Below are 56,499 nucleotides of genomic sequence, written 5' to 3'. Positions count from 1 at the left end.
TATTGGCGATCTTGTCCGGCAGGTCGGCGGCGACCGGGTCTCTGTCACCACTATCGTCGGGCCTGACGGCGACGCCCATGTCTACCAGCCTAGTCCGGCCGATGGCCGCAGCATTGCGCAAGCCCGGCTGATTTTCGTCAACGGACTCGGATTTGAAGGCTGGCTCGACCGTCTCGTCACTGCCGCCAAAAGCAAGGGCGAGGTGTTCACCTTAGGCAAAGGCGTCACTGCGCGAAAGGACGAAGAGGGGCAAGATCCGCACGCCTGGCAGGACGTCGCCAACGCCAAAGTTTATGTCGAGGCGATCCGGGAAGCGCTGACGGCCGTGGATCCTGAGGGCGCAAAAACCTATAAGGCCAACGCCAACGCCTATCTCGCCAAGCTCGACGCGCTCGACGCGGAAATCCTACAGGCGATCGCCGCCATTCCCCAGGAACGGCGCCGGGTCGTTTCGACCCATGACGCCTTCGGCTATTTCGCCGCGCGCTACGGCGTCGAATTCATCGCCCCGCAGGGCGTGTCGACAGAGGCTGACGTCAGCGCCCGCGACGTAGCGAAGATCATCGACGCGGTCAGGGCGCATAAGGTTCGGGCGGTCTTTGTCGAGAACGTCGCCGACCCGCGCCTCGCCAAGCGCATCGCCAGCGAGACCGGCGCCCAAGTCGGCGGGGTCCTTTATTCCGATGCGCTGTCGGACGCCAAAGGCGATGGCGCAACCTATATCGACATGATGCGCCACAATGTGAAAGAACTGGCCAAAGCCCTAGCGCCCTAGCCCCCTCCCCACCCCTCCCCCACTTCGTGGGAGAGGGAGCAGGCCCGGCCCTCTTAGAGAGTTTCGCGCAAGGCCGATCATTAGGGTCCCCTCTCCCGCTTGCGGGGGAGGGACAGGGTGGGGGCGAACGAAACTGGAGTAAGCGGCATTGAGCGAGAAAATCCCCGTTACCGTCATCACCGGCTATCTCGGCGCCGGCAAGACGACGCTTCTCAACCGCATTCTCACCGAGCAGCATGGCCGGCGCTACGCCGTCATCGTCAATGAATTCGGCGAGATCGGCATCGACAATGACCTTGTCGTCGGCGCCGACGAAGAAGTCTTCGAGATGAACAACGGCTGCATCTGCTGCACCGTGCGCGGCGATCTCATTCGCATCATCGAGGGCCTGATGCGCCGACGCGGCAAGTTCGACGCGATCATCGTCGAGACGACGGGGCTCGCCAATCCGGCGCCCGTCGCGCAGACTTTCTTCATGGACGCTGACGTCAAGGAGTCGGCGCGGCTCGACGCCGTGGTGACGGTCGCCGACGCCAAATGGCTTGGCGAGCGGCTGAAGGACGCGCCGGAAGCGAAGAGTCAGATCGCCTTCGCTGATGTGATCGTCCTGAACAAAACCGATCTCGTTTCAGCCGATGAGCTCGCGGAAGTCGAAGGCCGCATCCGTGCGATCAATCCCTACGCCGCTTTGCATCGAGCGGTGCGGTCGGACGTTCCCTTGCAGGCGGTTTTGGAGCGCAACGCCTTTGACCTCGACCGGATTCTGGAGATCGAGCCGGCGTTCCTCGAAGCCGAGGAGTCGAGCCACGATCATGACGATGCGCATCACGACCATGATCATGAGTGCAGTCCAGATTGCGGCCATGATCATCACGACCATGAGCATCAGCACGGCCATGGCCATGAGCATGAACACGCGCATGAAAATCATCACGCGCCTCACGCCGGGTTGAAGCATTTCCATGACGACGAGATGCATTCCGTCTCGATCCGCCACGACGGCCCGGTCGATCCTGAACGATTCGTTCCCTGGCTGAACGACCTCATTCAGCGCGACGGACCGGACATCCTGCGCAGCAAGGGAATCATCGCCTTCAAGGACGAGCCGCGGCGGTTCGTGTTCCAAGGCGTCCATCAGATCCTCGATGGCGATTTGCAGCGAGAATGGAAAGAAGGCGAGAAGCGCGAATCGCGCCTCGTCTTCATCGGCAGGAAGCTGAAGGAGCAGGAAATCCGCGAAGGCTTCGAGCAGATCGTCCTTGGCGCGTCGGCCGCGCAGGAAACGCTTCATTCATAAGAAATGATCTCGCGCTCGTCGCCATACACGACCTTGGCGCGACGCGAGTCGCCGGCCTTGCGGCGAATGAGAAATCGCGGACGACGCTTGCCCAGACTGGTCTCGCAGCGCCGGCGCGCGGAGGCGGCGGCGCTCTCTTCGGCGACAGCCTCGAGCGAACGCAATGCGCCATCCTCCTCGGTGACGCGCGGCAGCCCAAGCCAGGCCGCCCAGTGACGCCAGTCGGACGCAGCGGCGCCGCAGTCTTGAGTATCGCCGAGGAGAATGTCGAGATCCGGGTCGCGGTGCGCCAGCGAAAGAACGTAGCGCGGCGATCCGTCGTCCGCGGGCTGCACCTCGAGGGCGACGCCGCAATAGGCGGTGACGGGCACCGAGATGACCATGGAGACGCCGCTGAATCGGCGGGAGATCAAGACGTCGTCCCGGGTCACGCGGATGCGTCGCGCCCCGCCGTCGGCGCGGCGATCACGCTGAACGAAGACTCTTTCGTCGATCCTGCGCGCAGTATTGGCCTCAACCATCGATCGCTCCTTGCGGCTTGAATTCCGTCTCGGCGCTGATATTGCCGCAGCCTGCCGGCGAAGGCCCTAAAAAGCCTGGTGAACAGCACGTAAATCATTGGTTATACGCATGGTTTAGGCGATGAGAGTGAAGTCCATGAAAACGAATTCGTTCAAATTGCTCCTATTCTGCGCAACGCGCCCGCTTGCGGCCCGCCGGCGCCTCACCTACTCCTCCTCATGATGGGCTCCAGCCAAGCAGAACTCGCCGCTTTTCTTCCAGAACTCGAGAGCGTCACGCGCAGGGCCGGCGACATCGCCATGGCTTATTTCCGCCTGGGCGAAACCACGACCGCCGCGGTGTCCTACAAGGGCGGCGGCTCGCCGGTCACGGAGGCCGATTTCGCCGTCGATCGGTTCCTGTTCCATGAGATGGCGCGGATCGCTCCCGACGCGGCATGGCTTTCTGAAGAGAGCGTCGACACGGCCGAGCGGCTGACGCGGGACGTCTTGATGGTGGTCGATCCGATCGATGGAACGCTGGCGTTCTCGCGCGGCGACGCGCGCTGGTCGGTTTCCATCGCTCTGGTGGTTGGCGGCCGGCCGGTCGCCGGGATCATCCACGCGCCGGCGCTCGGCGAGACTTATGTTGGCGCGCTCGGACTCGGCGCCTTCCTCAACGGCTCCCCCCTCATCGCGCCGCAGCGCGCCGAAATCGCCGGCGCGGCGCTCGTCGCGCCTCGTACGATGCAGGATCGGCTGGCCGCGTCGCCACGGGGATTCGTGATGGCGCCGCGAACGCCCTCGCTCGCGCTGCGGCTTGCCGATATCGCCTCCGGCCGGCATGATATCGTCGTCGCCGCGCCCAATGCGCGCGACTGGGACATCGCCGCCGCGGATATTCTCCTCGCAGAAGCGGGCGCCATGTTGAGCGAGCCGGAGGGCGTGGCGCTCACCTATAATCGCGCGTCGCTCGCCCGCGACATGCTGATCGCGGCTCCGAAATCGCTGTTCGACGATAGCCTCGCGCTGGCGCGGGAGGTCTTGGAAGGAAAATTATGAACAAGACGACGCAAGCAATCTCGGCGAAGAAAGAAAAACAGCTGCTGCATCTTGTATTTGGCGGCGAGCTGGAGACGCTCGACGGCGTCGCGTTCCGCGATCCGGGCAAGCTCGACATCGTCGGCATCTATCCGGACAACGATAGCGCGCTCGCCGCATGGAAAGCCAAAGCGCAATCCACGGTGGACAATGCGCATATGCGCTATTTCGTGGTGCATCTTTATCGGCTGCTCGATCCCGATGTGGAGGAGCTATAGGCGGCCTTCCAAAATTCGCCGGTATTGCCAGGCATAAAGGCGCCATCCCGGTTGGCCCGACGCGCGGAGAAGACGCCGTCAGATGGGAATGTGGACCGGATTCTTAATAGATTGGAAACATGTCGCTTCTGACAGTGTACCGGCTGGCGACGATCGCGGCGACGCCCTTCGCCAGCGCCGCGCTCAATTGGCGTGCGAATCACGGCAAGGAAGATCCCGCGCGATTGGCCGAACGCATGGGCGAGTCGAACCGCCCCCGGCCGCGCGGACGACTCGTCTGGCTGCACGGTGCGAGCGTGGGCGAAAGCCTGTCGCTGCTGCCGCTCATCGACCGATTCATTCAGCGCGGACTCGACGTGCTCGTGACAAGCGGCACCGTCTCGTCTGCGCGCGTTCTCAGCGCGCGCTTGCCGGCGGGCGCCTTTCATCAATATGCGCCCATCGACGCCCCGAAATTCGTCGAACGCTTCCTTGATCATTGGCGTCCCGACATCGCGGTCTTCGCCGAGTCGGAGCTTTGGCCCAATATCGTCGCGGCCGTGCGCGCGCGCGGCGCGCCGCTGGTACTCGCCAACGCCCGCATCTCCCGCAAATCGGCCGAGCGCTGGCGCGCCGTTCCCGGCGCGGCGAAATCCGTCTTCGGCGCCGTCGATCTTTGCCTCGCGCAGGATTCGGATAATGCGGCCCGCTTTCTGGCGCTCGGCGCGCGCTGCGTGCGCATCGCCGGCAATCTCAAATTCGACGTGCCGCCGCCGCCGGCCGACTCTTCAAAGCTTGCCGAGTTCAATGGCGCGATCGGCGCGCGACCAGCTTGGGCGGCGGTCTCCACCCATCCCGGCGAAGAGGACCTCGTGCTCGACGCGCATGTCGACATGGCCGCGCAAACCCCGTCGCTGCTGACGATCATCGCGCCGCGTCATCGGGAGCGGGGCGCCGAGATCGTTGAAGCCGCGCGCGCCAGAGGATTGACTGCGGCCTTACGTTCGCAGGAAGGCGAGCCGCGGCGCGACGTCGACGTCTACGTCGTCGACAGCGTCGGCGAGCTTGGCCTCGTTTTCCGAAGCGTCGGGGTCGTCCTGATGGGCAAGTCGCTGCTGCCCGGCGGCGGACAAAATCCAATCGAGCCGGCGAAGCTCGGCTGCGCCATCCTGCATGGCCCCTATGTCGAAAACTTCACGGAAGTTTACGGCGAACTCGCAGCCGCAAAAGCCGCCGCGCGCGTTACAGACGCCGCATCGCTGGCGCGGGCCGCGCATTATCTCCTCTCCGAACCATCGCGCATGCGCAAAATGGGGCGCGCCGCCGGCGAAACTGTCGAGAGATTGGGCGGCGCTTCGCGCGGCATCATGACCGCCGTCGAACCCTATCTCGCGCAGATGGCGGTGGCCCAGCAATGAGCGGCGCGCGCGGCGCCGCTGTTTGAGATGCGCGCGCCCGCCTTCTGGCGTGAAGACGGCGCGACGGCGCGGCTCCTGTCTCCGCTCGGCGCGCTCTACGGCGCCATCGCGCGCAAGCGATTGGCGTGCGACGCGCCGCGCGCCAATTTGCCGACCATCGTCGTCGGGGGACTGACTGCGGGCGGCGACGGCAAGACGCCGCTCGCCATCGCCATCGCGCAGCGTCTCAAGGCGGCGGGAGAGCGTCCTGCCCTTCTCACGCGGGGTTATCGCCGCAGACGCGGCGGAACGTCCTCCTTCGTCGTGGACTTGACGCGTCACGGCGCGGACGAGATTGGCGATGAAGCGCTGCTGCTTGCGCGCGTCGCGCCGACGATCGTCGGCTCGGACCGAATTGCGAGCGCAGACCTGGCGCAGCGCCAAGGCGCCACCGTCGTCATTCTCGACGACGGATTCCACAGTCGCCGCATGACGCCCGACCTGACGCTCATCGTCGTCGACTCGGACTATGGCGCGGGCAATGGTCGCTGCATGCCGGCCGGTCCTTTGCGCGCGCCGCTCGACGCGCAGCTCGCGGCGGCGGATATGCTCGTCGTCATCGGCGACGGCGAACGCGGGCGCGACATCGCCGCGCGCGCGAATAAACCCGTCATCGCCGCCCATTTGGCGCCCGACAGCGGAGCCGCGGAGGCGATGAACGGCGCGCGCCTCGTCGCCTTCGCCGGCATCGCAAGGCCGGAGAAATTCTTCCGCTTGTTGGAAGGATGCGGCGCCGATGTCGCGGCGCGGGTCTCCTTCGGCGATCATCGCCGCTTCACGCAAAGAGATTGCGCGACGCTATCGAAGTTACGACAGGAACAGGGCGCGCGGCTCGTCACGACGGAAAAGGATGCGGCGCGAATGGGCGGCCAGCTTGCGACGCTGGGCGTCGATACGCTACCCGTCGCCTTGGTTTTCGATGACGCGGTCATTCTGGACGAAGCGCTTCGCGGGCTGTGCAAGGCGGACGAAGCGCGTCTTTCCGATCCTTAGTCGGGCTTCTTGACGCCAAGACGCATCAGCTTGGCGTGTGGCCCGCTGTAAGGCTCCTGCAGATCGACATTCCAATAGCGCAGATCCTCGAGCGGGATCGGCTCGCCCGTCACCGCGCAGCGCACATAGGCGCCGGGCTTGCGCACGCGATATTCGCCGTCGAGATATTCGACGACGGCCTCGTCAGCAGGCTGAGGCTGGCGGTCATAGCGGTTCATGCGCGTTCTCAACCCGTAGCGCCGGGGGAACGGACGCCCGACCAGGCGCCTCAGCGTCGTCACGAGCGACCTCATCGGCGAACTCGAGCGCTCCCTTTGGGCGAATTTCAATCGTCAAAAACCATATCATCCGCATAGACGCAAAGAAAAGCCCGCCGGACCTTGGGCTCGGCGGGTTTCGTGCGGTCTGACCGTCTATGCTTACCAATAGACCTTGCCATTAGACCTTAATGGACCTTGCCGCGAACCTCCGCCTGCCATGATGAAGGGGGCCCTGTCGCTTCCGCGCCCCGAGAAGGGGCGCGGAATTTTCGAGTTGCAAGAGCTAGAAGTAGACCTTCGCCCGCATTTCGAGGAACGTCGGGTGCGAGCCACTCTCGTAGGAAGACTGATTGTTCCAGTTCAACGGCGATTTCAGAGACATCACATGGGTCGCGTTGAACTGGAAGGCGATGCCGTTATCCGGATACCAGTTGACGCCTGCCGTCACGTTTTGTTGATAGCCGCCATAGACGCCGGAGTTTGCGATAACGTTCTGCAAGAGAGTTGCATTGGCGATCTGTGCAGGAGTTCCCGGGAGGCCCCCGAATAATCCGAACGCGTTATTGGCGACCGCCAGGTTGTTATAGAGAGACGCGCCCTGGTATGGCCCATTGTTCAGGTTGAGAACGCTCCAGCGGCCGACCAGACCCCATGCGCCCCATCCGCCCCTCATGAACGGATCCTTGATCTTCAGCTGACCAAACGTGACGCCGTTCTTGTCTTTCATGTCGTAGGACTGAGCTTTCTCTTCTCCTGTAATCCACCACTCGCCCTGCACATATCCTCCGGTGGTCACGTAATTGGAATTACCGGGGGAGATAAACAGTCCCTGAGCGGGCGAAGCGGCGCCCAACTGAGCCAGTTGGGTCAACGCAAACTGCTGAGCTGCGGACGTGTTACGGTTATAGTTCGCCATGAGCCACTCGCCCTGGACGAAGAAGTTTTCGTATGAAAATGCCGCCTCAAGGTCGACTTTTTCGATATCCTTTATACAGTTGCCTGCGGCGCTATACTGGTTAAAGTTCACCGCGCCCGCCACCAAGGGGGCAGACTGAGCGAAACGGCCACACGAAAGATCCGTCGTTCCGAGGAAGTTCGTGCCCAGGACATTGGCTTCCGACCCGAGGCGATTGCCTGGCGCCGAGTTACGGTCGTCGCTGTAGGCTGTCGCATTATTTGGCTGATGGTAGCTTCCTGCGACGCCTAAATGCACAAGTCGATGCTCATCCAAGATGGGCGCCCAGGTTACGCGGCCGGTGGTTTCCCAGTAGGCGCCGCCTCCCCAGGGTTGGTACCAATTAGCGTTTTTCACGCCGTAGCCGCTATAGGCCGGCGCTAAAACGCCCGCATTTCCTGACGAGGTGTTAACCGGACGAGCGTTGAGATCCTGGAAGCTCAGCGAGTAAAGACCGAAGTGAGCCGTCCAATTGTCTTTGCCGATCATGCCAGCCGCCACGCCGATATGGCGGAAGGGCGCGATCGCATCGACCGCAAGCGGCCGTTCGATCGTGTCGCGATATTTCGAAGAAGCCAACGCCTCTAAGCTGAAAGACTCGTACTGGCTGCCGATCTTGAAATAGACCGGCTCAGCGAGCAACGGATGCGACAAGCGCGGATCTTGCAGACCGAGGTATGCGTCGCGGAATCCGCCCCAAAGGAAATTGCGGTCGGTTACGTAGTTTCTTGACCAGAACTGGAGACCCGTGCCCCCGTTCGCATTCGGCAGATTTGTATTCCAAAGCTGCGTTGTAGAATTCGCGAAGTCGTACTGGATCTTATAAAACCAGGGCCTGAAGGTACCCTCGACTTCGAGTCGCGCCTGGCCAAAGCCAACATTTCCCTGCCAGCCGTTGCCCGGGGAGCCGACGGTCCCGCCTCCATCTACAAAGAGGCGACCGCCAATCTTGAAGCTAAATTGCTTATCCGCCGTTTCCACGAAAAGGCCGTTCCTAAAGCTGACGAAGACCGGCGGCGGCGGGGGCGGACCCGGCGGGCCCTTCGCCACGACTGCGGCGTTGGCGACGTTGGTCGCGATATTCGCCTGCGCTTTGGCTCCGCGCGTCTCATGACGAAGCTTGGCGACCTCCGCTTCCAGCGGACGAAGCCTCGCGATCTCCGCTTCCAGCATGCGCAGTCGCGCCTCAGTGGCGCTGTCGGCCGCCTGCCCCGTCGTCGAGAGCAATGCTCCCACCGTCGCTAGAGCGAGTGATTGATTGAACCGTGTAATTGCCATGTCCCAGCCTCGCGCTTTCATGAGCGTTTAAAAAAAACAGCGCGCGACTTATGGCCCACGTCGGATGACAAATCCATGACTTAACATGTATTGTCGCAGCATCTAATCGCTATAATTCAACGTGTTGCTGCAGTACCACACATTTAATCGCCTTAGATACAGTACGTTATTGACCTAGGTACTAGTTAAAAGCCGCTTTAACTTACTTTAAGCTTTATGCATAGTATAGCATTTTGCGTACGTCCTTATACATTTTATGACAACAGTCGCATAGTCCCAATAATGTACTATTTTAGCAAACTTCCAGCAATATTATTTCTATTTTATACAATGTACACACATTCGAGAAATATGATTCTCGTTTTAGAAATACAGCAGCAACATGCGACTGCGAATGTCTGCTCGGGTTAAGCAAACGCCATCGCGCGTCGCAGCCCAGCAACGGTCACACGACTCCCGACCCCGTTCCAACTGCCGGGGTGGATGGGACGAAAGGCGCTGTGAAGGGTCCGGAACAGTAGCAGGCTTCTCACCTGCCGGCCGTGGGCAAAGCCCGCCGACCACGGTTGATCAAACGGGCGCAAGGCTTATCGCCGGAGGGGCGTGGTGGCGGACTTGGCTGAACGGGGCTGAAACAACCCTCGTCGATCAGCTGCTCGTGGGACTAAAGCCTGCGAGCCCGACAGCGAAAGACCAAATCCAAATCGAGCGAGAATAGACGGAAATCAAAGGCGGAAACGCTCTGCTCGATCCGAGCGTTCCCCTGCAGCTCAGTCGCAATTTTTAAACTTCGATTCCTTGCAGCGAGCGACCATGGCTTGAGCCTTGGCGGCGTCTGCCGGCGACAATGACTTTGCCGACATGTCGCGCACCGCCTTCTTTTCGGTCTCGCCCATCGACAGCGACTCCGTCGCAAGCTGCGTCCACATGAAGCCGCGCAGCAGATCGCGCTCGACGCCCTGTCCGGCGACATACATGTTGCCGAGATTCAACTGCGCGTCGGCGTCGCCCTGCTCCGCCGCGAGCCGCAGCCATTTGGCCGCTTCCTTGTAATCCTGCGCGACGCCGACGCCGTCATAATACATCGAGGCGATGTTCACTTGCGCCGCCGCCAATCCCTGGCCCGCGGCGAGCAAATTCCACTTCATCGCCTCCTTGTAATCTCTCATGACCACTTGTCCTTCGAGATACATGGTGCCGAGATTGAATTGGGCGGAGGCATTCCCGTGATCTGCGGCCAAGCGAAGCCATTTTAACGCTTCCTTGGGATTGGCGGCGACTCCCTTGCCTGTGAGATACATCGCGCCGAGGTCGCCTTGCGCGCGCGCGTCGCCCTTCTCGGCCAGCGGCTTGAGCAATTTAAACGCGCCAGCGAAGTCGCCGCGTCGCGTTGCGCTGACGGCGTTCTCATAGTCTTCAGCAAGCGCTGACCCTGCCAACGCCAACATAAAGGACAAGGCAACCGTCGCGATCAGCTTCATCTTTCGAGTCCTCGCACCAAACCCAACCAAGGTCATTTCGTTATCAGACGAGCAAACGAAAGTCCCGAAATCGCAAACGCCTCCGGCGCGAAACCGGAGGCGTTTGACAAGAATTAGTCTGACCAGATGATCAGTAGTTCCACTGCAGCTGCATTCTCAGCAGATCCGCCTGGAACTGCCGATAGGGCGCTGCAACCGTATTGGTGCGGTCCATGTGAGAGTAGATCGCGGTGAATTCGAGTTCCGGCAAGGGCTGGTACTCGACGCCGACGTCCCATTCGTTCACACGGCCAGCCGGCGCGTTGTTATCGAATTTGAACCCGCCATTATAGTATTGCCATTTGACGAAGGGGAAATACACGCCAGTGCCGAAGTCCTTGTCCTCATATTTATAGCTGGCTTCGACATAGCCGCCGTTCAGCCGTTTCGCCTCGATGGCGGTCTGCGTGGCGTTGAGCTGCGGCCCGACGCCCCAGTTCCATTCAGCCCGCAGGCCGAACGGCTGCGGATAAATTACGCCAGTGATAGCGACGCGAGAGTCGCGAATGCCCTCGCCGCCATTGGCCACGGCCGGTCCCCAAGTGTTGACGGCGCCGTATTGAGAAAAGTTAAAGTTGCCAAGGCTGCTCCATCCCGGGCCATTCACATAAGGGACAAAGGCCGATCCGACGGTAGCGTACGGGCTGTTCGGCGGAATGAAGCCCGCCCAGTTCGTCGCCATGCCCAAAGAGGGCCTGATCGCCTGCGTATAAGGCATGAAACGTCCCGTGTAACCCTGGACGCTCGCTTCGACCACCTGACCATTTTCGAAAACGTAAGGATAGGTGAAGCGCGCGACAAGATGCGTGCCCTTGTTGAGTTCGATGCGGTTGGCGCCCTGGCCGTTGTAGACACCGAAAGCGAACATGCCGTAATCGCCCGAGCCTTTCAGATTGTTCTTCACGAGATCGCGAAAGAGATGCCGCATTTCCTTGGGCGTGTACATGAAGAAGAGACCGAGATCGCGTTCGTCCTTACAGCAGGTATTGATCGCATCGGCGCGATCGAGCGCCAGACGATTCTGCGACGACTGCAGGTTCTCGAAGCCGTAGGGAATCTTCGACTGGCCGGCGCGGACTCGGAATTCCTTGTCCTTGTCGAAGTAGATGTCGGCGTAGAGGTCGCGTATCTGCGCGAAATTGCCGGGCGCGTTGGAGTAACTGCCGACCTGGTTATAGCCTGGAAAGGCGAAGACGGGATTGTAGAAATAATAGACGGCCTGACCGGCGGCGTTGGTCGGAGCTGCGAAGGTCGCCGAAGTCGAATTCGCATTCGGAGGAGAGCTCGCGAAGTCGTTTTGGAAATAAAGGTACAGATGATCTGAGACGTCGCCGCTCAGAATGATGCGCGCGCGGCGAATGAAGAAGTTCTGGCGGTCGCCGACCGAACGGTCGTTCGTCGTTCTGATGTCATAATAATTCGGGCCGCCACTCAGAATGTCATTGTAGCGCATCTGCGTATAACCGCGCAGGCTCAGCCTTTCATACCAGTGCAGCGGCGGCGGCGGCGGCGGCGGCCCCTTGTCGGCCGGGAGCGACGCGTGCACGACCCTGGCCTCGCGCCTCGCGCGGGCTTCGTCGGCTTCGAGTTTGGAGAGGCGCGCCTTGAGCGCGCGGATTTCGGACGCAGTGTCGGCTGCGGCCGGAGCGGTCGAAGCCATCGCATATAAGCCGAACGCAGCGATGGCGAGCGCGCGTTGTCCAACTCCAGGTTTCATTGGTTCCATTCCCCCGTTAACTTTCGGGAGACAGTGAAGCCGGCGCTGGATGACAGACCCGTGACAAACTTTGCCCTAGCTGTAATGTGACGTCGCAACGCACAAGAACTGTGGCGCCGGCGCCACAGTCTCTGGCGCTGATCATTGTTTTTTGTGGCCTTACCGCCACAGCACAGGTTTTTTTCCGGAAGCGTCGTCGCGAATTAGCGGCTTTTTCGACGCGAGTTCTCCGCCGAGTAGAATCGATTGGCGGCTTCTTTCAGGGTCGGCCAGTGGCATCACGCGTCATGCGTAACCAGCCGCACGCAGTCGGACCACGCTCACCCCGCCGCCCCGGCGCTCAACGCAGATTTTCGTCGCGATGCGCTGCTGGAGCGAATCGACATGGCTGATCACCCCCACCCGCCTGCCCTGCCCCTGCAGCGTCTCCAACGCGTCTATGACGACGTCAAGGGTCGCGGAATCGAGCGCGCCGAATCCTTCATCGATGAACAGCGTGTCGACGAATGAATCGCGCCCCTCGAGTCCGGCAAGCGCTAAAGCAAGCGCCAGCGACGCGAGGAAGCGCTCCCCGCCGGAGAGCGAACGCGTCGAACGGCGCTCGTCGCCAAGATCGCGGTCGATAATCTGGAGGCCCAGCGCGCCGGCCTCGCCCGAGCGCTCGAGGGCATAGCGCGGCGCAAGCAGCGCCAGGCGCTGATTGGCGAGCGCGACGAGGTGCTGCAGCGTCGCGGCCTGAGCGAAACGGCGGAACTTGTCGCCGCTCGCCGATCCGATGGCTTCACTGATCTCGCTCCAGAGTTTGGCGTTTACGCGCGCCCGTTCGAGTTCGGCGCCGAGCGCTGTCGCGCGTTCTCGCGCCTCATCGTCCTTCGCGCCACGCTCGCGCAGCGCGCCGAGCCGCGCCGACAATTCGTCGAGGCGACCAGCGATGTCTTTCTCCTGAGCCGCGAGAATCTCACGCGACGCTTCAACCGGGGCGACGGCCTTGGCTTCATCGTAATCAACCTGCCGCGCCCTGACGGCGGCCTCGGCGGCGGCGCGCCCGGCTTCCGCCGCCTCGACGGCGCGACGCAGCTCCGCCTGCTCCTCGCGCGACGTTGCAAGAAGAGTCGCCGCAGCCGCCTCGTCGAAGCCAGCGCCTCCAAGCGCCATTGCAAAGGCCGCGCGCGCTTGCACGGCGCGGGCCGCCGCGCTCTCCGCCGCGCGTGCGCAATGGGCGTGACGCGCCTCGCAGGCCGTTTTCGACTGCTGGGCTTCAGCGAGCCGCTGTCGCCCCTCGTCACGCGCCGCAAGAGCCGCCCTGTGGCGCGCCTCGATGCGGGACCGATGCGCGGCCGTCGCTTCTCCCTCCAAAAGCAGGACGCGCGCATCGCGCGCCTCAGCAAGGCTCCTTGCGCGCGCCTCATGATCGCTTTTGGCTTCGGCCTCGCGAGCGCATGCGCTGTCTGCCTCCGCCGCAACGCGCTCCGCCTTCAGCCCGATCGCGGCGCAGTTTGCGGCGAGCTCATTTGACCGCGCCAGCGCCTCCCGATAATGCGCGCCCGCACCCTCGAGCCGGCGGCGCGCAGAAGCGGCGTCGCGATCGAGATCGGCGGCCGAGAGGTCGCAAAGCTGCAGATAAGGCGCGAGCGACCGATCGAGTGATTCGAGACGCTCAACTAGTCCTGCGCCTTCCGCCTTGGACCGCGCGCGCGCTTCGCGCAAAGCTTCCAGCGACACGGCGAGCGCCGCACGATCGTCCTGGCGGGAGTCGAGCGCCAGTCGAATTGCGTCGCGCTCAGCGCGCAGCCGATCCCGCTCCTCCCGCAGCCGACGCGCGGCGCGAAGCTTTTGCGCGACGCCGTCGCGCGCGGCCGCAAGCTCCTTCGTCACTATTAGCAGCCGCGGCGAGGCTGATAGAATTGACGTCGGCGGCGCCAGCTCCGGCGCCATATCTCGCGCGCCATCGGCGCTCAGCAACGACGCATATTCGGCCTCGGCGCGCCCGCGAGCCGCCTGCGCTTGTGCGGCGCGCCGCGATGCATCTTCGTGAAGCGCGTGCGCCTGCGCCGCCCGCGCGCTTAAGGAGACAGTCTCCTCGTCCAATGCGCTGAGCGTTCGCCGCGACTCATCGCGCCGCGCACGCAGCGCTTCGATTAACGCGCTCGCCGCGTCATGGGTCTCGGCGAAAGGATGTTCGCGCGCGCCGCACACGGGGCACGGCGCATCCTCGTTCAACGCCGCGCGCAATCGCAGCGCATGGGGATCCGCCGCGGCGTCCGCCAACTCGCCGAAGCGTTCGGCCTCGGCGCTTTGCGCCGCCTGTCGCGCGCGCTCCGAACGTAATCCTTCAAGCTTCTGTCGAACCGCCGCTGCGTCCTGCGCGTAGCGGGCGATGTCCTGATGCGCGGACGTCGCCGCGACGTCCGCCTCGTCAAATGTGCGCGCGCAGCTACGCAAAGCCTCGATCAGCTCGACGGCGCGCGCGAGGTCGTCAGCGCGGGCGAGCGCGGCCGGTTCGTCGAGCGCGAGGAGCGCGCCGTCGCGGTCCGCGATTTGCGCGGCAAGCTTTTCACAGGCCGCTCTGTCCTGCGCGTCGCGCGCGTTAAAGTCCGCGAGCGTCGCGTCGCCGCGATCGATGTCGGCGAAGACCGCTGCGAGCGCGCCGTCACAGGCGCGCTTGGCGTGCGAGATTTCGGTACGCTTCGTCAGCCAATCGTCGATGTCTCGCCAGCGTTCGCTGAGCGCCCGCGCCGGCTCGAGGCGCGCAAGATCGGCGAGCGCCGTCTCCTTCTCGCGTTCAATTTCGGCGCGCCGTTCCATTGTTTCCGCGCGTTCGTCCCGCTTCGCCTGCGCGCGCGACGCGGCGTCCCGAGCGACGCTCTGCGCTTTCGCTTCCTCCTGCGCCAAATTGGCGATGCGCGCGTCGAGCGCCGCGGCCTCGGACCAGATCGGCGCAAACCGGGCCATCTCCGCTTCCGAGGCGGCGACCGACTCTGCAGCCGAGAGCGCTTGCGCCTCCTGAGCGGCGAAAGCTTCTTGAGCGGCGCCCGCTTTCACTTTGGCCTCGACGGCCTCATCGAGCGCCGCCTTTTGTATTTCCTCGGCGCGTCGCATCTCGTCCCGCGGGGCGCGCAACGGCTCGACCTGCGCGAGCGCCGCAAGCGTCTCGCGGCGCGGCGCCATCTCGTCAAACGCCCGCAAGGCGCCCTCGCGCGCCGACATCGCCTGCGCAAGCTTTGCTTGCGCCTGAGCCAAGGCGTCGAACCGGCGCAGCGCATCAGCCATCGCGCCGCGCTTTTCGGCGACTTGCGCGCGTTCGGCTGCGGTCGCTGCGACGTCTGCGTCGATCGCGGCGCGCTCCTCTTCCGACATGACGCCGATCTGGGCGCAACTGCTTTCGATAAGAGCTGTCGCCTGCTGCGCCTCGCGGGCGCGCTCAAAGGCCCGCTGCGACAGAACGCCATAGATTTCTGCGCCGGTGATCTTTTCGAGAAGTTCGGCGCGCTCCTTCGCGTCGGCGCGCAAAAAGGCGTCGAATTCGCCCTGCGCCAAAAGCGCCGTGCGACGAAACTGGTCGAAGGTGAGATCGGTCAATTCGACGACGCGGGCGTTGACGGGCTCTATGCCGCTCTCGACCGGCGCGACGATTTCCCCAGCCTCGTCGATTCGCCACAGCGACCTGACGCGCTTTTGCAACGCGCCCGACGCTCTGCCGCGCGCCCGCTGCAGGTCGCAGCGCGCCCGATAGCGCAGCCCGTCCTTGCCGATAAAATCGACTTCCGCAAAACCGCGTCCGGCGCCGCGGCGGAGAATTGTGCGCGGGTCGCCAGACCCGAGCGTCTCTCCGGACGGATCTGGCGCGCCTTCGCTCGCGCCGGCTGCGACGACGCGCGGGAATTTATCGTAAAGCGCGAGACAGATCGCGTCGAGAATCGTCGACTTGCCGGCCCCTGTTTCTCCGGTGATGGCGAAGAGGCCCGCCGAGCGCAGCGGCTCGCTGTCAAAGTCGATCGCGAAGCCTTCGGCGAGACTGGCGAGATTGGCGCCTCGGATCGCCAGAATGCGCAATGTCACGCCTCCTGCAGAAGACGCTCAAAACAGTCGAAATGATTGTCGGTCGGGGCGACGCCGTGCGCCTGCTCAAAGGCTTCGCGAAACAATTCCATCGGCTTACGCTCCGCAAGGCGCAGCGGCGTCGGCGCCGCCGCAGGCGCTTGTGGCCGTTCGACGCTGGTCGAAACGACGCGCAGCGGAAATTTCTCGCAGATGGCGTCAAGCTCGGCCTTCAACCCAACAGCCGGGCCGTCGACCCTGATCGCAAGATGCGCGAAGGGCCAGGCGTCCATCGGCGCCGAGGCGTCCAAATCGAGCGCCCCGAGCGCAGCCTCGAGTTCGGTTACGGACAGAGCGCCGCTCGCCGGCGCCCGCAAATGCCGGACAGGACGGATGATCGGCGCATGTTGAACGACAACGGCGCCGCTGTCGTCGACATCGATGATGCTGACGCCATGCGCATAGCCGATTTCGGTCTTCGACATGGGAATGAGCGAACCGGAGTAGCGGATCGTCTCGCGGTCGACGGATTGCGGACGATGCAGATGGCCAAGCGCAACATAAGCGATATCCGGCGAAAACATGTCGGACGGAAGCGCATGTTCGCCGCCGACGAGAATCCGTCGTTCGGACCCTTCCGATTCGAGCGCGCCTGCGACATGAAGATGGCCGGTGACGATGAGCGGCGCCATGCCGATTTCACGCCGCGCGCTTTCGACCGCCTCGCGATAGGCCTCACGCACGGCGCTGGCGGCGCCGCCTCCGATCGTCACAGGCAGATCCACCGCGCGCGGATAAGGCAGCGCGAGCAAATGTGCGCCAATTCTGCCGCTGGCGTCGCGGATCGGCGAAAGATGCGCGCGGGCGTCGAAGGCGCCGTCGCGACGCGCAAAGGCGCCGATCGAAACGACGTCAGCCATCTCGAACAATGCGCGCGGCGCTTCGAGTCGCGCCGCTGGATCATGATTGCCGGCGACGAGCGCGATGCGCGCATGCGGACAGGCGACGCGCAAGTCGCGCAATGTGTCGTAGAGCAGCCGCTGGGCGTCGGCGGACGGATTGAGGCTGTCAAAAATGTCGCCCGCCACGATGACGGCGTCGACCGCGCGCTCCCGGGCGATGGCGACAAGCTGCGCCAGCGCGTCGCGGTGCTCGGCTTCGCGCGACCAGCCCTGCAGGGTCGCGCCAAGATGCCAATCGGCCGTGTGGAGAAGGCGAATCACTCCGGCAGTAGGCAACAGGCCGTCGGCCGTGGGCAAGGGCCACGCTTGGGCGCGCTGGCCTGCCGACGAATATTTCGCCGTTTTTCGCCGATCCGGCAACAAAGGACGAGCTGCTGACAGGCGAGCGGCGACAGTCCTGCGTAGATGTCGTCGAAACAAAGGCATGCCGATTACTTTAATATACAAGCCGTTGCTTGCAGCGTACTGCCTCGCCAGCGTCTATCTCTTTCGAGAGGCGGAGCGCTCCTCAGCGTCGGAAGTCCTGTGCCGGGCCTTCACAACCCTGTCGTGGTGCCTGTAAAATATGCGGCATCGCAAAGGGCTGGACCTTGGCGCGGTCCGTCAGGCCCCTCCTCAATCCGAGAGGAAGCAGGGTGACTGCACACTTTCGTCAGCAGACCGTCTCGCCGCAGGCGTGTCCCGCGCTCGTGCTCAACGCCGACTACAGGCCGCTGAGCTACTATCCGCTCTCGCTGTGGGGCTGGCAGGACGCAATCAAGGCGGTGTTTCTTGACCGCGTGAACATCGTCTCGGAATACGACAAGACGGTCAAAAGCCCGAGCTTCGAGATGCGTCTGCCCTCGGTCGTGTCGCTCAAGGAGTATGTGCGGCCGACCCGTCACCCGGCGTTCACGCGGTTCAACGTGTTCCTGCGCGATCGCTTCACCTGCCAATATTGCGGAGAACATGAGGAATTGACGTTCGATCACGTCATTCCTCGATCGAAAGGAGGCGCGACGACGTGGGAAAACGTCGTCGCGGCGTGTTCGCCGTGCAATCTGCGCAAGGGCGACCGCCTGCCGAAGGAGGCGCATATGTCGCCGGCGCAGGCGCCCTTTCAGCCGAGCGTCGCCGACCTGCATCGCAACGGCCGGCTGTTTCCGCCCAATTACCTGCACGAAAGCTGGATGGATTATCTCTATTGGGATTCGGTGCTCGAACCATAGCTTGGCGCGCCAGGAAAGAAGGCTCCAATGATGCGCCGAATCGTGGTCATGGCTTTCGGCTTCGTCCTCGCTGTGGGCGTCGCCGCCATTTTTCTTATCGTCTCGGCGCTCCTTGATCCGGCGACGCGGGAGGCGGGATTTGCCGCCGCAACGTCCGGCCTATTCGCCTTCGTCGAAGAAGATGTGCGCGCCGGCGGATGGAGCGACCCTCTGGCGACATTCGGATTCATCCTTTGGTCGATGATCATCGCCACCTGCGTCGCGCCCCTCGCGGTCGCGGCGTTGATCGGCGAGATCGCCGGCGCACGCTCACTCCTCTGGTATTCGGGCGCGAGCGCGACGCTCGCCGGCGCGTCGCCGTGGATCGCCCGCGCGGCGATGGGACTTGATCGCGCCCGCGAAGCGAGTCCGCTCGAATTACGAATCGCGCTGTTGTTTTTTCTGACCGGCGCGGTGGCGGGGGCGATTTACTGGCTGATCGCCGCGCCGCCGCCGCCCGCGCGTCAGATGGCGCGCCCCAAACCGCCGCTTGGCGAAGTTTAACGCGCAGCCTCCAAGGGGAAGCGGCGCCGATAGACGATGAGCGCGGCGCAATATTTTTTGCGCGAGACATCCGGAAATCGCCGGCCATCTGAACAAGCGCCGAGTCGCAAGAATCCTTCATGCTCGAGGTCTTATCGATACTCAAACGTGCGCAGGCGGGCGAATGAAGCAGAATGAGCGCTGAAAGCGATCATTGGCGCCAGGAGTGCTTGATCTCCATTTTGGCGACACCTCGAGTGAACTGAGGCGCCTATGAGATCATGAGGCGCCGACGTCGCGAAATCCCCGCGTTTTCTTGGACTCTGGCGGCGTCAGGATTGACGCCAAAAGCCGGAAGTGCTCTTAACCGAACATGGCAGACTACCATTCTTTGATCGCGAGAGCGGTCGCCGCTCTGCCGCAGTCCACGCCGGACACGCGCCAAGCGGTCTATGAACGCGCCCGCAAGGCGCTGTTCAATCAGTTGCGCGGCATCCAGCCGCCGGTCGCAGAAGCCGACATTGCCGCCGAAGGCCGCGCGCTCGACGACGCGATCCAGCGAGTCGAAGCGGAGCTCGCCGCAAACGAGGCGCAAGCGACACCATCTCGCGATGGGACGTCTGCGCCGCAACGCAAGCCGCATCCGAACAAACCTGTCGAGCGCGCGCCGAGCGATGACGCGGATTCGTCTTGGCGCGAGGCGCCTCACACATCCATCGCTGGCGAAGACGATGCCCCGCTGCGTGAAGCTCAGAGGCCGCCAGCGCCGCTGCCGCCCGCGCCGAGGCCGCAGCGCTCGAAGCGTCTCATTCTGTCCGTCGCCGGCGTTGTCGTAGCGCTCGTGGCGGTTGTCGGAACGCTCGCCTGGCAGCTTCGCGAGCAGCCCGAGGATCTGGCCAAACTGAAACCGGAGAAGTCCGCCTCCAATGGGCCCGAAGGCGGCAAGATCAACGACCGCGTCGCGGGCGATGGGCAAGCGGCCAAAGCGCCGACGCCGCGCAGCCCCGTCGTGCCGGTGGCGCAAAAGGCGGAGATGTGGGTGGGCTCGCTCGCCGAGCCCACAAAAGTCGACAAGATCTACAATGGCTCCGCCGTCTGGCGCCTGGAGAACGTCGGCGGGCCTGGCGAACCCGTGGGATCGGCCATTCGCGGCGACATCGAGGTTCCCGACGCGAAGCTGAAAATGACTCTGCTGTTTCGCAAGAACACCGACGCCACTCTTTCGGCCTCGCACACCATCAACGTGTCGTTCACGGTGGCTCCCGGCAGTCCCATCGGCGGCGTCAAGGCCATCGGCCCGATCCAGATGCGCCGCTCCGATGCACAGTCGGGAGAAAAAGTCGCCGGCATTCCCGTGCCCATCACCGACAACAATTTCCTCATCGGCCTGATGCGCGGCGACCATGAGGCGCGCAATATTCTCCTGTTGCGGTCGCTCGCGGCGTTAGACTTGCCGATGCAGCTCGCCGACGGCCGCGCGGCGACGATCAATATGGAAAAAGGCCCGTCTGGCGAGCGCGTCTTCGCGGACGCCATCGACGCCTGGGGAAAATAAACCCAGAGTTCGGCGCAACAGCCGAGGTCAGCAGGGCCGATTCTAAACGTCACATGACGAGCGTCAGTCTCTTCGCCGCGCGCGTCACGCCGGTGTAAAGCCATCGCGCCCGATGTTCGCGGAAGGCGAAGGACTCATCGAAAAGCGTCACGTCGTCCCATTGCGAACCCTGGGCCTTGTGAACGGTAAGCGCATAACCGAAATCGAACTCGTCCGAGTCCTTGCGAAGCGCATAAGGAATGTCGGTTTCCGCGCCGAACAGTTGCGGAACGACCGCCACACGCTGAAATTTGGCGGCTTCGCCATCTTCAGGCGTCACCAGCATTCTCACCTTGCCACGGCGCAGGGCTCCGGCGCTCTTTACCGTAAACAACGCGCCGTTCAGAAGTCCTTTCTTGCGATTGTTGCGCAAGCAGACGAGCTTCTCGCCCGACTGCGGCAACTCGCCCGTAAAGCCACGCAGCTGGCGCAGGCGTCCGTTATAGGCGCGCCGCGTTTTGTTCAGGCCGACGAGCACCTGATCGGCGCCGGTCACGAGCGCAGGATCGAGCGCGTCGCGGCTGATGACGCGCGTATCGCCGAAAACGCCGCGCTCGACGCTCTCGCCTGCGCGGATCGCCATTGACAGGCGGATGATCGGATTGTCGGCCGCCTGCCGATGCACCTCTTTCAGCATGACGTCGGGCTCGGCCTCGGTGAAGAAGCCGCCGCCTTTCACCGGCGGCAATTGCGCCGGATCGCCGAGCACCAGCACCTTCTTGCCGAAGGACAGAAGATCGCGGCCCAGTTCCTCATCGACCATCGAGCATTCATCGACCACGATGAGTTTCGCACGCGCGGCGGCGCTGTCGTCGTTGAGAACGAACGACGGCTCTTCGGTTTCCGTGTCGGTCGCGCGATAGATGAGGCTGTGAATTGTGCGCGCGTCCTTGCAACCCTTGGAGCGCATGACGAGCGCCGCCTTGCCGGTGAAGGCGGCGAAGGCGACATCGCCTTCGACATGTTCGGCGAGATGCCGCGCGAGCGTCGATTTGCCCGTTCCGGCGTATCCAAACAGCCGAAACACCTGCCGCGCGCCGGGCGTTTCAAGCCAGCGCGCGACGGCGGTCAGCGCTTGATCCTGTTCGGGCGTCCAGATGGGCATGGCTGAGGTTCGAATCCAGGCGTCACGATGGCGGAGCCGACGCCGGCGAACAAGCGCCATTATCACTCTTGTCAGGCGCTGAAGCCCGCAATCAGCAGCGCGCCGCCGAGCGCGAAGGAGATGAGCGCAAACACGGGATAGCGCTTTTCATATGCCATTCGAGCGAAAATGTCGCGCACCGTCCGCGGCGGCAGAAAGAGCGTCAGGAAACCGCTGATCAGCGTGATCCAGCCGACAAGCGAGACGAGCGCCGCGGCCATGTCGCTCCAAATGTCGTGGCCGATCACAATGGCGAGACCGATCGCGAGTCGTATCATGCCGACGAAGGCGATGGCGACTGGCTCACGCGAAACGCTCTCGATCATCTGCAGCGCCACGTCCCTGCGCACCAGCATCCAGGCGGACATGATCAGCGCGTAAGCGCCGATCAGCTTTGCGAGAAAAAGCGTAAGCGGCGTCATGAACGCCTCCTTGCCGAATCGCCCTTCACACCGCCGAGGAATGGCGGGCTGGCGCCGACTGCAGGTAGGCGTCAAAGGCGGCTGCGACAAGGCGAACGAAGGGCTTTCCGCGTTCGGTCACGGCGAGTCGTCGGCCCTGTACGTCGATGACGCCGTCGTCCGCAAGAGCCTCGAGCGACGCCTGCGCCGCGTCGAAGGCGTCTTCCGCATACCCGTGACGCGCAGCCACCGCGCCGTAGTCAACGTCGAAATCGCACATGAGGCGTTCGATCAGATCCGCGCGGGCGATATCCTCGCGCGTGAACGCGACGCCGCGCGTGGTTGCAAAACGTCCTGACTCGATCGCGCGTCGCCATCCCGCAAGATCGGTGGCGTTTCCGACATAGCCCTCCGGAAGCCGTCCGATGGACGAAACGCCGAACGGCAGCAGCGCATCGGCGGCGTCAATCGTGTACCCTTGGAAATTGCGGCGCATGCGCCTTTCGCGCGCGGCGACCGCCAGCGGGTCCTCGGGACGCGCGAAATGATCGAGTCCGATCGCCTCGAATCCCGCGCCTTCAAGGGTCGCCCGCACCGCCGCCGCCTGCGCCAGACGCTCGCCGGCGCCGGGCAGCGCCGCGGCGTCGATCAGCTTCTGGTGCGACTTGAACCAGGGCACATGCGCATAGCCGAAAACCGCGAGCCTCTGCGGCGCGAGCGAGGCCGCGAGCGAGGCGGTGCGCGCGGCGTCTTCGACGCTTTGCTTCGGCAGTCCATACATCAGATCGAGATTGATGGCGGTAATGCCTGCGCCGCGCAGCAATTCCACGGCGCGCGCCACCGTCTCATAAGGCTGTATGCGGCCGGACGCCTCCTGCACATGCGCGTTCAGATCCTGCACGCCGAGCGAGGCTCGGGTAACTCCGGCGGCGGCAAGCGCCTCGACGAGATCGGCGTCGAGAATGCGCGGATCGAGTTCGATCGCGTGTTCAGTTTCGGCGGAAAGATCGAAATGATCGCGCAGAACTGCAACGATCGCAGTGAACCGCGATGGTCCTAGAATGCCCGGGGTGCCGCCGCCCCAATGGATGCTCGCGACGCGCCGCGCGCGCGTCGCTTCTGAGGTGAGCGCGATTTCGCTCTTTAGCGTCTGCGCATAAGACTGGAGCGGCGCGTCCTGGCGCACCGCCTTCGTGTGACAGCCGCAATAGGCGCAGATGGCTGTGCAAAATGGAACGTGGAAATAGAGCGAGAGCGACGCGGAAGGCTCGAGGTTCGCGAGCCACGCACGCGCGTCGCCGTCGCCGATCGTCTTGGAGAAATGAGGCGCCGTGGGATAGCTCGTGTAGCGCGGCGCGGATTTTTCGGCCAAGGCCAGGGACGCTGGGTCCATCCTACTGACTCCCTCGCCGCCGCGCGGCGCCGCTTAAATTGATAGCGCGCCTCGGCCCGGCGCGCAAAAGCGACGCCTGCCGCACTTTGACGCGGGCGCGGTGTGAATCGGCTTGGACGCAGGCCGTGAAAAAAGGCAAAGTGAGGCGATTTCACGAGGGCGGGAGCATGGCGCAAATGGCGATATTTTCTGGGCGACAAAGGCAATGGCTGGGGTTCTGCCTTGTCGCCGCCGTGAGTGTCTCGGCGCCGCTCGCGCATGCCGCCGGACCGACGGAGGCTTCTGGCCGCTACTCGATTCTCCGCGAGGGAGATAAGGATACGGGCTGCATGCTGACGCTGGATGCGCGCACGCGCGGCGGCGCCGGCTTGAAGGCGCAGCTTGCCCCGGCCTGCCGGGACAATGGCGTCGTCATATTTGATCCCATCGGCTGGGGTCTCGACAGGGGGCGGCTCGTGCTCACCGCCCGCAAGGGGCACAAGGCGCATTTTGAGAAGGGCGCCGACGGCGTGTGGCGCCGCGACGCCAAGGAAGGCAAGGCGCTCGGCCTTCGCCCCCTCTAGCAAGCCTTAGCTCTTCATTCGCCAAACACTTCCGAAAAAGAAGCCTCCCGGATTTCTCCGGGAGGCTCTCCACCGTCGCCGCGCGAGAGGGGCGGGGTGCCGGCGACGGATCGTGTGGCGCGGCCGCCGGCTAATCGCAAACTCGTACCCGGCGATAGTCGACGATCTCGCCCCACGGACCAAGAATCGGCTTCCGGAGAAAATGACACTCTCCGTATCCGTAATAAGCATCGGCGTGGTCTGCCCACGAGCCACGATAGGGCTCCGGCGCAAACCAGGCTTCGCGACCGTCATCATAGGGATCGTAGCCATGACCAAAGCTCTCGCTTTGGTGGCGGCCATGACCAAAGCTCTCGCCTTGGTAGGGAGCATGGCGTTCGGAGGAATCGTCGCCCAGATCCTGCGCGACAACCGGGGCAGCTGCGAGCGCCAGCATGACAGCGAGGATGAAAGGCTGGCGCGACATCTTGGCTCCGATCAAAGAAGAGCAGGCGCGGGGAGAACATTCGTCAGAATCGCCTGCCCATACGCACACTCTGACGCACTTCAGCTGAACCGGACATGGCCGCGCCGTTCATCCGGCAGTCAGATTGCGGAGCTCTGCTGGCGTCTGTGGCGCGACGCCACGAAGCGTATCATTTTCATCCAGGTTGATCATTTTCGTACCTGTGCCGTTTCAATAAGGAACACTTTCCGGCGTCTCGTCGCCGGCTCCGACGCCCCGTTGCCCATGAAATCGCTGTGCATCCAGCGACCACCGAAGGAACGGCTCAAGCGCCGCGCGTTAGCACGCAATCTGCAGAATAACGAGATATTGCGCCAAGTTGCGTCAAATTGGAACGTGCGGCGGCTACTTGTCGATGCCTGAGATGCGCATTGAGAAGAGAGTCATTCGGCAATGTGATCTGCCGCACTGCTGAGCAATCAGGTTCCGATGCAAGTTGAGCGCAATCCCTCGGCCAAGCGGAGGCAAACTCCGCAGGCCCAAAACTGGGGATTAGAGCGCTGATGTCGATCGCGAAACCAAAAGAGATGCTGAAGCCCTTCGTCGCGCGCGCCAATGGCGAAGACGTCGAGCATGAATCAGCGTCGCATGAAGACGGCGCACGCGGCACGCTCACGCGCGAGGACATTGCGCTGGCGATCCATCGCCGGCTTGAAGGCATGTCCCGCCGCGAAGCCAAGCGCCTGACCGACCTGGTGATCGAGGAAATGGCGGCGACTCTCGCGTCCGGCGAGTCGCTCAAGCTGCACGACTTCGGCTCGTTCATCGTGCGCACGAAACGCGAGCGCGCGGGCCGCAATCCGCGCACCGGCGCGCCGGTGCCGATCGAAGCACGGCGAGTCATCACCTTCAAGGCGTCGCCCAATATGAAGGCGGCCATTAACGGCGCGATACCTTTGACGAAGGTCAAGAAGCGGGCCCGTGGCCGCGTCGCGCGGCAGCAGGGCGGCGCCGAAGTGGTGAGAATCTTCGCCCCATGAACTTCCGGTAGTCCGCGCTCCTCCCTGTGAGCGGACCTAGGGCCCGATCGTTCGCCGCTCGCCCCGGCGAACCTTCGGGCCCTCTCTATTTACGGCAAGGCCGCGCGATTGAGCTTGCCATTGGCGTTGCGTGGCAGCGCGTCGAGAAACATGACCGCGCGCGGACATTTGTAGGCGGCGAGATGCGCGCGGCAGTATTCGAGGATGGCCGCTTCGTCCCGCGCCGCGCCGTCGCGCGTCACGACATAGGCCTTGATGATCGTCGCGGTTGCGTCGCGCCCCGGGCGCTCCGCCGCCGCCGCTTCAACGACGTCGTTGATCTCGAGCAGCCTTTTCTCGACTTCCGCCGGCGAGACCCGGTAGCCTCCCGCATTCATGACTTCGTCGACGCGGCCGTGGCGCCACATGTAGCCGTCGGCGTCGAATTCGACGAGATCGCCGGAGACGAACCACGCGCCGCGAAACGCCTCGCGCTCCTCTTCTTCACGGTTCCAATAGCCGAGCATCATGCCCGGATCGTCCCGGCGCACGGCGAGGAGGCCTGTTTCGCCTGGCCGAAGCGCAGTCTCGCCGCCCTCTTGCGGCAGCGCCGCCACCGCCCTCCCCGGCTGCGGCCTGCCGGGCGAGTCCGGACGCACCGGGGCCGTCGGCCCGCTGGAGACGAAGGTCGAAATCTCGCTCATGCCGAAGGCTTCGAAGATGTCTTTGCCCGTACGGGCGCGCCAATCGGCGAGCAGGCTCGACGGCAGCGCCGCGCCTGCCGAGAGCGCATGGCGCAGGCTCGATAGATTGGCGCTCTCCGGCGCGCCATATTTGAGGATCTGCCGAAAGACGCCCGGCACAGCGGCGAAGATCGTCGCGCGATAGGTTTCGATGAGACGCGGCCATACCGCAGGATCTGGATGCCCGTTGTAAAGCACCGCGCTGGCCCCGGCCGACAGCGGATCGACGACGCCAACGCCAAGCGTATAGGTCCAATTGATGGCGCCGGCGTGCAACATCACGTCGCCGGGGCCAAGCCCCGTCCAATGCTCCCGCATCGGCCGTCGGCCCCAGGCGGCGCGATGCGCATGCAACACGCCTTTCGGCCGGCTCGTCGTGCCGGAGGTGTAAACGAGATAAGCGGGATCGTCGGCGCCGGTGTCGACATAGTCGGGGATGGGCGCGCTCTCGGCGAGCCGCGCCAGATCGGCGCCGCGCAAGATGTGAAATTTTCCGCTATGCGACTCGTTCTCGAAGGACGCGCCCAAGGCGAGCACCGACGCGCCGCAATCGCGCGCCATGAACTCGGCTTCCTCGAAGGTGAGCTGAGAGGACGCGAGCAGCGCCACATAGCCGGCGGCGATCGCCGCGAAATAGGCGAGCGCCGCATTTGCTTCGTTGCCCATGCGGATCATCACGCGCGCGCCCGCCGGAAGGCCGAGGGACCGCAAACCGGCGGCCAGACGCCGCACCCTCAGATCGAGCTCAGCGTGGGTCCAGCGCTGCGCGCCGGCGTCGCCGACGACGGTGAGCGCCGTCGCGTCGGACCGCAGCCGCGCATTTTCGGCGAGGCAATAGCGCGCGAGATTGAAGCGGGTCGGAACGGGGTCGAGCATCTTCGGGGTCACACGGCCTTCTGGCATTCGGCGCCAGCTTGGGCAAGAGCGCGCCGTCTGACGAATGTCGAGTCGAATGGCCCCGCAATTTGATCGCAGCCGCATTTGTCGATTTGAGATTGACGCGCGCCAAGTCGATATGCTCGGCTTTGGCATGACCCGTTTTGTCGCGCTGTTACGCGCCGTGAATGTCGGGGGAACCGGCAAACTCGCGATGACCGAACTCAAGGCGATGTGCGTCGACGCTGGCTTCGATCATGTCCAAACTTATATCGCGAGCGGAAACGTCGTCTTTAAGAGCAAAGCCTCTCCAAGAAGGGTAAAGTCGGAGCTGGAGGCGAGACTGCTCGCTTATGCCGGAAAGCCCGTCGCGGTTTTTGTGCGCACCGCCGATGAAATGCAGGCAGTTCTCAACCGAAATCCCTTCCCCGAAAAACCAGCGAATTTCACCGTGGCGATTTTCCTCGATGCCCCGCCGCCGCCCGACGCGTTAGATCACGCCGTAGGCAAAGCAGACGAGGAAATGCATTTGGGATCACGCGAGATTTATGTTCATTATGGCGCCGGGATAGGTCGCTCGAAACTCAAAATTCCCGCTGCGATGCATGGCACGGCGCGCAATATGCGCACGATCGCAAAACTCGTCGACATGGCGCGCGAAATTTGAGAATGCGCGCCGACGCCAAGGCAAGGCGGGACTAGTTGCCGCCTGCACGCATCTCGCGCGCCGATTGTCCAAACCGCCGACGGAAGGCGCGGCTGAAATGCGAGAGATCGCTGAACCCCCAGCGGTAGGCGATCTCGCCGATCGGGGCGTAAACGTCGGCGCAGAGGTCGCGGCGACAATTCTCGAGACGCCTCGTCCACACATAGCGCATCAGCGATAGTCCCTCGGCTTCGAAAAGCGAATTGAGATAGCGCGACGAGAGACCCAGCGTCTGCGCCGCCATCGCTGGATCGAGCCGCGGATCGCCGAGGCGGCTCTCAATGAACCGCTTCACCCGGCGCAGCGTGGCCTGCCGCCCTCGGTCTATCCGGTGATGTTCGCTGGGTTCTAAGAGCGACAAGGCGATCAGATCGGCGCAGTGACTGGCCATCGAATCGAAAGATTCCCCGGTCAGCTCGCCGGCATGGGCCGCGAAGGACCGGATGTAAGACACAGCCATCGCGCCGACTCCCGCGGCGCCAGCGACTCGCAACGCCGCGCAGCGGTCGACTTCGGGCGAGAACGCACGCGTCGTCGCGCGCGGCAGCGAGACAATCAGCTTGGAGAATTTTCCCGGGCAGTAAATTTTATGCGGCCGCGTCGCGTCGTAAACTGTCATATCGCCGGGCTTCAACGAGACTTGGCGTCCGTCCTGCTCCAGAAAATATTCGCCTGAAAGCAATACGGCCGCGAGATAAACATCATGGCTGTCGGGTAGCGACGGCAGGTTGGGCTTTTCGATCAGTATGGCGTTTGAGCGGATCGAAGAAAGCCGAACATCCTTCCCCGCATAAATCGTCATTTCGTTGAACAGGCGTTGCGCCGGAAGAGGACGCACGTCGACGCGCGCGTATTCGCGTCCGATCACTTCGCATAGCCAATCACGTCGCCGATTCGGCGGAGCGTGCTCGGTCGAAAGGATCTGCGCCTTCGTCATCGATCGTTTCCTCCAACGGCAGCGGACGGCCGTTTCAGACAAGTTTATCAGCCGTCCCGGTCAAGCGCTTTCTTGCTGAACGCGGCATGTATCGAGCTTCCGGCGATCGGCCGAGAAGAACCCGAGGATGTCGTGATGACGGACAACGCGCAATCGGCCGAGACGACAAACATTATTCTCCTCCGGGGCGCCGCCCTGTGGATCCTCGTCGCGCTCATTCTGGCGTGGTGTCTCGTATCGCTCAAAATGGAAGCGCCGCTCATGCTGGCGATTTTCCCGGGGAAATTTTCACGCGTCTTGCAGGCGCATATCGATTTTCTGCTGATGAGCGCGCTCTTGCTCGGCTTCTATGGAACGCGCATCCCGTTGGTCTGGCCCGTGCGCTGGGCGATGGTGATCGGCGCGTTCACCAATTCGAGCCTGTTTATCCTGCAGGCGGCGTTTCCAATCCTCGATGGCCCGCCGGCGGAAGGCTGGGGCCCGGCTTTATTCGGCGTCTATCTTAAGGCGAGCATCGTGACGACGACGCTCGGCTTCGCCGGCGCTTGCCTCACCGTCCTCCGCTTCCGTCCGAAACCCTCGCGACGCGATGTCTGACTGAGGCAGTTCGGCGGAACATCTAGTCGAACAGGCTGGAGACGCTCTCTTCCCTGGCGGTTCGGGCGATCGCCTCGCCGATCAGATGGCCGATCGGAATGACGCGGATGTTCGGGGCGGATTCGACCGCGGCCGTCGCGCGGATCGTGTCGGTGACGACAAGCTGCTTCAGCTTAGAGTTGGCGATGCGCTCCGCCGCCGCGCCCGACAGCACGCCATGGGTGATGAAGGCGTAGACGGAGCCGGCACCCGCCGCGAGCAGGGCTTCGGCGGCGTTGCACAGCGTTCCGCCCGAATCGACGATATCGTCGATGAGGATGCAATTGTGTCCGCTCACGTCGCCGATGATGTTCATGACCTCAGAGTCGCCGGCCCGCTCGCGGCGCTTGTCGACGATGGCGAGCGGCGCGTCGATGCGCTTCGCCAGCGCCCGCGCGCGCACCACGCCGCCGACGTCCGGCGACACGACCATGACATTCTTGAGCTCAAGGTGGGACTTGATGTCCGCCACAATGACCGGCGCGGCGAAGAGATTGTCCGTTGGAATGTCAAAGAAGCCCTGAACCTGGCCAGCGTGTAGATCCACGGTGAGAACGCGGTCCGCGCCCGCCCGCGTGATCAGATTACTGACAAGCTTGGCCGAGATCGGCGTGCGCGGCCCCTGTTTGCGGTCCTGGCGGGCGTAGCCGAAATAGGGAATGACCGCCGTGATGCGACGCGCCGAGGCGCGGCGCAGCGCGTCGATCATGATCAGGAGCTCCATCAGGTGGTCGTTTGCCGGCGCGGATGTGGACTGGATCACGAACGTGTCCTGCCCCCGCACATTCTCCAAGATTTCGACCCAGATTTCCTGGTCGGCGAAGCGGCGAACCTGGGCGCGACAGAGCTGAACGCCCAGGTGGGCGGCGATCGCCTCCGCCAGCGGCCTGTTGGAGTTGCCCGCCAGGAGTTTCATCGCCGCCATTTAAATCCATCCCCGCGCCTTAAACGCCGCGGCGTCATAGCAGCGTTGGCGGCTGCGAACAATATGACGCCAGAATGTCGGATCGTCGAAAAACTTCGACAGGATTGCCTCTTGGACGGGTAATGCTCTAAATGGTGACAGCGGCCTCACCGATGCGCGGCGGGCCGAGGCTTTTGCGCCTTCACCATCTCGCCCCACTTTCCGTATAAAAACAGGCGTCGCTTCCGAAAATGACGAATAGCGTATCGGATCATGCGCCGCAGCCTTCCTCGCCGCGCGAGACGCGGGTTGTCGTCGCCATGTCGGGCGGCGTCGACTCCAGCGTCGTCGCCGCTCTGCTGCAGGAGCAGGGCTACGACGTCGTGGGCGTCACGATGCAGCTTTATGATCACGGGGAAGCCACGCACCGCAAGGGCGCCTGCTGCGCGGGGCGCGACATCCACGATGCGCGAAATGTTGCGGCGCGACTGGGCATTCCGCACTTCGTTCTCGATTACGAGAGCAAGTTTCGCGAGAAGGTGATTGACGAATTCGCCGCGAGCTACGCCAGCGGCGAGACTCCCGTGCCCTGCGTCGCCTGCAACCAGTTCATCAAATTCGCCGATCTCATGGAGACGGCGAAGGACCTCGGCGCGCACGCGCTCGCGACCGGCCATTACATTTCCGCCCGAGACGACGGACGCGGCGGCCGTGCGCTCTACCGCGCCAAGGATGCGGCGCGCGACCAGAGCTATTTCCTTTTCGCGACGACCCGCGAGCAGCTGCGGATGCTGCGCTTTCCGCTCGGCGATTATGCCAAGGCCGAAGTTCGCGACATGGCCCGTCGCTTCGGACTCGAGGTCGCCGATAAGCCGGACAGCCAAGACATCTGCTTCGTCCCGACGGGGCGCTATACAGACGTCGTCGAGAAGCTTGCGCCAGCTTCGGTGGTGCCCGGCGAGATCGTGCACCTCGACGGCCGTGTGCTGGGACGCCACGCCGGCGTCATCCACTACACCATCGGGCAGCGCCGCGGCCTGGGGCTGGGCGCAAAAGTCGCCGGCCGCGACGCGGAACCGCTTTACGTCTTGCGTCTTGACGCCGCGAAGGCTCAGGTCGTGGTCGGCCCGCGCGAGGCGCTGGACACGCGCGCGGTGCAGCTACGCGACGTAAACTGGATTGGCGACGGCGCGCTCTCTTCCCTGCCGCCCGAGGGCCTCGACATTATGGCGCGCGTGCGCTCGACGCGGCCGCCAGTCCCCGCGCGATTGATCCCGGGCGGCGACGGCGGCGCGCTGGTCGTCTTCGCGGCGAGCGAATTCGGCGTCTCGCCTGGGCAGGCGTGCGTCTTCTACGACGCAGACGAAAATGAAGCGCGCGTGCTCGGCGGCGGATTTATCGCCGGGATCGAGCCTGCAGCGATGACGATGGCATCAAAGGCGCCGCCGCTGCGCGCCGCAGAAGTGCGAAGGGCGCCTCGATGAGCGAAGCAAGGAATTTTTTGCCCGAAGTCGAAACGCTCGACAACAGCAATGTCGAGGCCGCTTATGCGCGCTGGGCGCCGATATATGATCTGACTTTCGACATTCTGTTGAAGCCAGGCCGTCGCGCCGCCGCCGCGGCCGCCTCCAACACGTGCGGACCGATCCTCGACGTCGGCGTCGGAACGGGACTCGAACTGCCGATGTTTTCGTCCAATGCGCAGGTCGTCGGCGTCGATCTGTCGGAGCCGATGCTGCGCCGCGCCGCGCAGCGCGTGCGCCGCGAGCGTCTCGGCCATGTCGCCGGCCTCGTGAAAATGGATGCGACGCGAATGGCGTTCTCCGACGCGAGTTTCGGCTGCGTCGTAGCGCCTTACGTCCTGACGGTCGTGCCGGAGCCTCAAGCCATGCTCGACGAACTCGCGCGCGTGCTGCGGCCGGGCGGCGAGATCGTGCTGGTCAACCATGTGAGCGGCAAGGACGACGCCATCGCGCTGTTCGAGGCTTGGCTCGACCGCCATATGGCGCCGAAGCTCGGCTGGCGGCCGCAATTTCCCTGGTCGATCATCGGCGACTGGATTGACCAGAATCCGCAAATGAAGCTCGTCGAACGCCGCCCGCTGGCGCCCTTCGGTCTGTTTACGCTGACGCGGATCGAGCGCCTCCCAGTGGAGAGAAAAGAACGCGAAAGGTCCGCGCCAAAGGAGTTGGCGCTCGCTTAAGCGTTTTCTCGGAACCTGCTCTGGCGAAACTCGCAGACGCCACTGGCGCCCGGCCGCGCATAGCGCTACATTCATTGGGCGGCGCTGCGGGGTGCGTGCAGGACTATTATTCCCCGGGGCCTTATCGATCCTTATGGGAGCTGTCCCTGGCCTCGCCCGTGGGCTTGGTCATATGGCGCCCACCTACGTTGTAGGTTCCCGGGATCGATGTCCCACGGCTCTTGTGGCCCGCACTCTCCTTCCCTGTTATTGCTCTCGCATGAGCGATTTGAAAGCCGAGCTGCGGCGCCGTTCGCTGGCGCGCCGCGATCTCATCGCGCCGCAGGAAGCGCATGAGGCGGCCGCTTCCATCGCGCGCCAGGGCGTCGCGCTCGTCGCCGGCATTGCGCGCGATGCGAAACTGAACGCGCCGCCCGTCGTTTCCGTCTATTGGCCGATCCGCAGCGAGTTGAACACCCGACCGCTCATCGACGCCCTCACAGCCGCAGGTTTTTGCGTGACGCTGCCGGTCATGCACAAGGTGCGTCATCCCTTGGTGTTTCGCGCCTTCGCGCCGGGCGACGACCTCGTCAAAGGGCCGTTCGGCCTGTCCGAGCCTTGCGACGACAAGCCTGCATACGACCCCGATATTGTGTTTTCGCCGCTCGCCGCCTTCGATCGCCGCGGTTTTCGGCTGGGCTATGGCGGCGGCATCTATGACGCCACGCTCTCGACCCTTCGCGCCAAAAAGCCGGTCATCGCCGTCGGCGTCGCCTATTCCTGCCAGGAAGCCGACCATGTGCCGATCGAACCGCATGACCAGCGGCTCGACGCCGTCATGACCGAGCAGGAGACGCTGCGGTTCGCCACCGCCGCCGCCTAGAGCGCGGAACCAATTAGAACGCAGCACGTTAACGTGCTGATGCGGACTATTTAAATTTCTTTTTCGGAGAGTTTGAGATGAAGGCTTGCTATACAGCGGCCGCCCTCACGGCGGCCCTCTTGTTTTTTCCGGCCAGCGCGCAAGCGACCTGCCGGATTTTCCAGCATCGAGACTATGGCGGCTCCGGCTACACGCTCCACAATTTTGAGCGGATGAAGATGGTGCGCGGCGAAAGTCTCGGGTGCACGACGAATGGCCACGGCGGCGGGTGTGAAAGCACGATCTACAATCCGTCGTGGAACGATCATGTTTCGTCGTTCCGCGTGAAGGACGGCTGCACGCTCACATTATGGCAGCACGTCAATCAGGGCGGCTCGAGATTTCGTTCAAACAGAAGCTACCGTTACGTCGGCGACCGCTGGAACGATCAGGCGTCCGAAGCGCTCTGCATGTGCTGATTTAGCGGGGAGTCGATCTCAGCGTCTCGGCGGTTCGACAAGAGCCGCCGAGACTTCACGCTATCTCCCTCACTTCATCGCGTCGGCGCTGACGGCAGATTGACGAGCTGACCGGCGCGCAGCTTTTTCGACTTTAGATCGGGATTGCGCTCGGCGATCGCGCGCCATTTGCTGGTTGCGCCATAGAGCCGCCTGGCGATGGATTTAAACGTGTCCCCCGCGCGCGCCGTATACGTTCCGCTGTCCACGGCGGGTGCGGGAGGGACCGCAGTCTCATTGGCCGCGACCTGAGCAGCGGGCTCCGTCGATTGGCTGGCCTCACTCTCCGCTTTCGGCGCAGCGTCCGACGCCGCGGGCTCGGTCTGCGCGACGGCCGCTGCAGGTTCGGTTGGCTCGGCGGATTCGCCAGTCTGCTCGGGTTGGGGCTCCTGCAGCTGCGCCGTCGACGAATCGGGTCCGACATTGGGCCCAGGGGGTCCCACGAAGAGCAAATAGGCGATCGCGAGAGCGGCTGCGACAAGCGAGGCCTCGGCAAGTCCGCGTCGGCGCTTAGGGGGAACGAGCGCCGGCCGCTCCCGACCATCCGCGGCGCGCGTGTGCTGCTCTTCCGGCTCGCTTCCGCGCAGCCAGACCAGCGCCTCGAAGGCGAAATACAGGAACAGCGCCGCCGTCACCGGCGGCTTCTGGAATGATAGAGGGGCAAACATATAGGCGACGACCCCGAGCTGAATCAGCGCCGACAGCCATGGCAGGCCAATCGCGCCCAGCGTCATGCGGCGACGGACCGCCTGGGCTGCGGCAAGAAGGAAAAGCGCCAGATAGGCCCAGAGCAGCACGCCCGCGCCGGCGAAGCTCCAGCCGAACGCGGCGTCGCCCAGGAGATAGATCAGCCCGAGCGCGGCGGCGGCATACGCCAGATGAAGTAGCCTCTGCGGAGTCAAGATCCGGGTGAGATGAAAGGTCAGCGCCGCCACGAGCGCCGCCACCAAAATGATCGCCGCAACGTGGGATGTAAGGTTTGAACTCATGCAACCGGGCTCCTTATGGCGCCAGCTGCGCGCCGTCGGTCGGACTTCAATGCACATGCCTATGTGACAGTTTCTTGAGAAGAAGCGAGGCAATCGCAATTATACTGATTTTTCCGAAACGCCCGCGCTATCGAACGTGGCCATGTCGCTGTGACACGCAAGCGCCGCTTTAATCAGGCCAATGGCCAGCGCCGCGCCCGAGCCTTCGCCCAGCCGCATGTCGAGATCGAGCAGCGGGCGTTTGCCAAGCCGCGTCAGAACGTCGCGATGCGCCCCCTCCGCCGAGACATGGCCCGCTAAGCAATGGGCGATCGACTCGGGCGCGATAGCGTGGAGCAGCGCGGCGGCGGCGCAGGCGACATAGCCGTCAAGCACCACGGGAATGCGGTTGAGGCGGGCGGCGGCGATGGCGCCCATCATCGCCGCGATCTCCCGCCCGCCAAGCCGGCGCAGGATTTCTAAAGGATCGGAGAGATCCCGCGCATGCAACGCCAGCGCGGCGTCGATTGCAGCGTTCTTGCGCGAAAGCCCAGCGTCGTCGACGCCCGTGCCGCGTCCGGTCCAGCGCGAGGCGGGCCCGCCGTAAAGCGCGGCATAGATCGCCGCCGCGCTCGTCGTATTGCCAATGCCCATCTCGCCTGGGGCCAGGAGATCGATATCGCCCTGGATCGCCTCCATCCCATAGGCGAAGGTCGCCGCCGCTTCGCGCTCGTCCATGGCCGGCGCCACAGTAAAATCTGCCGTCGGCCGTTCGAGCGCCAGCTCATAGACCTTCAGGCCGACGCCATAGGACTTGCAGATCTGATTGATCGCCGCGCCGCCAGTGAGAAAATTCGCCACCATCTGTTGCGTGACGCTCGCCGGGAAGGCCGAAACCCCCTGCGCCACGACGCCGTGATTGGCGGCGAAAACCGCGACGAGCGGGCGCTCGATCGCGGGCGCCGCCCTGCCCTGCCAGGCTGCGAGCCATTCGACGATCTCTTCGAGACGACCGAGCGCGCCGGGCGGCTTGGTGAGCCGGCCGTCGCGCGCGCGGACCGCCGCCGCGGCATGCAGATCCGGGCCTGGCAGAGCCGCCAACAGGATACGGATTTCTTCAAAGGGATGAACGGCGTGAGACATGCCGCCGGCTTTACCGGGTCGCGGCGACATTGGCGAGCGCTCGCGTCATTCTGGCGCAGCGCAGGAGCCGTCATTGCGAGCGTCGGCTTCGTTTCCTGGCTTTGCCGCTACGCTTCCCGCAACGACGGTTGGGCCCGCACGGCCTCGAAAGCGGCGAGCGCGCGCTCCCGCGCCTCGCCATGGTCGACGATCGGATGCGGATAGGTGACGCCAAGCACGACGCCGGCCGCGCGCAAGACGTCGTCTGGCGCCGCCCACGGACGATGGATGTAGCGGGCGTCGAGCCCCGCGAGCTCCGGCACGTAACGGCGCACATACGCGCCGTCCGGATCAAATTTTTCGCCCTGAAGCGAAGGGTTGAAGATGCGGAAGTAAGGCGCGGCGTCGGCGCCGCAGCCCGCCACCCACTGCCAATTGGCGCTGTTGTTGGCGAGATCGGCGTCGACCAGCGTGTCCCAGAACCAGCGCTCCCCCTTCCGCCAGTCAATGAGCAGGTGCTTGATCAGGAAGCTTGCCGAAACCAGACGCGCGCGATTGTGCATCCAGCCCGTGATCCACAATTCGCGCATCGCCGCGTCGACGAGCGGATAGCCGGTCTGACCGTTCCTCCAAGCGTCGAGCGAGGTCTCGTCGTCGCGATAGGGAAAGCGCTCGAAGGTCCTGTCCAAAGGGCGGTCCGGCAGGTCCCAGTGGGAGATCAGCAAGTGGTGGCAGAACTCCCGCCAGCCAAGCTCTCTCAGATAGGCTTCGCCGCCGATGCTCCCAGGGTCGCTGATCGCGTGCCAGACTTCGCGCGGCGACAATTCGCCAAAGTGCAGATGCGGGGAAAGCCTGGAGACGCCGACTCGGCCCATGAAGTCGCGTTCAACCTTGTAGTCGCCGACATGGTGGCGCGCGAAGTCTGCAAGTTCGGCGCGCGCGGCCGTCTCGCCGACGAGCCAGACCTTGCGCATGCCGATCGCCCAATCGGGGTTCTGAGGCAGCAGCCGCCAGGCGTCGAGATCGTCGCTGTCGGGCGGAAGCGGCGCGGCGTGCAGGATTTCGGGCGCCGGAAGGGGCCGGTCCGGCGGCGGCGCGGCGAGGCAGGCCCGCCAAAAAGGCGTGAACATCCGGAAATTCTCGCCCTGCTTGGTGCGAAGCTTTTCCGGCTCGAAGAGCACAGAGTCTTGAAAAAGATGAGTTTCTACAGCATCATCGCGCAGCTGCGCCTCGAGTTCCGCATCTCGCCGGATCGCCCAGGGCTCGTAAAGCCTGTTCCAAAAAACGGCTCCGGCGCCGGTTTCGGCGATGATCTGTTCGAACACATACTGGGGGCGGCCTCGCCGCAGCGTCAGCGGCACGCCTCGCTGGGCGAGGCTCTGCGACAGCGCCGCGAGAGAATGGTGCAGCCACCAACGCGCCGCGGCGCCGACGCGCCATTCTCCGGGGCTTTCATCGTCCAGGATGTAAAGGGCGACGAGCGGCGCTCCCGATCGTGCAGCAGCCAAAAGCGCCGGATTGTCAGAGATGCGCAAATCATTGCGAAACCAGACGATCGCCGGCGCATTCATATCGCTTGAACCCCGTTCGACATTCCGAAAGGTCACGCCCCGCTCCTTTCGCTGCGTCGAAGGATCGGGACTAAGTCGTAACCTCGCCGGCCGCCAAGGGTTCCCCCGTCTGCGCTTTCAGGACGTCAATCTCGTCGCGCCAGCCGCCTAATGGAGGCGTTTGGCGTGCTTGAGGCCATAAAGGAGGTAGATCGCGATCCCGATGACGGTCCAGATCAGCAACCGGAGCCAAGTGTCGAGCGGAAGTGCGACCATCAGCGCGAAACAGGACAAGATGCCGGCGACCGGCAACCATGGGATCCCCGGCGCGCGGAACGGACGCCTGATTTCCGGGTGCATTCGACGCAGGCGCAGCACGGCCAAGCAGACGAGCGCGAAAGCCGCCAGCGTCCCGATGCTCACCATTTCGCCAAGAATGTCGAGCGGCAACAGACCCGCCGCGAGCGCCACAACCACCCCGACGAGGATTTGGCTTACGGCGGGCGTGCGCCATGCCGGGTGAAGCCTCGCAAAGATCGGGGGCAACAGGCCATCATGCGCCATGGAGAAGAAGATGCGCGTCTGTCCGTAGAGCAGCACGAGAATCGCCGTCGTCAGTCCGGCCAGCGCGCCGAGCTTCACCGCCCAGGCGAGCCACGAGACGCCGGTGCGATCCATGACCAGCGCCATCGGGTCCGGAACGCCCAGCTCCTTGTAGTTGACGACGCCGGTCGCCACGGCCGCCACGGCGATGTAGAGAATCGTGCAGATGATGAGCGAGCCGATAATGCCGATCGGCACGTCCCGTTGTGGATTATGCGCCTCCTGCGCGGCAGTCGAGACGGAGTCGAATCCGATATAGGCGAAGAACACCACCGAAGCGCCGCGCACGACGCCGCTCCAGCCGTAAGTGCCGAACTCGCCGGCGTTCTCCGGAACGAGGGGCGACCAATTGGCTTGGTCGATATGCGCAGCGCCAAACACAATCACCATCAGCACGACAGTGACCTTGATGGCGACGATGACGTTATTGAACAGCGTCGACTCGGACGTGCCGCGCACGAGCAGCGCGGTGAGCAGCAGGACGATTCCGGCGGCGGGAACGTTGAACAAGCCATGCACGGCGCCGGGCGGCGCCCCATGCGCGGTCGGATCGGCAAAAAAGGCGGTCGTCAGTTCGGGCGGCACATGAACGCCAAACCCTTGCATCACGCGATTGAAGTAGCCGGCCCAGCCGACGGCGACCGTCGCCGCGCCGGCTGCGTATTCGAGCACCAGATTCCAGCCGATGATCCAGGCGAAAATCTCGCCGAGCGTCACATAGGTGTAAGTGTAGGTGCTCCCGGAGACGGGAATGAGCGACGCAAGCTCCGCGTAGCAGAGCGCGACAAAGGCGCAGGCGAGCCCCGACAGCATGAATGAGATCATGACGCCGGGCCCGGCGTAATTCGCCGCCGCCGTGCCGGTCAGCACGAAAATGCCGGCGCCAATGATGCCGCCGACTCCAAGCGACATCAACGACGCCCAACCAAGCGCGCGCTTGAGGCCGTCTCCTTCGGCGGCGTGATCGGCGATGATCTTGTGGACGGATTTGCGGTTCAGATAGCTCTTGCTGGCGCCCTCGAACAAGCGTCCCCCTTTCGAATTCGCGACGTGGCGAGCGCGCCGCGCCTTCGGCGGCGCCGATTATCGTTGCAGCGCCAAAACATACAAGCGGAAAGACTGCGGGAAGCGAAATGCGAATCGCGGCGCGCGTCAATCAGCGTTTAAGATCCAAGACTTCGCGCTCATCTGCGCACGCGGCGCGGTCGGTCCGGCTTGCCTTGCAGCAGCCTTTGCTATAGCACGACGCGAGCGCGGCGTCGGCCGCCTGTTAAGGGGTCGAGCTCGAGAATGACGTCATGAGCCAGAAGCCCATCAATTATCTGCGCCTGTCGACGCTCGTCGCCGTGGCGATCTTGGTTGGCACCGAACTTGTCGGCGCATCCTGGGCCGCGGGCTGGGCGCTCGGCGGCCTTTTTCAGCTTGATCCCCTCATCAGCCGCTCGCTCGAAATCATCTTCTCCCTCGCCGGGCTAATCGGACTCTACTTCTTCATGCGGACCGCCATCCGCAATGAGCCGATTCGCGGCTAATTAGGGTCCCGCGCCTTAATGTCTCGCGCCCCCCGACAGGCTCGCGGCGGCAGTAGACCCAGGCGCGCATCTCCCAAACTTCGCAACAAGGACGCAGAGATGGTCGAGAAGCAGGATCGTCGCTCGTTTATCAAAGCGGCGGCGGCGACGAGCGCCTTGGGCGCCGTAGGCGCGCCTCGCAGCGAGGCGGCGACGAGCGTCTCCAATCTTCGGCTCGGCGAAGCGCGGCCTTTCTCCTTCGAGACGCTCAAGCAGACGGCGCAGCGGCTCGTCAAACAGCCTTACCGCAAGCCGAATATCCCTGCCCCCGAGATCACCTCGCAGATCGACTACGAGAAGTGGGGACAGATCACCTACAACACCGATCACGCGCTTTTCGCCGACACCAAAGAGCGATTCCCCGTAGAGTTCTTCCACCTTGGGATGTTCTTCAAGAAGGCCGTGCGCATGAATGTCGTCGAAAACGGCGAGGCGCGCGAGGTTCTTTACGATACGAGCTACTTCAATATGCCGGCGGATTCGATCGCGCGCCAACTGCCGCCCGGCGCCGGCTTCGCGGGATTTCGCATTCAGGAGGCCAAGGACGGCGTGCTCGACTGGAAGAAAAACGACTGGGTGGCGTTTCTGGGCGCGTCATATTTCCGCGCGATCGGCGAATTGCGCCAGTATGGCATGTCGGCCCGGGGCGTTGCGCTCGACACCTGGCAGGCGGGATCGAACGAAGAATTCCCTGATTTCACTGAAATTTACATCGGGCCGGAGACCGCCGACGGCGTCGTCCTGCATGCGCTGCTCGAAGGGCCGTCGATCGTCGGCGCCTATCGCTTCCTGATGACGCGCGGCAAGGGCGTCGTCATGGACATCGACTGCTCGCTGTATTTGCGCGGCGCCTTCACGCGCTTTGGCGTCGCCCCGCTCACCTCGATGTTCTGGTTCTCGGAGACGATGAAGCCGACAGCGATCGATTGGCGGCCTGAAGTGCATGATTCCGACGGGTTGAGCATGTGGACCGGCGCGGGCGAGCGCTTGTGGCGGCCGTTGAACAATCCGAACCGGGTCATGGCGTCGGCGTTTGGCGACAACAATCCCAAAGGCTTCGGCCTGATGCAGCGCGATCGCAATTACGATCACTATCTCGACAACGTCTTCTACGATCGCCGCCCGAGCGTGTGGATCGAACCCAAGGGCGATTGGGGCAAGGGCGCGATTCAACTCATCGAAATTCCGACGGACGACGAGATCCACGACAATATCGTCGTCATCTGGGCGCCCGAAAAGCCCGCCGTTCCCGGCGCCTCCTTCGAATATTCCTATCGGCTGCACTGGCTTGCGGACGAGCCCTACCCGACCAAACTCGCGCGCTGCGTCGCGACGAGGCTCGGCAACGGCGGCCAACCCGGCAGGCCGCGGCCCAAGGGCGTGCGCAAATTTATGGTGGAGTTTTTGGGCGAGCCCCTCGCCAAGCTCCCCTTTGGGGTGAAGCCCGAACCGGTGTTATGGGCGTCGCGCGGAACGTTCTCCTACGTGTTCACCGAAGCGGTTTTTGACAATGTGCCGGGCCATTGGCGAGCGCAATTCGACCTGACCGTGGAAGGCTCCGAGCCTGTAGAGATGCGCCTGTTCCTTAAGAACGGCGATGAGGTGCTTTCGGAAAATTGGCTGTATCAGTATCACCCGCTCTAACAGGGGCGATTGACACTCCCGCCGTCTTCAGGCCAAGACTTCGGTGAGTTGCTAAGAGGCATATAGGGAAAGGCTTCCTCGCCTCGTTCGCAACGCCTCTCAGGCTGCGGACGTTCATTCGCGAATGCGCCAGGAAATTGGAAAATGACGAAGCGAATTACCAAGTGTCGCGTTAGCGGCTCCACCAATCTCGTCTCGGTTCTGGCGCTCGGCGACCAGGCGCTCACGGGCGTTTTTCCGAGCTCCCGCGAGACGCCTGTCACGGTCGGCCCTCTGGAACTCGTCTGGTGCCCTGATTCAGGCCTGCTGCAGCTCGCGCACAGCTATGAAGCAAGCGAGATGTATGGCGAGAACTACGGTTATCGTTCGGGCCTCAATCAGTCGATGGTGCGACACCTGACCCAGAAGATCGCCCATCTCGAGCGATTCGCCGATCTCAAGCCAGGCGACGCGGTGCTCGACATCGGCTCAAACGACGCGACGTCTCTCAAGGCCTATACGACGTCGGGCTTGACGCGTATCGGCATTGATCCCACCGGCGCCAAGTTCCGACAATATTATCCAGACGATATCAAGCTTGCGCCGGAGTTCTTCTCTTCGCAGGCGTTTGAAAAGCTCTCGCCGAAGCGGGCGAAGATCGTCACGTCAATCGCGATGTTCTACGACCTCGACGACCCGGTCTGGTTCGCCCGCGAAGTCGCCAAGGCGCTCGCGCCCGACGGGGTATGGCATTTCGAGCAGAGCTATATGCCGTCAATGCTGCGGCTCACCTCCTACGACACGATCTGCCACGAGCACATCGAATATTACTCGCTGGGGGTCATCGAGAAAATTCTCGGCGCGGCCGATCTTGAGATTCTCGACGTGCAGATGAACGCGGTCAACGGCGGCAGTTTCGCCGTCACCGCCGGCCACAAGAACGCGCAGCGCAAGCGCAATCTCGCGGTGATCGACTGGCTGTTGGCTCAAGAGGAGCGGATGGGGCTGAACACGCCTCGCCCCTACCGCGATTTCGAAGATCGCGTGTTCCGCCATCGCGAGGATTTGCGCCGGCTGCTGCGCGCGCTCAAGGACGACAACAAGCGCATCCTCGGCTACGGCGCCTCGACCAAGGGCAATGTGGTGCTGCAATTCTGCGACATCGGCCCCGACCTCGTCGAGGCGATCGCCGAGGTCAATCCCGACAAATTCGGCTGCTTCACGCCCGGCTCACATATCCCGATCGTTTCGGAAGCCGAGGCGCGGGCGATGAAGCCGGATTACTTCCTCGTGCTTCCCTGGCATTTCAAGGACGGGATATTGGCGCGGGAGCAGGAATATCTCGCCAGCGGCGGCAAGATGATCTTCCCCTTTCCGGAGATCGAGATCGTCTGATCAACTCAACGCACCCATTTTGGAGTTGAAGCAATGCTAGCGGGCCTCATTGTCTCACACAAAGGCGAACATTGCGGCGTCTATCAATATGGCCGGAACTTATATGACGTCTTGACGAAAGATCAGACGATCAACTGGTCCTATGTAGAATGCGCGGGATTCGAGGAATTGAAGACCGCCGTTCACGACGCGAAGCCGGACGTCATTCTCTTCAATCATCATCCTAGCACGATGAATTGGCTTACGACGGCGCCGACGGCGGAGCTCGGCGCGACGCTCTTTGGCGTCCTCCATCAGGTGACCCAGGAAATCGCCGATCATGCGAGTGTCGCACCGTTCGATTTCCTCATTTGCCTCGATCCGACGCTCGTTCCCCGCAATCCCGCAATACTGCGCGCGCCGCGGTTTCTTCCGGCCTCCCCGGCAAAATCACCGCAGCCGCCCGAGGTCTTCACGATCGGCTCTTTCGGCTTCGCGACGCCGGGCAAAGGCTTCGATCGGCTCTGCGAGCTGGTGAACGACCAATTCGACCGCGCCGTGATTCGAATCAACCTCCCCCCGCATGATGACCCCAGCATCGTGCCTGAGTCCCGCTTCGCCGAAACAGTCGAGAAATGCACTAAAGCAATCACCAAACCTGGTATTGAGTTGCAGGCGACGAGCCATTTTTTTGACAATGCGCAGATCGTTGAGTTTCTTGCCTCGAATACGATGAATGCTTTCGTCTATGACGACATGTCGTCCGGCATCTCAAGTTGCGTCGACTTTGCTTTGGCGTCGGGACGTCCTTTCGCACTGACGCGCTCGGCGATGTTTCGCCACATGTTTCATGTTAATCCTTCGATCTTCATCGAAGATCGCGACCTGATCGATATCGCCGAAGGCGACACGTCCATGCTCAAAGCGCTGCGCGACGCCGCTGCGCCGGAGAAGGTGGCGGCCGAGTTGAACCGGTCCATGATCGACGCGATGAGAGCGCGAGAGGCGAGCCGCGCCACGCCCGATCGACGCGGCTTCAACAAGATTCTCGACGATCGCTCGCGGGCCGCTTATAGCGACGCGATCAGCGATCTTGCACAACATGTCCCAGACATGCTCGCCCGTAAGATCGAACGCGCGAATATTCAGCAAGGCTTTGCGCTCGACACCGCTCAGCGCTTTCTCGCCGAATGCCCTAACGCCCGCATCTTGGCGGCCGGCTCCTTTGAAGACACCGCCGTCGCGACGCTCTGCGAGCAAGGCTACCGGATCGATGAGATCGACCCGAACGTCAACGGGATGACGTTGCTCGATTTCTATCGCTCTCCCGAGGCCCGGCTAGGCTCTTATGACCTATGCCTTAGCGTATCGGTTCTTGAACATGTGGCCGATGACGAGCAATTCGTCCGAATTATCAGCGAATTCCTCCGGCCAGGCGGCCTCGCGGTGCTGACCGTGGATTTCAAGGAAAGCTGGCGACCGGGACAAATCAAGCCGATCGTCGATCACCGCCTGTACACGACTCATGATTTGCGTGACAGGTTGATCAACGCCATGGGAGAATGCGCGCTTGTCGACCCGCCAATCTGGGCCGAAGGGGTCGAAGATTTTGAGTATGAAGGCAGCGAATACGGCTTCGCGGGCTTCGTGTTCAGAAAGCTCGACGCCGACTCCGTTCGCATGGCGAACACGCAACCTGTTTGGCGGGAATTGCTCGCGCAATCGCCAGCGTCGAGCATTCCTCGAGAAGACAAGATGACCGCCATCAAACGCATTTTTGGCGTCGGGCGGTGAATTGAAAATCAAACCACAGGGCGGGACTCCATGACGGCCGAAAAAGACGTGGACATCCTGGTCCACGATAAATTCTTCAAGGATAAGAGCGAGCCGGGCGTGTTTGTCGAGGTCGGCGCCGCCCTTCCCGACTATCTGTCCATCAGCGCAAGGTTTCGCGACCTTGGATGGAAGATCGTCGCGATCGAGCCAAATCCGGAATTTTGCCAGGCCCATCGAAGCCGCGGACACCAAATCTATGAATACGCTTGCAGCGACGTTGACGCCGACGACATGGATTTCTTCGTCGTCGACTCTCAGGGCGCCGATTACCTAGGCGGGTCCGTTTCTTTCGAGTCTTTCTCGTCTCTCGGCATAAAAGACGAGTTCGCCGAACTTCACGAGACCGTCAAGAACAACACGCGCGTCAAGACAGTGCCGGTCAAAGTGCGGCGGTTAGACACCATTTTGAAGGAACATGAGCCCGAAATCGATCACATCGACATCCTCGCGATCGACGTCGAAGGCTGGGAGCTGAACGTATTGCGAGGGCTGTCGCTGGAAAAATTTAATCCCAGCGTCGTCATCCTCGAAAACCTCTTTAATAAAGAGGAATACGTCGAGTTCATGAAAAAAGCCGGCTACGCCATGTGGAGTCGCCTTGAGCCAAATGACGTCTATGTCGCGAAAAGCTTCGCCAATATTGAGGAACCGAGAAAGCCTCTATGGACTCGCCTGTTAGACTTTGTGGCGAAGCTTAAAAAGTAATGCTCGCGACTAACGTGCGCGGCGCCGTTTACGGCACGGCCCACACGGCCAAAAATCCGAGCGCGCTATTCCACCCTTTTTTCATAGGCCGCCCAAAGCCGATCGCCCAATCGCGTTAGAGACTTGGCCTTTGAGTACTTTCCGAGCGTCGACAGGGTTTCTGCGGATTTTTTAAGGACGGAGGCTGGGACGTAACGCTTGACGACTGCGGGTAGCTCTTCCTGCGCGTCACCTGCGTTCAAGCCGGAGATCAAGCGCTGCCTTGAGGGCGGCGAGTTTTCAACGAACTGCTTCGGCCATTCTGTAACGCGGCCTATATGACGCGCCCAAGCCGCTCTGTAACTACAGAACAATATGTGCTGCGTGTATCCGGAAACGTTCGAACCACCGGCATGCACGGTATTATGCAAAAATAGAATGGCGTCGCCCGCTTTCGCCAGTAACGTGACAGCCTCCTCCTTCAGGCTCTCCATGTCCGTTCCAGGCTCAAGGTGAAAGTAATTGTGGCTACCGGGCACAACCGCGAATGGCGCGTGCTCGAACGTCATATCACTCAGGTAGCAAGCGACATTCACCCATAAGGCGTTGGAGTTCCGATAGTCGCCCTCGCGCTCCAAGATGCCGTAGTCAACATGCAACGCCGTCCGATGAGGAGCGCTGACGCCAGGCTTGGAAGGCTTGGGGACATAAGCGCCTTTGAAGCAGATGAAGTTGGAGCCGAGGATACTCGTGAGCGCTGAAACAAGCTTTGGATGATCGACCATCGGCGCAAAGGACGGCGCGGAACAGAAGGCTTCGCTCATATCGATTTTCTTTTCGGCGAGTCCGTACTGCTCAATTTCCTTGTGCATTAAATCGACTTCTTCGGGGGTAAAAAGCTGAGGGATCACCAAGAAGCCGTTCTTCGCAAAGAACGCGCGTTGGTCGGCTGCACTCATCGCCGCCCAGTCATACTGAAAAATGTTCTTCGGAATCTCCATCTTTACTTCTCCAACCGCTGGCTCGCTCCGCAACTTAGCGGAAAACATGTCCGACCGCCAAACTCGAGGCTACGCACGACAAGAGTAGGGATAAGCGTCGTCTGACAGCGCATTTGTAGTTTTGCTCGTCTCAAAACGATCTCTGTTTCTCATGATGCGCGCTGAGTTCAGGCTGTTGCCGTCTGAAGCGCTCAGCCGACATCGTCGCATAGGCGAATTTCGCGCGCAGATTGCCGATTGAAAAATCGGAATAGACCTTTTTCATCAGGCTATCCATCAGCGCGCGGCTTTCGCCGGCCGGATTGACGAAGCACATGAATTTGCCAAGCTGCATCGCCAGCGGATGGAACTCGTGCCTGATCACGCGCCGCACGTGGAAGGCCTCGATGCTGTCGTGGCCGAAGAAGTGGTCGGCGATATTGTGGAATCCGTCGATGGCGATGCGATAGCGATTGACCATGCCGCCGCCTGCGAAGGAGTCATTGTCTGGGCGCCGGTCCAGCAGCGCGCCAGAGAGAACTTTGATGCTTAAGCCGCCGGGCATCAGTTCGAAAAAGCGCGCCACATGCCCCCAGCAGCTGCCGACGAATTCTTCATTGAGCGGCACGCGATTCCACGTCGAGCGCTTCACGATGATGCCGCCGATGAAGCTCAAGAATGCTTCTGTGTTGACCGCCTTGCTGAAATAGTCGCGGCGGCTGCGCGGATCTGAAAGCTCGAAGACGGCGCCGTCCTCGCACGCGACAGTCGGATATTCGGTCCAGCTGTCGTGATAAAAATAATACTCCATGTGCTTGCACAGATAGAGATCATGGCCGCTTTGAATTTCGTTGAGCGCGCGACGCAGCGCGCCCGGCCGCATGATGTCGTCGCCGCTGAACAGCCAGCAATAATCGCCGGTCGCGGGCTCAACGGACTTCGCCATGTCGCGGTCGATGCCGCCTTTCTGAGGCTGACGCACATATTTGATATTGGGATGCTTGCGCTCATAGCCCGCGAGAATTTCCGCGGTGTTGTCGGTCGAAGCGCCGTCGAGGATGACGATTTGCACCTCAGTCCCACCGTCCTGATCAAGGATCGAATCGAGAGTTTCAGGAATGAATTTCGCGAAATTATAGATGGGAATGCAGATGGAAAGGCTGGCGGTCATCGACGCAAGATCCCTACGCGAGAGCTGAGAGCCCTCGCAGCGCTTCAATCGGCCGGAAGATAGGCGGAACCGGCAGTTGAGGCAACGCGGCGATCCGTGACTTCATTCGGCGGCTCTAGGACCTTGGCCAGTTCGACCGCGTCGATCTGATAGTGATCTCCCCGCACCATTGAAACAAGACGTGCGGCCGATTGTCGCCAGGTCGTTACCGTCGGGGCTTTCATCTCTCTTACTTCAAAGAGCGCTTCACGCACGCGCTCGGCGAGCGCTTGCGCGTCGAGCACATCGAAATAGACAGCCCCGTCGCCGCCGACTTCGCGGAAAACCGGGATATCGCTTGCTATCACGCGTGCGCCGTGATGCGCGGCTTCGATCAGCGGCATGCCGAAGCCCTCGACGAAGGATGGAAAGATCAAACCCCGCGCGCGGGGATAGAGGTGCGAAAGATCGGCGTCGCTCGCATTGTCGAGCCAGAACAGCCGGCGTCCGTATTCGCTGTGCTGTCTGATACGGCGTTGCAACGCCCGCGTGTTCCAACCCGGGCGGCCGACGATCACGTAACGCGTCTCGCACCCTTCCGCCCAAAGACGTTCAAACGCGTCCAACGCGATCGGATAGGCCTTGCGCGGCTCGAGCGTGCCGACGCTCATGAAGAACGGCCCCGGCGCTGACGCGATGCGCTCGACGGCCTTTGAGGGCGCTTCCTGAGGGCCAGCGCTAAAATCGGCGCCAAGCGGCCACCAGCCGATCCGCATATTCGCGGGTGTCGCGAGACCCTGTTCCCGCACGTAGTCCACGAGGTCCCTTGCGACGCTCTGCGAAATGCAGACGATCGCGTCGCATTGCAGCAGCACCTTCTCGAACCAGGGCCTGAAGGGCGCGCTGTTCTTTAAGGCGGTCGCGGCAGGATAACGCAAGGGGATGAGGTCATAGAGGCAGCCGACGACTTGGGCGCCAGCAGTATGCGCGGCGCTCAAGAGGGACGGATATTCCTCGACGAAGCCCCATCCGGAGTCGAGCAAGAGCAGCGTGTCGCCCGATTGCAATTCAACCGCGTCTGGCAAATTGTCGTGCTGAAAATGGCCATACAAGCGGCCCGCTTCCAGATAGACCGGAAGCGCTTCGCCGCTTTCGACGCAGGCGCGAGCGATTTCACGCACGACGCGCTGGACGCCCGTATGGCCCCTAAAGCGATGCGTCGCCGTCATATCGATGAGCAGACGATTGTGCGCCGCTGGCGGTGGGATGGCGCCTTGGAGGCGCGTGCGCAACGCCTGCGCCTTCGCGGCGTCCGGCGCGCGCCAGCGCCCGTCGTGCAGGCGGCCCAGGCCAAGCAGGCGAGAGAGCGTCCAATAAAGCTCCAACGCCTTGGCGTAGACGAGACGAATGCGCGGATCGACGTCATACTGCTCGATATCGCTCAACTCGCGATGCAACTCCTTGAGCAGATAGGCGTCGATCTCCTCCTTCATTCCCGCTCTCCGCGACCAGCTCGCGCCGCCTTTCGCCTTGCCGCCCGTTCGGACGGATTTCGCAAGAAAGTTAAAGCGTGCGGCCAACGGCCACTCTGCTGGAAGGCATCGGAAAAATCACGATATTTCCGCCCTGCCCGGATGCGGCGATCACCGCCGCCGCTATGTCCGCCGACGCTTCGCTCACGCAGCGTCGGAAAAACGAATGGGCGGCGCCTTCGTAATTCATGCTCAGCAAGTCATGCGCGCATTGTTCTGCGCGCACGAGAGAGATTTCCGCCAATGGCGGCACAGGATCAGCGCTCGACAACTTGGAGAGTGCGTTCAACTCGCATTCAAGCGCTGGGCGCGCAAAATCCGGCAGCGCTGCGAGCACTTGGCGCTCAAAATGGGTCCGAAGCTTACTCGCGGCGTCTTCAAAGAATGCGCAAGCTTGGCTGTCCGTCAAAAGCTTAGCATTATTCGCATTCATCCTACATCCTTCCCGAAGCGCAAAGTCTAGGCTTTAAGACGCAAGCAAGACGGAAGCCTTATCGCTCCGGCATCTACCTCAAATACATAATTGCGGCGAACAAAAGGAGACGCCAAAATCATCGAGCCAGCCTCCGCTTAGGCGCGGCCCTTCGGTTGCAGGACGTGTGGCGACAAGCGAAGCGGCATCTACCCGCTGCACGAAACTGACATGTGAACTTAAGACATTGGATTAGCCGGCGACGACGTCTTACGCGGGTTCGGTCTCACGGCCAGCTAACTCGAGAAGACGCGACACACCGACTGGCTCTTCGCTCAGCAGCGGCACGACGGCGTAGCGGCGCGCATGAGTTGTTGCCACTTTCTCGACCTCGCGCAGTTCATTTTTGGCGCGCTGTTGCAACAAGGGAGAATGCGGGCGCGCCGCCGCGACGCTGTTATTGATGACCCACGCCCAAGGCTCGATGCCCGCACGGCGCAAATCCGCCTGAAGATTCGCCGCTTCGAGGACGGGCGTCGTTTCCGCGAGCGTCACGAGCAAAACCTTGGTTCTGCGCGCGTCCTGTAGCTGCATCATCGGCGTCATGTAATGCGCGCCCTTGGCGTCCAGCATCCGTGCGACCTCGCGGTGATAGGCTCCTGTCGCGTCGAGGAGCAGCAGCGTGTGGCCGGTCGGCGCGGTGTCCATGACGACGAATTTTTCGCCCGCTTCGCGGATGATGCGCGAGAACGCCTGAAAGACGGCGATTTCTTCCGTGCAAGGAGAGCGCAAATCCTCTTCGAGCAAGGCGCGCCCCTGCGCGTCGAGCTTTGCGCCCTTCGTCCTCAGCACCTCTTGCCGGTAGCGTTCGGTTTCGGCGTGCGGGTCGATGCGGCTCACTGTCAGATTGTCGAGCGAACCATGCAGCGTTTCGGCGAGATGCGCGGCAGGATCGGAGGTCGTGAGATGGACGGGCAGTCCGCGATGCGCCAGCTCGACGGCGACCGCCGCCGCAAGCGTCGTCTTGCCGACGCCGCCCTTGCCCATCAGCATGACGAGGCCATGACCATCGGCGGCGATGCCGTCCACCAGTTCCGAAAGGCTGGGCGCGTGCAGCTCGACAGGTTCGCCGACCGCCGCGTCGATGTGCGATGGCGTCGCAACGAGGAGCTGGCGTAACGCATCGAGTCCGACGAGATTGAACGGTTTCAAAGGCACATAGTCGCAGGGCAAGCTGCGTAGCGCATCGGGCGTCGCCGACAAAGCGGCTTGCTCGCGCGCGTAAAGCGCGGCGGCGAGCGCATCGAGCGCCGCCTCTTCCTTCGGCAGTAGACCATTCACGACGAGGAATTGCTGATTGAGGCCGATCGCCGCCAGCTCCTCATGCGTGCGCGCGGCTTCGCGCAGCGCGGAGTTTTGCGGGCGGGCGACGAGGATCAGGCGGGTGCGCTGACCGTCGGCCAAAGCGTCAACGGCGGCGCTGTACTGCGCGCGCTGCTTTTCCAATCCGGCGAGCGGACCGAGGCAGGAGGCGTCGCCTTTCCCCGCCTCAAGGAAGCCGCTCCAGGCGACGGGAAGCTGCAACAGGCGGATGGTGTGCCCGGTCGGGGCCGTATCGAAAATAATATGATCGTATCCCGATGTAATGGCTGTGTTCGTCAACAGCGCGGTGAATTCGTCGAAGGCCGCGATTTCCGTCGTGCAGGCTCCGGAAAGCTGCTCTTCGATGCCCCTCACCACGGCTTCCGGCAGCTTGCCGCGCACGGGGCCGACGATGCGATCGCGATAGGCCTGGGCGGCGGCCTGCGGGTCGATTTCCAGCGCGAAGAGGTTCGGCACGGCGTCAATCGCCGTGATTTTATCGCCGATGCCGACCCCAAACACCTGCCCGACATTCGACGCCGGATCGGTGCTGACAAGCAGCACGCGGCGTCCGGCTTCAGCAAGCTCTATCGCCGTCGCACAGGCGATCGAGGTCTTGCCAACGCCGCCTTTGCCCGTGAAGAAGAGGAAACGCGGAGCCTGTTCAAGAAATTTCATATGGTCCTTTCAGCAGCACGATGAACCGCTACAGCACGCGCCTGATTTCGCTTCCTCCACCTCTTTGACGCCCGCCCAACGCGCAAGTTCCTCGCGGTTCGGATAGCGTCCGGCGAGCGATATCTCGCCATCTACGAGGATCAGCGGCAGAGCTTCCTGCCCCGAGCGTTCGAGAAAGGCCTTAACGGTCGCATTTTCAGCAAAGATCATTGGCTCCTGAGCGAGATTGAAGCGCTCGATGCGCGCGCCGCTCTGCTTCGCCCAGTCAACGTCGGCGGAGAAGGTCACAAGCGCCTGATCGGTCTCGACGCCGCAGACGCCGGTGCTGCAACACAGGGCGGGATCAAAAACTTGAATGGTCGTCATATTCGTCCTTTCAGGATTGAGGTTGAGCGTCCCTGCCGACGACGACTTCGCCATCTTCCTTGGTGAACTCGCCAATGGCAGGATTGGGGAGGATGTCGAGCACGGCTTCCGAGGGACGGCACAGCCGTGCGCCCTTCGGCGTTACGACGATCGGACGATTGATGAGGATCGGATGTTCGAGCATGAAGCCAATCAATTCCTCTTCCGTCCACTTTGGATCGCCAAGGCCGAGCGCCTCATAGGGCGTGCCTTTCTGGCGCAGCAGATCGCGCGCTGAAATGCCCATGGCTTTGAGCAGCTCGACCAGTCGCCCGCGCGTCGGCGGGTCTTTCAGATATTCGATGACGACGGGCTCTTCGCCGCTTTGGCGGATCATCGCCAGCGTGTTGCGCGACGTGCCGCAGGCGGGGTTGTGATAGATCGTGATGGTCATCGCTCAGGCGTCCGTTTTGTGGCCGTGGCTTGCGCCTTCGAGTTCCCCGATTTCACGCAAACAACTCTCAAGCGCCAGCTTATCGAGGCACTATCGCCGGTAAAGACAAAGAGGAATTTGTAAATGTGATCAGTCATCGATTTTTCCCTTTGGGCAAGAGGACACGGGGTCGGATAAGCGGCGGCGCGCAGATATTTCTGAACGCCCACAGCAGCGCTCGTCGAGCAGCAAGATCAGCAGCAAGCAGCGTCTTCGTCTTGCGCTACGTCACGTCTCCGTCAGGCCCAGCATATTCCATCGATTTGAATGTGAGATGCCGCACCCCTTCCGGCGCCTCGGCAATTTTTCGAACCGCGCCCCACGTCTGCTTGAAGTTCGGTATGAGGAGCTCATTCACGCCGGGCGACACCACGTTGCCCTGCACGCCACTGGGATAGCCGAACAGCATGAACGTTTGCCTGCGCTTGGCAGTGGGCGTTGGATAGGCGATTGCTTGGGTCGAACCGTTATCGTTATAGACTTCGACGAGATCGCCGGCTTCGAGCTTCAACTCCGCCATGTCTTGCGGATTCATTTCGATGAAGGGGTAAGGCCAGCGATCCATGACAAAGTCATTCTGCTGATCGAGATAGGCGCTCTGCCAGATGTGATTCGTGCGGCCGCTATTGATGAGAAACGGCCATTTCTTACGCTCGGCCCGCTTATCTGCAAGCTGCAAGCCGCGCCATTTGGTTGGCATAAAGACGGCCTTGCCATCCTCGGTGTCGAATTTGCCGTCAGCGTAAAGGCGCTTCGACCCGATGATCTTGCCGTCCTCGAAAGCGACAGCCGGCTCTTGGAAGCCATTCGTGCCCATCCCGCGCAGCCGCTCATGTGTTACGAACCGCCCGCCCTTGTTTTGCTGATGGTACCCGTCCAAGAAGGCGTCTTCCTCGTTCTTCCAGTCGAACCCCTTGAATCGGTCGGCGTATTTACGCTTGCCCTTCTCAAGCAGCACACGCTCCATATGCGTGGCGATGCGAGCGGCGATCAGGCAGTCCGGCAAGGCCTGGCCCGGCGGGTCCATGTAGCGCTCGGTGAGCCGCATACGCCGCTCGCCGTTCATCGATGTAAGATTCATCTCGCCCGACGTCGCCGCAGGCAGCCAGACGTGACAGGCCTGACCGATTTGGCTCGGTACGATGTCGACGTCGACGGCGAAGAGGCCGCCCTTCTTGATCGCCGCCATGATCGTCTTCGCCATGCGCGCGCGATCGCCGTAAGGCGCGGACATCATCGCATCCTTCACGATGTCCGTGCGCTTTTTGTATGCCTGCTTGAACTTGAACGCATTCAACGTCGTCTTATAGTGATCACAGCCCCAGATGTGGTGCACGCCGCCCTTGCCCGCGATGAGAAGCTTGTCGACGTAAGGGACTGGCCGCGGTCCCGGATAATCGGGCCGCGCATAGCCTTCCTGATGGCCGCCCATGCGCACGCAGCCACCGCCCGGCCGGCCAATGTTTCCCGTCGCGAGCGCGAGGTTCACGAGCGCGCCGTTGGTGCGGTAGTTGTCGTTGCCGAAGATCAAGCCTTTCTCATAGGCGAACATCGCACGGCGTCGTGCGCCGCCGGCCTTAGGTTCGGCGATCCACGCCGCCGATCGGCGAATCTGGTCGACCGTCAGCCCTGTGATTTGCGCGGCTTCCTCGAGGCTCATCTTGTTGGCGGCGAGCGCCTCGTCGAAATTCTTGGTCGAGGCGGCGATGAACTCTTTATCGATCCAACCTTTTTGGGCGATGTAGGTGAACCAGGCGTTGAGCAGCGCGAGGTCCGTTCCTGAGTTGATCGCGAGATGCATCACGCGGTCCTTGCCTGCCTCAACCTCGCACGCGTTCACCGTTACTGTTCGCCGTGGATCGACGATTATGATGCGCACAGGATCGTCTGGCGCTGATCCGAATTCGGCTTTCTTTCTTTCCACGGTCGCGCCGCGCAGATTCGGAAGCCAATGATTTAGAAAATAATTGGTCTGCGTCTCGAGCGGGTTCGTGCCGACAGCGACAATCGTGTCCGCAAGCTCCGCGTCCTCATAACAATTATTAAGCTCATTCACGCCCATGTCGCGGCTCGCATGGACTTCGGAATTGTAGGCAGGGCGATTGTGAATGCGGATATTCTTGACCTTCAGCGCGCCGAAATACAACTTGCCGACGCCCCAGGTGTTTTCGTAGCCGCCGCCAGCGCCGCCGTGATCGTAAGCCGAGACGAACAGGCCGTCCTCGCCCATTTCACTGATGACGTCCACGGTCACGCGGGCGACGAGATCGAGCGCATCGTCCCAGCTCGTCGGCTGCATCTGACCGTAACGCCATACCATCGGATCCGTTAGACGCTGCAACTGAGTATTCCGCGCGCGCGAATAGCTCGTCTCCGCCATACGCGCGCCGCGTATCGAGGCCAAACCAGAATTGACGACGCAATCCTCGTCGGGCTTGATGACGAGGTGCACGTCTTCGCCATTCTGGCGCACGATATTATACATCGATGGCGCGTACCACGCCGTAGCCTCGGCCTGCTGCTGCTTGGAGAGATTTACGCCGAACTTGTTCTTGTCGGGCGCGGCGCCGCCTTGCTTGTTGATCGGCCATGTGTAGGCCTTGTAACCGCAACCGACGATGCAGTAGTGGCAGACGACGTTGAACTCCTTTGCATCCCTTGGAACGATGGGGAGTCGGTCGATCTGACGCTTGTAAGCCATCGCCTTACCCCTCAAAGCACGTTGGACAGCCGGCCATAGAGAAGCTCATCGACGCCTTCCGCATAGATGTCGCCCTTGGCGTCAAGGCGCAGGAAGTATTGCGGCAGATTTTGGGTCGCATGGCCCCAGATCTGCTGGCCGCCCGCCTCGCAATCGAAGCGTGAATAATGCGCCGGGCAGTTGAACGTGCGATCGCCAATGTTATAGCTTAGCGGAAACCCCCGGTGCGGGCAGATCGTAGAGAAACCAACGATGTCCGCGTCGGGACCGACGCCATTTGGCGTGGACCTGCCGAGCTTGACCAAAACGCCCGGCGCGTCGTCGTCAGGATAAGCCACGCTCAACGGCTCGTTGACCTTGAGATCGCGAATATTCGCAAGCCGATTGGACGGGTATTCGACCCGAGCCTGCGCTTGGGCCGCTCGGGCGACGCCCGCGGAAGGAGTCGCCGCTGCGGCGCCGGCCACAGCGATGCTTTCAAGAAACCTGCGGCGACCGACGCCGAATGATATGTTCTGTCTCTTCATGCGCTTTTCGTTTGTGTAGACCACGACAGATCATCTGTACATGTCACGTCAGACAGCGCGCGAACGGCCTGCAATCAACCCATGCAGTGATTCCGCTCGGACAGTCGCGCCTGCCCGCGCGATAGAGGGATCGAAACTTCCTGTGATCCCATGTCGTGCCGTTTCAATTACAGGGATGCCTGCGGGAAGCGCCGCAGACAATGATAGATGGCGATGGTCATCGCTCAGGCGTCCGTTTTGTGGCCATGGCTTGCGCCTTCGAGTTCCCCGATTTCACGCAAACGATCCCTGAGCGCCAATTTGTCGAGTCGCTTGATCGGCGTTGCGAGCAGGTAAGAAATCCGGAGCCTGAGGTAGCGGAATGCATCATTGAACGCTTTTAATTTTTCGATCTCTGTTCCCTCAACAGCCCCCGGATCCTCGACGCCCCAATGGGCGGTCATCGGCTGACCGGGCCAGATCGGACAGGCTTCGCCCGCGGCGTTGTCACAGACGGTGAAAACGAAATCCATTTTCGGCGCGTCAGGGCCAGCGAATTCCTCCCAGTTCTTCGAGCGGAAACCTTCTGTCAGATAGCCATATTCCTCGAGCGCTTTGATCGCGTAAGGATTGACGACGCCTTTGGGGTGGCTGCCTGCCGAAAACGCATTGAAACGGCCAGCGCCGTCCCGGCGGAGGATGCTTTCCGCAATGATCGAGCGCGCCGTGTTGCCGGTGCAAAGAAAGAGGACGTTGTAAACCGCGTCGGTCATTGGCTGTCTCCCGCTCCAGAACAACAGGCGGCTTCAATCACAGGCGCTGGCTTCGCGCCGCAGCAGGCGGAGGACTCCTCCTTAGCTGGGCTCGTGCGGAATCCCGTAAGCGCTGCATCGTCGCCGTAAATCGTGCTTTCGCCGGTGGTCAGGAAGGACTCCCACAAAAGCCCTTGCGGATCGGAGGTCCACGCTTTCTCGGACTTTGCGTAGCAGCAGGTCGTGGCGCCTTCTTCCAGCACAGGCCGTTCGGCCTGTTGCAGACGGCCATAGAATTCTTTCAGCTCTTCGGGCGTCTCGACCTCGATCCCAAGATGATCGACGCCAGCCTGTCCGCCTCGCGCCGAAATTGCGAAGTTCACGCGCGGATCATCGAGCATCCACTTCGCATAATCGGGTTTGATGGCCGTCGGCTGCGCTTCAAAAAGCGCGCTGTAAAACCTAATCGACGCCGTAAGGTCATCAACGGACACGTGCACGTGCAGGCGTTTCATGACGTTCCTCTGGTTGGCAAGTTGAAGCAGTAGTGGTCT

At 62.5% G+C, this 56,499-nt stretch carries 51 protein-coding genes and 1 other RNA gene (2 of these 52 running past the window's edge); 24 read left to right on the top strand and 28 right to left on the bottom strand.

Annotated elements, in window-relative coordinates:
- Positions 1–775: the 3' portion of a metal ABC transporter substrate-binding protein gene (locus EHO51_RS05340; RefSeq protein WP_124738023.1), read on the top strand. 101 nt of this gene lie to the left of the window's left edge; 775 of the gene's 876 nt are visible here — the last part of the coding sequence; its start codon lies beyond the left edge, outside the window; the stop codon is at positions 773–775.
- Between the two features lie 148 nt (positions 776–923).
- Positions 924–2,072, top strand: coding sequence for a CobW family GTP-binding protein (locus EHO51_RS05335; RefSeq protein ID WP_124738022.1), 1,149 nt, complete (start codon positions 924–926; stop codon positions 2,070–2,072).
- Here EHO51_RS05335 and EHO51_RS05330 read toward each other — a convergent pair.
- A complete protein-coding gene (locus EHO51_RS05330) occupies positions 2,063–2,593 on the bottom strand; it encodes a DUF6101 family protein (RefSeq protein ID WP_124738021.1) in 531 nt (176 codons plus the stop codon). The two genes, EHO51_RS05335 and EHO51_RS05330, sit on opposite strands and share 10 nt — an antisense overlap.
- A 219-nt stretch (positions 2,594–2,812) precedes the next feature.
- Between EHO51_RS05330 and EHO51_RS05325 the strand changes: the two genes are divergently transcribed.
- The 4 genes from EHO51_RS05325 to lpxK all read left to right on the top strand — a co-directional run bounded on the left by EHO51_RS05325 (position 2,813) and on the right by lpxK (position 6,320).
- Entirely contained in the window at positions 2,813–3,634 is an 822-nt protein-coding gene (locus tag EHO51_RS05325) for a 3'(2'),5'-bisphosphate nucleotidase CysQ (protein WP_245434755.1), read from the top strand.
- The gene (locus EHO51_RS05320; RefSeq protein WP_124738020.1) at positions 3,631–3,891 is read left to right on the top strand and encodes a DUF4170 domain-containing protein; all 261 of its coding nucleotides are present in this window, start codon (positions 3,631–3,633) and stop codon (positions 3,889–3,891) included. The genes EHO51_RS05325 and EHO51_RS05320 overlap by 4 nt, the downstream gene beginning before the upstream one ends.
- Positions 3,892–4,010: 119 nt before the next feature.
- Positions 4,011–5,288, top strand: a complete 1,278-nt coding sequence (locus EHO51_RS05315; protein ID WP_124738019.1) for a 3-deoxy-D-manno-octulosonic acid transferase — start codon at positions 4,011–4,013, stop codon at positions 5,286–5,288.
- 27 nt (positions 5,289–5,315) lie between these two features.
- Positions 5,316–6,320: a tetraacyldisaccharide 4'-kinase gene (lpxK, locus tag EHO51_RS05310; protein WP_124738018.1), complete on the top strand. Its 1,005-nt coding sequence runs from the start codon at positions 5,316–5,318 to the stop codon at positions 6,318–6,320.
- On the opposite strand, the gene EHO51_RS05305 is transcribed toward lpxK, so the two are convergent.
- From EHO51_RS05305 to EHO51_RS05280, 6 genes are all read right to left on the bottom strand, one after another.
- The gene (locus EHO51_RS05305; RefSeq protein WP_124740053.1) at positions 6,317–6,538 is read right to left on the bottom strand and encodes a DUF2093 domain-containing protein; all 222 of its coding nucleotides are present in this window, start codon (positions 6,536–6,538) and stop codon (positions 6,317–6,319) included. The two genes, lpxK and EHO51_RS05305, sit on opposite strands and share 4 nt — an antisense overlap.
- Before the next feature lie 325 nt (positions 6,539–6,863).
- Positions 6,864–8,813, bottom strand: a complete 1,950-nt coding sequence (locus EHO51_RS05300; RefSeq protein ID WP_245434754.1) for an OprO/OprP family phosphate-selective porin — start codon at positions 8,811–8,813, stop codon at positions 6,864–6,866.
- A 770-nt stretch (positions 8,814–9,583) separates the two neighbouring features.
- On the bottom strand, positions 9,584–10,294 hold the full coding sequence (locus EHO51_RS05295; protein ID WP_124738016.1) for a tetratricopeptide repeat protein: 711 nt from the start codon (positions 10,292–10,294) through the stop codon (positions 9,584–9,586).
- Between the two features lie 130 nt (positions 10,295–10,424).
- Positions 10,425–12,050 (bottom strand): porin, encoded by a 1,626-nt coding sequence (locus EHO51_RS05290; protein ID WP_245434753.1) that lies wholly within the window; start codon positions 12,048–12,050, stop codon positions 10,425–10,427.
- A 285-nt stretch (positions 12,051–12,335) separates the two neighbouring features.
- Complete coding sequence (locus EHO51_RS05285) at positions 12,336–16,109, bottom strand: AAA family ATPase (RefSeq protein WP_124738015.1); 3,774 nt, start codon at positions 16,107–16,109, stop codon at positions 12,336–12,338.
- Positions 16,106–17,347: an exonuclease SbcCD subunit D gene (locus EHO51_RS05280; RefSeq protein WP_124738014.1), complete on the bottom strand. Its 1,242-nt coding sequence runs from the start codon at positions 17,345–17,347 to the stop codon at positions 16,106–16,108. Before EHO51_RS05280 ends, EHO51_RS05285 begins: the two co-directional genes overlap by 4 nt.
- A 392-nt stretch (positions 17,348–17,739) precedes the next feature.
- Between EHO51_RS05280 and EHO51_RS05275 the strand changes: the two genes are divergently transcribed.
- The 3 genes from EHO51_RS05275 (at position 17,740) to EHO51_RS05265 (ending at position 20,335) form a co-directional block, all read left to right on the top strand.
- Positions 17,740–18,258, top strand: a complete 519-nt coding sequence (locus EHO51_RS05275) for an HNH endonuclease (protein ID WP_029648069.1) — start codon at positions 17,740–17,742, stop codon at positions 18,256–18,258.
- A 27-nt stretch (positions 18,259–18,285) separates the two neighbouring features.
- Positions 18,286–18,801, top strand: coding sequence for a hypothetical protein (locus EHO51_RS05270; RefSeq protein WP_124738013.1), 516 nt, complete (start codon positions 18,286–18,288; stop codon positions 18,799–18,801).
- Between the two features lie 352 nt (positions 18,802–19,153).
- Positions 19,154–20,335, top strand: coding sequence for a hypothetical protein (locus EHO51_RS05265; protein ID WP_124738012.1), 1,182 nt, complete (start codon positions 19,154–19,156; stop codon positions 20,333–20,335).
- Between the two features lie 49 nt (positions 20,336–20,384).
- Here EHO51_RS05265 and EHO51_RS05260 read toward each other — a convergent pair whose 3' ends face one another.
- The 3 genes from EHO51_RS05260 to hemN form a co-directional block, all read right to left on the bottom strand.
- Positions 20,385–21,479 (bottom strand): ATP-dependent DNA helicase, encoded by a 1,095-nt coding sequence (locus tag EHO51_RS05260; protein WP_124738011.1) that lies wholly within the window; start codon positions 21,477–21,479, stop codon positions 20,385–20,387.
- Between the two features lie 71 nt (positions 21,480–21,550).
- Positions 21,551–21,940 (bottom strand): hypothetical protein, encoded by a 390-nt coding sequence (locus EHO51_RS05255; RefSeq protein ID WP_124738010.1) that lies wholly within the window; start codon positions 21,938–21,940, stop codon positions 21,551–21,553.
- 25 nt (positions 21,941–21,965) lie between these two features.
- Positions 21,966–23,312, bottom strand: a complete 1,347-nt coding sequence (hemN, locus tag EHO51_RS05250; RefSeq protein ID WP_124738009.1) for an oxygen-independent coproporphyrinogen III oxidase — start codon at positions 23,310–23,312, stop codon at positions 21,966–21,968.
- 176 nt (positions 23,313–23,488) lie between these two features.
- Here hemN and EHO51_RS05245 point away from each other — a divergent pair, with 176 nt between their 5' ends.
- From EHO51_RS05245 to EHO51_RS05235, 3 genes are all read left to right on the top strand, one after another.
- Positions 23,489–23,875 (top strand): AprI/Inh family metalloprotease inhibitor, encoded by a 387-nt coding sequence (locus tag EHO51_RS05245; protein WP_245434751.1) that lies wholly within the window; start codon positions 23,489–23,491, stop codon positions 23,873–23,875.
- Between the two features lie 310 nt (positions 23,876–24,185).
- Positions 24,186–24,743: a hypothetical protein gene (locus EHO51_RS05240; protein WP_124738008.1), complete on the top strand. Its 558-nt coding sequence runs from the start codon at positions 24,186–24,188 to the stop codon at positions 24,741–24,743.
- A gap of 140 nt (positions 24,744–24,883) precedes the next feature.
- The gene (locus EHO51_RS05235; protein ID WP_124738007.1) at positions 24,884–25,360 is read left to right on the top strand and encodes an integration host factor subunit alpha; all 477 of its coding nucleotides are present in this window, start codon (positions 24,884–24,886) and stop codon (positions 25,358–25,360) included.
- Between the two features lie 89 nt (positions 25,361–25,449).
- Here EHO51_RS05235 and EHO51_RS05230 read toward each other — a convergent pair whose 3' ends face one another.
- Positions 25,450–26,985, bottom strand: a complete 1,536-nt coding sequence (locus EHO51_RS05230; RefSeq protein ID WP_164479349.1) for an acyl-CoA synthetase — start codon at positions 26,983–26,985, stop codon at positions 25,450–25,452.
- Positions 26,986–27,112: 127 nt separating this feature from the next.
- Here EHO51_RS05230 and EHO51_RS05225 point away from each other — a divergent pair, with 127 nt between their 5' ends.
- On the top strand, positions 27,113–27,625 hold the full coding sequence (locus EHO51_RS05225) for a DUF1697 domain-containing protein (protein ID WP_124738006.1): 513 nt from the start codon (positions 27,113–27,115) through the stop codon (positions 27,623–27,625).
- Between the two features lie 31 nt (positions 27,626–27,656).
- Here the strand turns inward: EHO51_RS05225 and EHO51_RS05220 are convergent, their stop codons facing one another.
- Positions 27,657–28,601, bottom strand: a complete 945-nt coding sequence (locus EHO51_RS05220) for a helix-turn-helix domain-containing protein (protein ID WP_124738005.1) — start codon at positions 28,599–28,601, stop codon at positions 27,657–27,659.
- Positions 28,602–28,736: 135 nt separating this feature from the next.
- Between EHO51_RS05220 and EHO51_RS05215 the strand changes: the two genes are divergently transcribed.
- Positions 28,737–29,198, top strand: a complete 462-nt coding sequence (locus EHO51_RS05215; protein ID WP_124738004.1) for a hypothetical protein — start codon at positions 28,737–28,739, stop codon at positions 29,196–29,198.
- A gap of 22 nt (positions 29,199–29,220) precedes the next feature.
- Here the strand turns inward: EHO51_RS05215 and EHO51_RS05210 are convergent, their stop codons facing one another.
- The gene (locus EHO51_RS05210) at positions 29,221–30,153 is read right to left on the bottom strand and encodes a ribose-phosphate pyrophosphokinase (protein ID WP_026222902.1); all 933 of its coding nucleotides are present in this window, start codon (positions 30,151–30,153) and stop codon (positions 29,221–29,223) included.
- Between the two features lie 239 nt (positions 30,154–30,392).
- Here EHO51_RS05210 and mnmA point away from each other — a divergent pair, with 239 nt between their 5' ends.
- The 5 genes from mnmA (at position 30,393) to EHO51_RS05185 (ending at position 33,664) form a co-directional block, all read left to right on the top strand.
- Positions 30,393–31,625: a tRNA 2-thiouridine(34) synthase MnmA gene (gene mnmA / locus EHO51_RS05205; protein WP_124738003.1), complete on the top strand. Its 1,233-nt coding sequence runs from the start codon at positions 30,393–30,395 to the stop codon at positions 31,623–31,625.
- On the top strand, positions 31,622–32,344 hold the full coding sequence (locus EHO51_RS05200; protein ID WP_124738002.1) for a class I SAM-dependent methyltransferase: 723 nt from the start codon (positions 31,622–31,624) through the stop codon (positions 32,342–32,344). The genes mnmA and EHO51_RS05200 overlap by 4 nt, the downstream gene beginning before the upstream one ends.
- A gap of 78 nt (positions 32,345–32,422) precedes the next feature.
- Positions 32,423–32,577: non-coding RNA, 6S RNA (ssrS, locus tag EHO51_RS05195), on the top strand.
- Positions 32,578–32,603: 26 nt separating this feature from the next.
- A complete protein-coding gene (locus EHO51_RS05190; protein ID WP_124738001.1) occupies positions 32,604–33,206 on the top strand; it encodes a 5-formyltetrahydrofolate cyclo-ligase in 603 nt (200 codons plus the stop codon).
- 77 nt (positions 33,207–33,283) lie between these two features.
- The gene (locus EHO51_RS05185) at positions 33,284–33,664 is read left to right on the top strand and encodes a hypothetical protein (protein ID WP_018407976.1); all 381 of its coding nucleotides are present in this window, start codon (positions 33,284–33,286) and stop codon (positions 33,662–33,664) included.
- 74 nt (positions 33,665–33,738) lie between these two features.
- On the opposite strand, the gene EHO51_RS05180 is transcribed toward EHO51_RS05185, so the two are convergent.
- From EHO51_RS05180 to EHO51_RS05165, 4 genes are all read right to left on the bottom strand, one after another.
- On the bottom strand, positions 33,739–34,692 hold the full coding sequence (locus tag EHO51_RS05180) for a LysM peptidoglycan-binding domain-containing protein (RefSeq protein WP_164479348.1): 954 nt from the start codon (positions 34,690–34,692) through the stop codon (positions 33,739–33,741).
- Between the two features lie 99 nt (positions 34,693–34,791).
- Positions 34,792–35,814 carry a nicotinate-nucleotide--dimethylbenzimidazole phosphoribosyltransferase gene (cobT, locus tag EHO51_RS05175; protein ID WP_124740049.1) on the bottom strand — a complete coding sequence of 341 codons (1,023 nt, stop codon included), beginning with the start codon at positions 35,812–35,814 and terminating at the stop codon, positions 34,792–34,794.
- A gap of 107 nt (positions 35,815–35,921) precedes the next feature.
- A complete protein-coding gene (locus tag EHO51_RS05170) occupies positions 35,922–37,364 on the bottom strand; it encodes a cryptochrome/photolyase family protein (RefSeq protein WP_124740048.1) in 1,443 nt (480 codons plus the stop codon).
- A gap of 147 nt (positions 37,365–37,511) precedes the next feature.
- Positions 37,512–38,972 carry an amino acid permease gene (locus tag EHO51_RS05165; protein WP_124737999.1) on the bottom strand — a complete coding sequence of 487 codons (1,461 nt, stop codon included), beginning with the start codon at positions 38,970–38,972 and terminating at the stop codon, positions 37,512–37,514.
- Positions 38,973–39,244: 272 nt separating this feature from the next.
- On the opposite strand from EHO51_RS05165, the gene EHO51_RS05160 reads away from it, so the two are divergent.
- From EHO51_RS05160 to EHO51_RS05140, 5 genes are all read left to right on the top strand, one after another.
- The gene (locus EHO51_RS05160; protein WP_014890049.1) at positions 39,245–39,478 is read left to right on the top strand and encodes a hypothetical protein; all 234 of its coding nucleotides are present in this window, start codon (positions 39,245–39,247) and stop codon (positions 39,476–39,478) included.
- Between the two features lie 99 nt (positions 39,479–39,577).
- On the top strand, positions 39,578–41,161 hold the full coding sequence (locus EHO51_RS05155; RefSeq protein ID WP_124737998.1) for a glucan biosynthesis protein: 1,584 nt from the start codon (positions 39,578–39,580) through the stop codon (positions 41,159–41,161).
- 144 nt (positions 41,162–41,305) lie between these two features.
- On the top strand, positions 41,306–42,535 hold the full coding sequence (locus EHO51_RS05150; RefSeq protein WP_124737997.1) for a class I SAM-dependent methyltransferase: 1,230 nt from the start codon (positions 41,306–41,308) through the stop codon (positions 42,533–42,535).
- Between the two features lie 33 nt (positions 42,536–42,568).
- Entirely contained in the window at positions 42,569–44,308 is a 1,740-nt protein-coding gene (locus tag EHO51_RS05145) for a methyltransferase domain-containing protein (RefSeq protein ID WP_124737996.1), read from the top strand.
- A gap of 30 nt (positions 44,309–44,338) precedes the next feature.
- Positions 44,339–45,055 carry an FkbM family methyltransferase gene (locus EHO51_RS05140; protein WP_124737995.1) on the top strand — a complete coding sequence of 239 codons (717 nt, stop codon included), beginning with the start codon at positions 44,339–44,341 and terminating at the stop codon, positions 45,053–45,055.
- Positions 45,056–45,120: 65 nt separating this feature from the next.
- Here EHO51_RS05140 and EHO51_RS05135 read toward each other — a convergent pair whose 3' ends face one another.
- From EHO51_RS05135 to EHO51_RS05080, 11 genes are all read right to left on the bottom strand, one after another.
- Positions 45,121–46,035 (bottom strand): phytanoyl-CoA dioxygenase family protein, encoded by a 915-nt coding sequence (locus tag EHO51_RS05135; RefSeq protein WP_124737994.1) that lies wholly within the window; start codon positions 46,033–46,035, stop codon positions 45,121–45,123.
- 130 nt (positions 46,036–46,165) lie between these two features.
- Entirely contained in the window at positions 46,166–47,185 is a 1,020-nt protein-coding gene (locus tag EHO51_RS05130; RefSeq protein ID WP_124737993.1) for a glycosyltransferase family 2 protein, read from the bottom strand.
- A 44-nt stretch (positions 47,186–47,229) separates the two neighbouring features.
- On the bottom strand, positions 47,230–48,657 hold the full coding sequence (locus tag EHO51_RS05125; protein ID WP_124737992.1) for a glycosyltransferase family 4 protein: 1,428 nt from the start codon (positions 48,655–48,657) through the stop codon (positions 47,230–47,232).
- 721 nt (positions 48,658–49,378) lie between these two features.
- Entirely contained in the window at positions 49,379–51,148 is a 1,770-nt protein-coding gene (arsA, locus tag EHO51_RS05115) for an arsenical pump-driving ATPase (RefSeq protein WP_124737990.1), read from the bottom strand.
- 9 nt (positions 51,149–51,157) lie between these two features.
- Positions 51,158–51,514 carry an arsenite efflux transporter metallochaperone ArsD gene (arsD, locus tag EHO51_RS05110; protein WP_124737989.1) on the bottom strand — a complete coding sequence of 119 codons (357 nt, stop codon included), beginning with the start codon at positions 51,512–51,514 and terminating at the stop codon, positions 51,158–51,160.
- A 10-nt stretch (positions 51,515–51,524) separates the two neighbouring features.
- The gene (gene arsC, locus EHO51_RS05105) at positions 51,525–51,947 is read right to left on the bottom strand and encodes an arsenate reductase (glutaredoxin) (RefSeq protein WP_124737988.1); all 423 of its coding nucleotides are present in this window, start codon (positions 51,945–51,947) and stop codon (positions 51,525–51,527) included.
- Between the two features lie 262 nt (positions 51,948–52,209).
- Entirely contained in the window at positions 52,210–54,687 is a 2,478-nt protein-coding gene (locus tag EHO51_RS05100) for an arsenate reductase (azurin) large subunit (RefSeq protein ID WP_124737987.1), read from the bottom strand.
- Positions 54,688–54,698: 11 nt separating this feature from the next.
- Entirely contained in the window at positions 54,699–55,214 is a 516-nt protein-coding gene (locus EHO51_RS05095; protein WP_124737986.1) for an arsenate reductase (azurin) small subunit, read from the bottom strand.
- Between the two features lie 224 nt (positions 55,215–55,438).
- On the bottom strand, positions 55,439–55,966 hold the full coding sequence (locus EHO51_RS05090) for an arsenate reductase ArsC (RefSeq protein WP_124737985.1): 528 nt from the start codon (positions 55,964–55,966) through the stop codon (positions 55,439–55,441).
- A complete protein-coding gene (locus EHO51_RS05085; protein ID WP_124737984.1) occupies positions 55,963–56,460 on the bottom strand; it encodes an ArsI/CadI family heavy metal resistance metalloenzyme in 498 nt (165 codons plus the stop codon). Before EHO51_RS05085 ends, EHO51_RS05090 begins: the two co-directional genes overlap by 4 nt.
- On the bottom strand, positions 56,429–56,499 hold the 3' portion of the coding sequence (locus EHO51_RS05080; RefSeq protein ID WP_124737983.1) for an ArsR/SmtB family transcription factor. 298 nt of this gene lie beyond the right edge of the window; only the last 71 of its 369 coding nucleotides appear in the window; its start codon lies beyond the right edge, outside the window; the stop codon is at positions 56,429–56,431. The genes EHO51_RS05085 and EHO51_RS05080 overlap by 32 nt, the downstream gene beginning before the upstream one ends.

The organism is Methylocystis rosea, assembly GCF_003855495.1.
In the GTDB taxonomy this organism is placed as follows: domain Bacteria; phylum Pseudomonadota; class Alphaproteobacteria; order Rhizobiales; family Beijerinckiaceae; genus Methylocystis; species Methylocystis rosea_A.
The sequence above is the reverse complement of the archived record's forward strand: the minus strand, read 5'-3'. Positions and strand labels throughout refer to the sequence as shown.

Excerpts from the sequence above, each read along its gene's own strand:
- EHO51_RS05140 (WP_124737995.1), top strand. The coding sequence starts at position 44,339 with ATGACGGCCGAAAAAGACGTGGACATCCTGGTCCACGATAAATTCTTC.
- EHO51_RS05155 (WP_124737998.1), top strand. The coding sequence starts at position 39,578 with ATGGTCGAGAAGCAGGATCGTCGCTCGTTTATCAAAGCGGCGGCGGCG.
- EHO51_RS05135 (WP_124737994.1), bottom strand. The coding sequence starts at position 46,035 with ATGGAGATTCCGAAGAACATTTTTCAGTATGACTGGGCGGCGATGAGT.
- mnmA (WP_124738003.1), top strand. The coding sequence starts at position 30,393 with ATGACGAATAGCGTATCGGATCATGCGCCGCAGCCTTCCTCGCCGCGC.
- EHO51_RS05150 (WP_124737997.1), top strand. The coding sequence starts at position 41,306 with ATGACGAAGCGAATTACCAAGTGTCGCGTTAGCGGCTCCACCAATCTC.
- EHO51_RS05170 (WP_124740048.1), bottom strand. The coding sequence starts at position 37,364 with ATGAATGCGCCGGCGATCGTCTGGTTTCGCAATGATTTGCGCATCTCT.
- EHO51_RS05125 (WP_124737992.1), bottom strand. The coding sequence starts at position 48,657 with ATGAAGGAGGAGATCGACGCCTATCTGCTCAAGGAGTTGCATCGCGAG.
- cobT (WP_124740049.1), bottom strand. The coding sequence starts at position 35,814 with ATGTCTCACGCCGTTCATCCCTTTGAAGAAATCCGTATCCTGTTGGCG.
- EHO51_RS05210 (WP_026222902.1), bottom strand. The coding sequence starts at position 30,153 with ATGAAACTCCTGGCGGGCAACTCCAACAGGCCGCTGGCGGAGGCGATC.
- EHO51_RS05220 (WP_124738005.1), bottom strand. The coding sequence starts at position 28,601 with ATGACGAAGGCGCAGATCCTTTCGACCGAGCACGCTCCGCCGAATCGG.
- EHO51_RS05290 (WP_245434753.1), bottom strand. The coding sequence starts at position 12,050 with ATGAAACCTGGAGTTGGACAACGCGCGCTCGCCATCGCTGCGTTCGGC.
- EHO51_RS05090 (WP_124737985.1), bottom strand. The coding sequence starts at position 55,966 with ATGACCGACGCGGTTTACAACGTCCTCTTTCTTTGCACCGGCAACACG.
- EHO51_RS05245 (WP_245434751.1), top strand. The coding sequence starts at position 23,489 with ATGGCGATATTTTCTGGGCGACAAAGGCAATGGCTGGGGTTCTGCCTT.
- hemN (WP_124738009.1), bottom strand. The coding sequence starts at position 23,312 with ATGGACCCAGCGTCCCTGGCCTTGGCCGAAAAATCCGCGCCGCGCTAC.
- EHO51_RS05315 (WP_124738019.1), top strand. The coding sequence starts at position 4,011 with ATGTCGCTTCTGACAGTGTACCGGCTGGCGACGATCGCGGCGACGCCC.
- EHO51_RS05305 (WP_124740053.1), bottom strand. The coding sequence starts at position 6,538 with ATGAACCGCTATGACCGCCAGCCTCAGCCTGCTGACGAGGCCGTCGTC.
- EHO51_RS05095 (WP_124737986.1), bottom strand. The coding sequence starts at position 55,214 with ATGAAGAGACAGAACATATCATTCGGCGTCGGTCGCCGCAGGTTTCTT.
- EHO51_RS05130 (WP_124737993.1), bottom strand. The coding sequence starts at position 47,185 with ATGACCGCCAGCCTTTCCATCTGCATTCCCATCTATAATTTCGCGAAA.
- EHO51_RS05145 (WP_124737996.1), top strand. The coding sequence starts at position 42,569 with ATGCTAGCGGGCCTCATTGTCTCACACAAAGGCGAACATTGCGGCGTC.
- EHO51_RS05160 (WP_014890049.1), top strand. The coding sequence starts at position 39,245 with ATGAGCCAGAAGCCCATCAATTATCTGCGCCTGTCGACGCTCGTCGCC.
- EHO51_RS05260 (WP_124738011.1), bottom strand. The coding sequence starts at position 21,479 with ATGCCCATCTGGACGCCCGAACAGGATCAAGCGCTGACCGCCGTCGCG.
- arsD (WP_124737989.1), bottom strand. The coding sequence starts at position 51,514 with ATGACGACCATTCAAGTTTTTGATCCCGCCCTGTGTTGCAGCACCGGC.
- EHO51_RS05270 (WP_124738013.1), top strand. The coding sequence starts at position 18,286 with ATGATGCGCCGAATCGTGGTCATGGCTTTCGGCTTCGTCCTCGCTGTG.
- EHO51_RS05330 (WP_124738021.1), bottom strand. The coding sequence starts at position 2,593 with ATGGTTGAGGCCAATACTGCGCGCAGGATCGACGAAAGAGTCTTCGTT.
- EHO51_RS05255 (WP_124738010.1), bottom strand. The coding sequence starts at position 21,940 with ATGACGCCGCTTACGCTTTTTCTCGCAAAGCTGATCGGCGCTTACGCG.
- EHO51_RS05300 (WP_245434754.1), bottom strand. The coding sequence starts at position 8,813 with ATGGCAATTACACGGTTCAATCAATCACTCGCTCTAGCGACGGTGGGA.
- EHO51_RS05225 (WP_124738006.1), top strand. The coding sequence starts at position 27,113 with ATGACCCGTTTTGTCGCGCTGTTACGCGCCGTGAATGTCGGGGGAACC.
- EHO51_RS05085 (WP_124737984.1), bottom strand. The coding sequence starts at position 56,460 with ATGAAACGCCTGCACGTGCACGTGTCCGTTGATGACCTTACGGCGTCG.
- EHO51_RS05200 (WP_124738002.1), top strand. The coding sequence starts at position 31,622 with ATGAGCGAAGCAAGGAATTTTTTGCCCGAAGTCGAAACGCTCGACAAC.
- EHO51_RS05100 (WP_124737987.1), bottom strand. The coding sequence starts at position 54,687 with ATGGCTTACAAGCGTCAGATCGACCGACTCCCCATCGTTCCAAGGGAT.
- EHO51_RS05265 (WP_124738012.1), top strand. The coding sequence starts at position 19,154 with ATGGCAGACTACCATTCTTTGATCGCGAGAGCGGTCGCCGCTCTGCCG.
- EHO51_RS05295 (WP_124738016.1), bottom strand. The coding sequence starts at position 10,294 with ATGAAGCTGATCGCGACGGTTGCCTTGTCCTTTATGTTGGCGTTGGCA.
- EHO51_RS05190 (WP_124738001.1), top strand. The coding sequence starts at position 32,604 with ATGAGCGATTTGAAAGCCGAGCTGCGGCGCCGTTCGCTGGCGCGCCGC.
- lpxK (WP_124738018.1), top strand. The coding sequence starts at position 5,316 with ATGCGCGCGCCCGCCTTCTGGCGTGAAGACGGCGCGACGGCGCGGCTC.
- EHO51_RS05230 (WP_164479349.1), bottom strand. The coding sequence starts at position 26,985 with ATGCCAGAAGGCCGTGTGACCCCGAAGATGCTCGACCCCGTTCCGACC.
- EHO51_RS05240 (WP_124738008.1), top strand. The coding sequence starts at position 24,186 with ATGACCAAAGCTCTCGCTTTGGTGGCGGCCATGACCAAAGCTCTCGCC.
- EHO51_RS05180 (WP_164479348.1), bottom strand. The coding sequence starts at position 34,692 with ATGAGTTCAAACCTTACATCCCACGTTGCGGCGATCATTTTGGTGGCG.
- EHO51_RS05235 (WP_124738007.1), top strand. The coding sequence starts at position 24,884 with ATGTCGATCGCGAAACCAAAAGAGATGCTGAAGCCCTTCGTCGCGCGC.
- EHO51_RS05215 (WP_124738004.1), top strand. The coding sequence starts at position 28,737 with ATGACGGACAACGCGCAATCGGCCGAGACGACAAACATTATTCTCCTC.
- EHO51_RS05320 (WP_124738020.1), top strand. The coding sequence starts at position 3,631 with ATGAACAAGACGACGCAAGCAATCTCGGCGAAGAAAGAAAAACAGCTG.
- EHO51_RS05185 (WP_018407976.1), top strand. The coding sequence starts at position 33,284 with ATGAAGGCTTGCTATACAGCGGCCGCCCTCACGGCGGCCCTCTTGTTT.
- arsC (WP_124737988.1), bottom strand. The coding sequence starts at position 51,947 with ATGACCATCACGATCTATCACAACCCCGCCTGCGGCACGTCGCGCAAC.
- EHO51_RS05325 (WP_245434755.1), top strand. The coding sequence starts at position 2,813 with ATGATGGGCTCCAGCCAAGCAGAACTCGCCGCTTTTCTTCCAGAACTC.
- arsA (WP_124737990.1), bottom strand. The coding sequence starts at position 51,148 with ATGAAATTTCTTGAACAGGCTCCGCGTTTCCTCTTCTTCACGGGCAAA.